At 61.3% G+C, this 56135-nt stretch carries 56 protein-coding genes and 1 pseudogene (2 of these 57 running past the window's edge); 22 read left to right on the plus strand and 35 right to left on the minus strand.

All coding sequences use genetic code 11. From position 1 onward, the window contains the following. Positions 1–437 carry the 3' portion of an ABC transporter ATP-binding protein gene (locus EJP69_RS14405; protein ID WP_126470817.1) on the plus strand. Its footprint begins 304 nt before the window's first position, so the window shows 437 of its 741 coding nt (coding positions 305–741); the start codon falls outside the window, past its left edge; it ends in the stop codon at positions 435–437. A 91-nt stretch (positions 438–528) separates the two neighbouring features. On the opposite strand, the gene EJP69_RS14410 is transcribed toward EJP69_RS14405, so the two are convergent. After that, a complete protein-coding gene (locus EJP69_RS14410) occupies positions 529–846 on the minus strand; it encodes a hypothetical protein (protein WP_126470820.1) in 318 nt (105 codons plus the stop codon). Positions 847–891: 45 nt separating this feature from the next. Between EJP69_RS14410 and EJP69_RS14415 the strand changes: the two genes are divergently transcribed. After that, on the plus strand, positions 892–1596 hold the full coding sequence (locus EJP69_RS14415; RefSeq protein ID WP_126470822.1) for a MobA/MobL family protein: 705 nt from the start codon (positions 892–894) through the stop codon (positions 1594–1596). A gap of 162 nt (positions 1597–1758) precedes the next feature. Here EJP69_RS14415 and EJP69_RS14420 read toward each other — a convergent pair whose 3' ends face one another. The 16 genes from EJP69_RS14420 to EJP69_RS14495 all read right to left on the minus strand — a co-directional run bounded on the left by EJP69_RS14420 (position 1759) and on the right by EJP69_RS14495 (position 17570). Then, positions 1759–3345, minus strand: a complete 1587-nt coding sequence (locus tag EJP69_RS14420; protein WP_126470824.1) for a YfjI family protein — start codon at positions 3343–3345, stop codon at positions 1759–1761. A 204-nt stretch (positions 3346–3549) separates the two neighbouring features. Next, the gene (locus EJP69_RS29850) at positions 3550–4359 is read right to left on the minus strand and encodes a helix-turn-helix transcriptional regulator (RefSeq protein ID WP_240652144.1); all 810 of its coding nucleotides are present in this window, start codon (positions 4357–4359) and stop codon (positions 3550–3552) included. Between the two features lie 1056 nt (positions 4360–5415). Beyond that, entirely contained in the window at positions 5416–6141 is a 726-nt protein-coding gene (locus tag EJP69_RS14430; RefSeq protein ID WP_126470826.1) for a class II aldolase/adducin family protein, read from the minus strand. A 21-nt stretch (positions 6142–6162) separates the two neighbouring features. Further along, complete coding sequence (locus EJP69_RS14435) at positions 6163–7620, minus strand: NAD-dependent succinate-semialdehyde dehydrogenase (RefSeq protein WP_126470828.1); 1458 nt, start codon at positions 7618–7620, stop codon at positions 6163–6165. Next, positions 7617–8420: a 4-hydroxy-2-oxoheptanedioate aldolase gene (hpaI, locus tag EJP69_RS14440; protein ID WP_126470830.1), complete on the minus strand. Its 804-nt coding sequence runs from the start codon at positions 8418–8420 to the stop codon at positions 7617–7619. The genes EJP69_RS14435 and hpaI overlap by 4 nt, the downstream gene beginning before the upstream one ends. Positions 8421–8431: 11 nt before the next feature. After that, positions 8432–9232, minus strand: a complete 801-nt coding sequence (gene hpaH / locus EJP69_RS14445; protein ID WP_126470832.1) for a 2-oxo-hept-4-ene-1,7-dioate hydratase — start codon at positions 9230–9232, stop codon at positions 8432–8434. A 5-nt stretch (positions 9233–9237) separates the two neighbouring features. Beyond that, positions 9238–9648, minus strand: coding sequence for a 5-carboxymethyl-2-hydroxymuconate Delta-isomerase (locus EJP69_RS14450; protein ID WP_126470834.1), 411 nt, complete (start codon positions 9646–9648; stop codon positions 9238–9240). 21 nt (positions 9649–9669) lie between these two features. Further along, positions 9670–10593, minus strand: coding sequence for a 3,4-dihydroxyphenylacetate 2,3-dioxygenase (gene hpaD, locus EJP69_RS14455; protein WP_126470836.1), 924 nt, complete (start codon positions 10591–10593; stop codon positions 9670–9672). 2 nt (positions 10594–10595) lie between these two features. Then, positions 10596–12056 carry a 5-carboxymethyl-2-hydroxymuconate semialdehyde dehydrogenase gene (gene hpaE / locus EJP69_RS14460; protein ID WP_126470838.1) on the minus strand — a complete coding sequence of 487 codons (1461 nt, stop codon included), beginning with the start codon at positions 12054–12056 and terminating at the stop codon, positions 10596–10598. A 33-nt stretch (positions 12057–12089) separates the two neighbouring features. Then, the gene (locus tag EJP69_RS14465; protein WP_126470840.1) at positions 12090–12845 is read right to left on the minus strand and encodes a fumarylacetoacetate hydrolase family protein; all 756 of its coding nucleotides are present in this window, start codon (positions 12843–12845) and stop codon (positions 12090–12092) included. Next, positions 12842–13525: a fumarylacetoacetate hydrolase family protein gene (locus EJP69_RS14470; protein ID WP_240652145.1), complete on the minus strand. Its 684-nt coding sequence runs from the start codon at positions 13523–13525 to the stop codon at positions 12842–12844. The genes EJP69_RS14465 and EJP69_RS14470 overlap by 4 nt, the downstream gene beginning before the upstream one ends. A 38-nt stretch (positions 13526–13563) precedes the next feature. Continuing rightward, positions 13564–13764, minus strand: a complete 201-nt coding sequence (locus EJP69_RS14475) for a hypothetical protein (protein ID WP_126470844.1) — start codon at positions 13762–13764, stop codon at positions 13564–13566. 12 nt (positions 13765–13776) lie between these two features. Next, positions 13777–14358 carry a 3-phenylpropionate/cinnamic acid dioxygenase subunit beta gene (locus EJP69_RS14480; RefSeq protein WP_126470846.1) on the minus strand — a complete coding sequence of 194 codons (582 nt, stop codon included), beginning with the start codon at positions 14356–14358 and terminating at the stop codon, positions 13777–13779. Positions 14359–14378: 20 nt separating this feature from the next. Next, complete coding sequence (locus tag EJP69_RS14485) at positions 14379–15167, minus strand: SDR family NAD(P)-dependent oxidoreductase (RefSeq protein ID WP_126470848.1); 789 nt, start codon at positions 15165–15167, stop codon at positions 14379–14381. A 2-nt stretch (positions 15168–15169) separates the two neighbouring features. Then, positions 15170–16537, minus strand: coding sequence for an aromatic ring-hydroxylating oxygenase subunit alpha (locus EJP69_RS14490; RefSeq protein ID WP_126470850.1), 1368 nt, complete (start codon positions 16535–16537; stop codon positions 15170–15172). 37 nt (positions 16538–16574) lie between these two features. Then, a complete protein-coding gene (locus tag EJP69_RS14495) occupies positions 16575–17570 on the minus strand; it encodes a 2Fe-2S iron-sulfur cluster binding domain-containing protein (protein WP_126470852.1) in 996 nt (331 codons plus the stop codon). A gap of 220 nt (positions 17571–17790) precedes the next feature. On the opposite strand from EJP69_RS14495, the gene EJP69_RS14500 reads away from it, so the two are divergent. Further along, on the plus strand, positions 17791–18684 hold the full coding sequence (locus tag EJP69_RS14500; protein ID WP_240652146.1) for a LysR family transcriptional regulator: 894 nt from the start codon (positions 17791–17793) through the stop codon (positions 18682–18684). 46 nt (positions 18685–18730) lie between these two features. Here the strand turns inward: EJP69_RS14500 and EJP69_RS14505 are convergent, their stop codons facing one another. After that, positions 18731–20395, minus strand: coding sequence for an FAD-dependent oxidoreductase (locus tag EJP69_RS14505; RefSeq protein ID WP_126470856.1), 1665 nt, complete (start codon positions 20393–20395; stop codon positions 18731–18733). 226 nt (positions 20396–20621) lie between these two features. Between EJP69_RS14505 and EJP69_RS14510 the strand changes: the two genes are divergently transcribed. Further along, positions 20622–21395: an IclR family transcriptional regulator gene (locus EJP69_RS14510; protein ID WP_405054322.1), complete on the plus strand. Its 774-nt coding sequence runs from the start codon at positions 20622–20624 to the stop codon at positions 21393–21395. Positions 21396–21488: 93 nt separating this feature from the next. On the opposite strand, the gene EJP69_RS14515 is transcribed toward EJP69_RS14510, so the two are convergent. Then, on the minus strand, positions 21489–21863 hold the full coding sequence (locus tag EJP69_RS14515) for an FAD-dependent oxidoreductase (protein ID WP_309937592.1): 375 nt from the start codon (positions 21861–21863) through the stop codon (positions 21489–21491). A 504-nt stretch (positions 21864–22367) separates the two neighbouring features. On the opposite strand from EJP69_RS14515, the gene EJP69_RS14520 reads away from it, so the two are divergent. The 8 genes from EJP69_RS14520 to EJP69_RS14555 all read left to right on the plus strand — a co-directional run bounded on the left by EJP69_RS14520 (position 22368) and on the right by EJP69_RS14555 (position 31932). Continuing rightward, complete coding sequence (locus EJP69_RS14520) at positions 22368–23369, plus strand: Bug family tripartite tricarboxylate transporter substrate binding protein (protein WP_126470861.1); 1002 nt, start codon at positions 22368–22370, stop codon at positions 23367–23369. Positions 23370–23388: 19 nt separating this feature from the next. Further along, on the plus strand, positions 23389–24363 hold the full coding sequence (locus tag EJP69_RS14525; RefSeq protein ID WP_170217111.1) for a Bug family tripartite tricarboxylate transporter substrate binding protein: 975 nt from the start codon (positions 23389–23391) through the stop codon (positions 24361–24363). A gap of 10 nt (positions 24364–24373) precedes the next feature. Continuing rightward, the gene (locus EJP69_RS14530; protein WP_126470865.1) at positions 24374–25348 is read left to right on the plus strand and encodes a Bug family tripartite tricarboxylate transporter substrate binding protein; all 975 of its coding nucleotides are present in this window, start codon (positions 24374–24376) and stop codon (positions 25346–25348) included. 116 nt (positions 25349–25464) lie between these two features. Next, the gene (locus EJP69_RS14535; RefSeq protein WP_126470867.1) at positions 25465–27156 is read left to right on the plus strand and encodes a thiamine pyrophosphate-dependent enzyme; all 1692 of its coding nucleotides are present in this window, start codon (positions 25465–25467) and stop codon (positions 27154–27156) included. Beyond that, positions 27153–28571, plus strand: a complete 1419-nt coding sequence (locus EJP69_RS14540; protein ID WP_126470869.1) for an aldehyde dehydrogenase family protein — start codon at positions 27153–27155, stop codon at positions 28569–28571. Before EJP69_RS14535 ends, EJP69_RS14540 begins: the two co-directional genes overlap by 4 nt. 33 nt (positions 28572–28604) lie before the next feature. Continuing rightward, entirely contained in the window at positions 28605–29570 is a 966-nt protein-coding gene (locus EJP69_RS14545) for a Bug family tripartite tricarboxylate transporter substrate binding protein (protein WP_126470871.1), read from the plus strand. Between the two features lie 116 nt (positions 29571–29686). Then, positions 29687–30658 (plus strand): Bug family tripartite tricarboxylate transporter substrate binding protein, encoded by a 972-nt coding sequence (locus tag EJP69_RS14550; protein ID WP_126470873.1) that lies wholly within the window; start codon positions 29687–29689, stop codon positions 30656–30658. A 134-nt stretch (positions 30659–30792) separates the two neighbouring features. Next, positions 30793–31932 carry an ABC transporter substrate-binding protein gene (locus EJP69_RS14555; RefSeq protein WP_126470875.1) on the plus strand — a complete coding sequence of 380 codons (1140 nt, stop codon included), beginning with the start codon at positions 30793–30795 and terminating at the stop codon, positions 31930–31932. Positions 31933–31966: 34 nt separating this feature from the next. On the opposite strand, the gene EJP69_RS14560 is transcribed toward EJP69_RS14555, so the two are convergent. Next, on the minus strand, positions 31967–32905 hold the full coding sequence (locus EJP69_RS14560; protein WP_126470877.1) for a LysR family transcriptional regulator: 939 nt from the start codon (positions 32903–32905) through the stop codon (positions 31967–31969). Between the two features lie 108 nt (positions 32906–33013). On the opposite strand from EJP69_RS14560, the gene hisC reads away from it, so the two are divergent. Both hisC and EJP69_RS14570 read left to right on the plus strand, forming a co-directional pair. After that, the gene (hisC, locus tag EJP69_RS14565) at positions 33014–34105 is read left to right on the plus strand and encodes a histidinol-phosphate transaminase (protein ID WP_186475847.1); all 1092 of its coding nucleotides are present in this window, start codon (positions 33014–33016) and stop codon (positions 34103–34105) included. A 160-nt stretch (positions 34106–34265) separates the two neighbouring features. Next, on the plus strand, positions 34266–34586 hold the full coding sequence (locus EJP69_RS14570) for a putative quinol monooxygenase (protein WP_126470881.1): 321 nt from the start codon (positions 34266–34268) through the stop codon (positions 34584–34586). Between the two features lie 864 nt (positions 34587–35450). On the opposite strand, the gene EJP69_RS14575 is transcribed toward EJP69_RS14570, so the two are convergent. The 3 genes from EJP69_RS14575 to EJP69_RS14585 are packed head-to-tail and all read right to left on the minus strand — an operon-like array spanning position 35451 to position 37718. Then, positions 35451–36350 carry an acyl-CoA thioesterase gene (locus EJP69_RS14575; RefSeq protein WP_240652147.1) on the minus strand — a complete coding sequence of 300 codons (900 nt, stop codon included), beginning with the start codon at positions 36348–36350 and terminating at the stop codon, positions 35451–35453. Positions 36351–36406: 56 nt separating this feature from the next. After that, a complete protein-coding gene (locus tag EJP69_RS14580) occupies positions 36407–36880 on the minus strand; it encodes a tautomerase family protein (protein WP_126470886.1) in 474 nt (157 codons plus the stop codon). A 49-nt stretch (positions 36881–36929) separates the two neighbouring features. After that, positions 36930–37718, minus strand: a complete 789-nt coding sequence (locus EJP69_RS14585; RefSeq protein ID WP_126470888.1) for a crotonase/enoyl-CoA hydratase family protein — start codon at positions 37716–37718, stop codon at positions 36930–36932. A gap of 128 nt (positions 37719–37846) precedes the next feature. Between EJP69_RS14585 and EJP69_RS14590 the strand changes: the two genes are divergently transcribed. Continuing rightward, on the plus strand, positions 37847–38437 hold the full coding sequence (locus tag EJP69_RS14590; RefSeq protein ID WP_126470890.1) for a TetR/AcrR family transcriptional regulator: 591 nt from the start codon (positions 37847–37849) through the stop codon (positions 38435–38437). A gap of 17 nt (positions 38438–38454) precedes the next feature. On the opposite strand, the gene EJP69_RS14595 is transcribed toward EJP69_RS14590, so the two are convergent. The 6 genes from EJP69_RS14595 to EJP69_RS30060 all read right to left on the minus strand — a co-directional run bounded on the left by EJP69_RS14595 (position 38455) and on the right by EJP69_RS30060 (position 44736). Further along, the gene (locus tag EJP69_RS14595; protein ID WP_126470892.1) at positions 38455–39426 is read right to left on the minus strand and encodes a Bug family tripartite tricarboxylate transporter substrate binding protein; all 972 of its coding nucleotides are present in this window, start codon (positions 39424–39426) and stop codon (positions 38455–38457) included. Between the two features lie 162 nt (positions 39427–39588). Continuing rightward, complete coding sequence (locus tag EJP69_RS14600; protein ID WP_126470894.1) at positions 39589–40062, minus strand: VOC family protein; 474 nt, start codon at positions 40060–40062, stop codon at positions 39589–39591. Positions 40063–40105: 43 nt separating this feature from the next. Further along, positions 40106–41719 carry an AMP-binding protein gene (locus EJP69_RS14605; protein ID WP_126470896.1) on the minus strand — a complete coding sequence of 538 codons (1614 nt, stop codon included), beginning with the start codon at positions 41717–41719 and terminating at the stop codon, positions 40106–40108. Between the two features lie 257 nt (positions 41720–41976). Next, positions 41977–42915: a LysR family transcriptional regulator gene (locus EJP69_RS14610; RefSeq protein ID WP_145760750.1), complete on the minus strand. Its 939-nt coding sequence runs from the start codon at positions 42913–42915 to the stop codon at positions 41977–41979. Between the two features lie 241 nt (positions 42916–43156). Beyond that, positions 43157–44011, minus strand: coding sequence for a phytanoyl-CoA dioxygenase family protein (locus tag EJP69_RS14615; protein ID WP_126470900.1), 855 nt, complete (start codon positions 44009–44011; stop codon positions 43157–43159). A gap of 401 nt (positions 44012–44412) precedes the next feature. Then, positions 44413–44736: a LysR substrate-binding domain-containing protein gene (locus EJP69_RS30060; protein ID WP_126471115.1), complete on the minus strand. Its 324-nt coding sequence runs from the start codon at positions 44734–44736 to the stop codon at positions 44413–44415. Positions 44737–45044: 308 nt separating this feature from the next. Here EJP69_RS30060 and EJP69_RS14625 point away from each other — a divergent pair, with 308 nt between their 5' ends. From EJP69_RS14625 to EJP69_RS14655, 7 genes are all read left to right on the plus strand, one after another. Beyond that, complete coding sequence (locus EJP69_RS14625) at positions 45045–46259, plus strand: substrate-binding domain-containing protein (RefSeq protein WP_206169321.1); 1215 nt, start codon at positions 45045–45047, stop codon at positions 46257–46259. Between the two features lie 15 nt (positions 46260–46274). Continuing rightward, positions 46275–47051, plus strand: a complete 777-nt coding sequence (locus tag EJP69_RS14630) for an ABC transporter ATP-binding protein (protein WP_126470902.1) — start codon at positions 46275–46277, stop codon at positions 47049–47051. Then, entirely contained in the window at positions 47044–47793 is a 750-nt protein-coding gene (locus EJP69_RS14635; RefSeq protein WP_126470904.1) for an ABC transporter ATP-binding protein, read from the plus strand. The genes EJP69_RS14630 and EJP69_RS14635 overlap by 8 nt, the downstream gene beginning before the upstream one ends. 82 nt (positions 47794–47875) lie before the next feature. Further along, positions 47876–48856, plus strand: coding sequence for a branched-chain amino acid ABC transporter permease (locus EJP69_RS14640; RefSeq protein ID WP_206169334.1), 981 nt, complete (start codon positions 47876–47878; stop codon positions 48854–48856). 13 nt (positions 48857–48869) lie between these two features. Next, entirely contained in the window at positions 48870–49976 is a 1107-nt protein-coding gene (locus tag EJP69_RS14645; protein WP_126470908.1) for a branched-chain amino acid ABC transporter permease, read from the plus strand. 28 nt (positions 49977–50004) lie between these two features. Beyond that, positions 50005–51618 (plus strand): AMP-binding protein, encoded by a 1614-nt coding sequence (locus EJP69_RS14650; protein ID WP_170217112.1) that lies wholly within the window; start codon positions 50005–50007, stop codon positions 51616–51618. Then, positions 51615–52034: a VOC family protein gene (locus EJP69_RS14655; protein ID WP_170217113.1), complete on the plus strand. Its 420-nt coding sequence runs from the start codon at positions 51615–51617 to the stop codon at positions 52032–52034. Before EJP69_RS14650 ends, EJP69_RS14655 begins: the two co-directional genes overlap by 4 nt. Positions 52035–52052: 18 nt before the next feature. Here the strand turns inward: EJP69_RS14655 and EJP69_RS14660 are convergent, their stop codons facing one another. The 6 genes and pseudogenes from EJP69_RS14660 to EJP69_RS14675 all read right to left on the minus strand — a co-directional run. Beyond that, entirely contained in the window at positions 52053–52661 is a 609-nt protein-coding gene (locus tag EJP69_RS14660) for a TetR/AcrR family transcriptional regulator (protein ID WP_126470914.1), read from the minus strand. After that, a complete protein-coding gene (locus EJP69_RS14665; RefSeq protein ID WP_170217115.1) occupies positions 52642–53298 on the minus strand; it encodes a TetR/AcrR family transcriptional regulator in 657 nt (218 codons plus the stop codon). The genes EJP69_RS14660 and EJP69_RS14665 overlap by 20 nt, the downstream gene beginning before the upstream one ends. 603 nt (positions 53299–53901) lie before the next feature. Further along, on the minus strand, positions 53902–54792 hold the full coding sequence (locus EJP69_RS14670) for a helix-turn-helix transcriptional regulator (RefSeq protein ID WP_126470918.1): 891 nt from the start codon (positions 54790–54792) through the stop codon (positions 53902–53904). A gap of 66 nt (positions 54793–54858) precedes the next feature. Next, positions 54859–54942 (minus strand): annotated as a pseudogene (locus EJP69_RS30065) (IS66 family transposase); the annotation flags it as partial. A gap of 47 nt (positions 54943–54989) precedes the next feature. Then, positions 54990–55847, minus strand: a complete 858-nt coding sequence (locus tag EJP69_RS30070; protein ID WP_420824212.1) for an SGNH/GDSL hydrolase family protein — start codon at positions 55845–55847, stop codon at positions 54990–54992. Continuing rightward, positions 55786–56135 carry the 3' end of an MlaA family lipoprotein gene (locus EJP69_RS14675; protein WP_170217116.1) on the minus strand. 550 nt of this gene lie beyond the right edge of the window, so the window shows 350 of its 900 coding nt (coding positions 551–900); its start codon lies off the right edge, out of view — the gene reads right to left on this strand; it ends in the stop codon at positions 55786–55788. Before EJP69_RS14675 ends, EJP69_RS30070 begins: the two co-directional genes overlap by 62 nt.

Genomic DNA, 56135 nt, shown 5'->3' on the forward strand with positions numbered 1-56135 from the left:
ATCTGCGCACAGCTCGGCTGGAGCGGGCACGGTCCCTTGACCATGTCTGTGCTCTGTTTCCTGCGCTGAAGGAGAAGCTAGGTCAGCCAGCGGGCTCGCTGTCGGGTGGGCAACAGCAGATGGTGGCTATCGGTCGTGCGCTTATGGCGCGGCCCAGATTGCTGCTACTGGACGAACCCTCGTTGGGACTTGCACCGGGCATTGTGCTCGATATGTTCAGCGCCATTCGGCGTATCCATGCTGATGGCATTGCAGTGTTACTCGTGGAGCAGAACGTGGGCATGGCGCTAGACGTAGCCGAGCGGGCTGCTGTGCTGGAAGAAGGGCGGATCGTCGCGCAGGGATTGCCGGCGGAACTAATGGCCCGACCGGAGCTGAGGCGTGCCTATTTAGGTCTCGATGCTGATGCAGCTGAGCCAGCTATTGCGCGGGTGTAAGACGTATCGACAATGAACTTCTTGTAGGTAGGTGATGATGTCGTGTCGTGTCGTGTCGTGTCGTGTCGTGTCGTGTCGTGTCGTGTCGTGCCTATTGAATCGCTGTTGTGTTGCCACTTTCTTGCGTCCGTGAAGTCCGACGAAGGTGAATTTTCATGGATGCCTCTAAAGGCATCTGGTGACCAAGTGCTTCAAGGAGTGCGAAGGAATTGGCGCAGATATCGCTTGCTTGTCTTCGGGCTTGGAGCGGTCCGCAACTTATCTTCCCTTCCTCTTCTTCTTCTTCTTCTTCTTGGCAATTTTTTACTCGCTCACTTCCATGTTCTGGAGAACATGGAAGCGTGCAATTAATGAAGGCTGGATCGCTCAGTAATTGAAATCTAAGCACTAGAGCGGTGAGCACGCGCATCTACCGTTTCTCCAAACATAGGAAACCTCAGATGGAGAAAATGAGATGGCGACCTTCTATTTTGATATCAAAAGCGGTGGCAAGGGCAGTGCGCGCCGGCATTCGAAGTACATTTCTCGTGTAGGCCACTACGCAGACAGAGAAGACCTCGTGGCACGAGGTTTCGGCAATTTGCCTGAATGGGCTGATGGCACACCTGAGTTGTTTTGGGCCGTGGCAGATCGCCATGAGCGCAGCAATGGTGCAATCTATCGCGAAACCATTGTGGCACTCCCCAACGAACTCAGCACGGAGCAGAACGTCGAATTGGCATGGAGCTATGCACGAGAATGTGCAGGCAACAAGCCATTCGAATTTGCGGTTCATCGTCCGCTAGCAGCTCTAGGGGGCGTCCCTCAGCCCCATGTGCATCTCATGATTTCAGATCGCGTGCCTGATGGAATCATCCGTTCTCCCGAGAAGCACTTTCGTCGTTACAACTCCGCTCAGCCCGAGCGCGGCGGATGCAGAAAAGACAGCGGAGGCAAAACGCGCAGCGAACTGGCAGCCGAATTGAAGGGCAAGCGAGAACACTGGGCTGAGACCGTCAATGCCATGCTCGAACACTACGGGCACGACGCGCGCGTCGATCATCGAACCAGGACTGAGCGTGGCCTCGCTTCGTCTACCGAGCGGCACCTGGGACCGGCCGGGGTTCGGGCGCTCGATGCAGAAGGCAAGAAGGGGTTGATCGCTGCACGAGAGCGATAAGCCGAAATCTGCTTGCTGCGGCAGTAGGGCTTAGGAGGTGGACTGCTCGCTGCCTCACATCAGCTTAGCAAGAGTCATCTCAAACTGAGATTGCAAAAACTACATGAACGGCAGACGCTGCTATTTTGCTATCTGATAGCAAAATAGCAGCGTCGTTACAGATTATGGAAGATGGCAACCTGGCCACAGCAAGTGTTTTCCGTCCCCCTTTTCGGTGTGCCCCGTGAGAGCTTTTATCTGGGCCACTCGCTGCAGCATCTGCTGGCGATTCGGGTGGTATCGGAATCGAACGCCTGACTCCAGTTCCTCTGGGGAAGGCGCGGGAGCATGATCCGGAATCCAGAAGTGCAGGTTGACCTTCCAACTGCCGCCGCTCTCATCCCAGACCTGCAGCCTCCCCAAAAGAGCCAGCTCCAGGACAACACTAAGAAGCTTGTCGATTTGCCGAAGACGTTTGGGCGCATACCTCGCCAGCTCGGCTCCTTTCACTTGACCATTGGTCTTTGCCCATCGGTGGTAATGTTTGAAGATGCTTTCCTCCAATTCCAAAATATCGCGCTCCATCTGCGTCAGCGGTGCAAAGCGCATGCGATATTGGTTCAGATGCCAAGCAACTATCTTGATAGCGCCAGTGACCACTTGGGCGTCAATCTCCTCGGTCCCTCCTTCAAACTCGTGCATGCTTGCTGCCAAGCGAGCGCAGTTTTCAGTTGCTTTGGTGGCCACTCCACGCATGAAATAGAATCGACCGTTTTCGGCCAGTTCTTTTTCGATCTTATTTGAAAACCAGTCAAGATATTGTCGTGCTGCACGTGTGAAGGTTTTTTCCTTTCTTCGAGGCAACTTCTCGCGATCGTATTGCGAGAGCAGCTCTCGGATTCGCGTATGATAGGACTCCCCGGTATCCCCGTATATCTCGACGTAGTCGCTAATAAACCGCGTCCCCTGTTTGGATGGAGGGTTCGTGTAAAGCCATCTGCTTGAATTTCCACTCGCATGAGTCAGATGGCCCTGGCGAGCAAGAAAATACTCAAACACGCCAGGCTGAACCTGAAGGTAAACCGTCAGGCTGGCGTCATACACTTCTGTGCGACCACGACCCATTCGATCCGTAACGCCGTCTCCAGAATCCCAGATGGAATTGATCATCGCCGGATTACTCAGTGCGCCGGAACTCAAGATCACGCCACCTTCATCTGAAACTAATCCAGCATAGGGGTATTTTTCGCTGAGATGCCTTGCGACTGCTGGTGCCGTGATATCCGAGATGAGCATCCGAGGTCGTTTGCGTTGAGACGGTGAAGTTTTTTCGTGCTTCTCGAGCAATTCTTCGGTCTTGCTCGTGTCGATATCTTTGGCAGCGCCTTGCCCAATAGCGCGAAGAAGAGCTTTTCTTTTCGAGTCCCAAACTGCTTGTCTTCGGGCGTGTTGCTTTGCATCCTCTGCTTCAAAACGAGACTGCTGCTCGTCGAACCGACGGTGCTCTCTCAAGGCAATTTGATCGTTCGCCGTCTTGCGCTCACCGCTGAGTGCCTCCACGATGAAGATCATCCCCACCGGTGAAGCCGGAGCGTCGCGCCATTTCACCTTGATCAGTCCCTGAATGGCCAATGTGCAGCCCGCCAACGCGGAGATGGCGCACATTGGCAGCGGGGATTGGTTCTCCCTATTGATGTAGTTGGCCAGTGCCTTGATCTTGGGTGTTAAGCCCTCGATGGGATAAGGGGGGTCAAATTTTTCGACGGTCATGGTTGGGATTCACATCGCCTGTGTCAGGCAGTCGTTCGTAAGCGAGCCCCGAGGCCGTTCTACCTAATGAACTGCGGGGTACAACGGTGTGCCGCGGCAAGCAGAGGGGGCAAGGCAATTGGCGAGCGCAGACAGATACGACGCGGGCTCTTGCCTACTTGGCAGGGGTTGGCCAATTTTGGTCGGCGCCGTTATGGGGGATATTCAGCGATCCTTCTGCGGTCGAGATGCGATCCATGCATCAAGCTCGTCTTCCCGATATCCCATGGCGCTCTGCCCGATTTGCACGGGGCTGGGAAAGGTCTTGTCAAAGTAGCGGCTCTTCGGGTTTTGCCGCTCGTAAAAGCTTGAGCGTGAAAGACCTGTGAGGGCAATGGCCTCCTTGGAGCGCAGCAGACGCGTGCTGGGCCTGGAGGGCGGCGGCGGGGGCATGAACGCAGCGGACGGCATTTTCTTGCTGTTCAGACCCGACGAATCAGGATCGAGCAATGCAGCGCTGGCTAGAACAGGTGCAGGTGAAGTCACAGCTGCCGATGCCAAAGCGCTGGGAAGGGGGGCCGAGGAGTTGTTCACCGTCATCCCCGATTCTTCGCAATATCGAATGGCATCACAGCGGCGCAGATACGCGCCTGGTGCAACAACCTGCGCCTTGACGTAAGAGGAGGAAAAGATGGACAGTTCCTTGCGTATGACCCACGCCTGCAGATCTGTTAAACGTCGTGCACATTCGGCGAGCAAATGCTCCGACGTTAGAGGACGCCAATCGTTGGTGGGGCTTTCCGGCAATGGGCGTCTCACCTGAAACTTTCCGACTTGTTCCAGAGGCCCTAGTCGAGCATCCGACTCGGGCTTCGCGAGTTTTCCAAGCGAGGGCATTCTCCAAGAGGCGCGATCGAGGGGCTCGTCCAGCCTCTGCTCAGGAGTGCTTGGCACCATCGCAAATGCGACCGCCAGCGCCAGCTCATGACAGGTGATGAATTCAGATTCGGGCAGTTCGACGACGTATGGCTGCACGCTGAGAGATCCTTGGAGAGTTACGAGTTTTCTCGCTAGGCCGGCTCTTTTTCGGCTTGGCTGCAGGGCCCTGGCTGCGACTGCTTGACAGTCCCTGGTTGGAAATATTGTAAGAATGGGGTTGCACGGTGCGCGTGCCCCCAGGGAGCGGTGAGCGCTTCGACGTAAGGATCGCGACTCGAATGCTTGCTTGCAATCGCCACTGTTTTGCGCCGCACTCCGCATAGTCGTCCAGGCTGAATGCTCACTCAAGACGCGGGCTGCTCTTCGGGCGCAACTCGCGCTAGTTCGCTCGAATACCTCAAGGTTGACGTCCATCAGTCGTGCTCGCAGCATCTGTCCGGCGCGCTCGCCTGTCTCGGTGCGGCGCGTCTGCACGGTAGACAGATCTCGCGCAGTTGCTGAACGCTCAGGTGGTCGAGGCCGGTGCCGACCCTCCGGGTGAGGGCATGCTAGTCCTCCTGCGGAATACCAAGACTTTGGGGCATGGGTGGCCGGCCAGGTTGTAATGCAGAAGGTGCCCGAGACCTCCGTGCTCAAATAGCCATGGCCTTCCGAAGGCACCGCATGCGGTTCCCTGGTCGTTTGGGAACTCGGCTGGCAGGTTGCTTAACGCCTTCTCGATGCGCTTGATCAGCGATTTCTTCCCTCCGGCATCGGTCCAGTCATCGATTCCCATGCCAATCACTTGGGTTGGAGTCCGACTTGGTGAACTCTATGCTCCCAATGGCCTTGTGATGCTGTACGACGATGTGCTGACGATGAACCCCTTAACGTCGCATCTCGACTGGTTTGAACGCAAAGCGACGTCCTAAGGTGCTCGCTGACCGTGGCTGGAGGCGGTACAGCCGAGATATTCTTCGGACGAAACTATTCGCGGAGGAGAGCGCGATTCGACAGTGGCGCGGCATCTATAGCTGGGCACGCATTTGTCGGCACCCAGGAGGAAGGGATGCGCGTTTGCTTAATGGACGGTGCCGAGCCCGGCACCAAATACCCGACATGAGCCTCGCGCGACACAGCGGGACCTTTTCTTGGGTGCGCAAAGCATGTGTGTCATGCAGCGGGCGGGATGCCGGCGCGCCGGAGCATCGTCTCGAAGATGAGGCGGTGCGTTTCTGCGCTGCCAGCGACGCGGGTTTCCGGTACGGCCTTGAGGATTTCTGTAGGGATCCGGCGATTCGAACCACGGCCGGCGTCCGAAGCCAGTTGGATCTCACAGCCGCGCTGCAGCGTCCACAGCCGGTTGAATGCCGAGGGAATGTTCGGTCCGACGACGAGCAGGCCATGATTGCGAAGGATCAGGTGGTTTCGCTTTCCAAGCGAGGCGACGAGTCGCGGTTGCTCGTCTTCTTTGGTCGTGACGCCTTCGTACTCGTGGTATGCCACGTCCTCATACAGCATCGCGGTGTAGAAATTGTCGTGCCGCAGGCCTTCCTCCTTGCACGAGATCGCGCATCCCGCGGTGGTGTGCACGTGCATGATGCAATGTGCGTCTTCGCGGGCGGCGTGAATGGCGCTGTGAATGATGAAGCCGGCCTTGTTGACACATCCACCACTGCCGTCGCGCACATTGCCGTCGATATCGATGCGAACAAGATTCTCCGGCGTCACTTCGGAGTAGTGCAGGCCGAAGGGATTGATCAGGTACTGCGCCTTTTCGTCCGCTGGCGTTGGAACCCGGACCGTGATGTGGTTGAAGATGAGTTCGGTCCAACCTAGCCAATCGAACAGGCGGTAGCAGTTCGCGAGGTCGCGGCGCAATTGTGTTTCAGTTTCCATCGTGCAAATTCCTCTCGTTCGTCAAAGTCCGCCAATGCACATGTACTTGGTGTGCATGTACTCTTCGATGCCCAGTCGGGATCCTTCGCGGCCCATACCCGATTGCTTGACGCCCCCGAAAGGCGCCACGGCCGTGCTGATGATGCCGGTGTTGATGCCCACCATGCCGGCCTGTATGGCGTCGGCAACCCGCCAGACCCGTGCAATGTCGCGAGAGTAGAAATAGGAGGCGAGACCAAATTCCGACGAGTTGGCGATGGCGATGGCCTCGTCTTCGGAACGAAAGCGCATGATCGGTGCCACGGGCCCGAAGATCTCCTCGTTCGCGATGCGCATCTCGGGTGTGACTTCGGCCACCACCGTGGGTTCAAAGAAGGTGCCGCCCAGCCGGTGGCGAGCGCCGCCGGCGGCAATGCGTGCGCCCTTGCCGACGGCATCGTCGAGCAGCGTAAGTACCTTGTCCAGGGCCGCATCGTCGATCAGCGGACCCTGTTGGACGTCGGCATCTCTACCATCCCCTACCTTGAGGGCCTTGACGGCAATCGACAGCTTGGCAACGAAGGCGTCATGGATCCCTTCCTGGACTAGGAGCCTGTTGGCGCAGACACAGGTTTGGCCGCTGTTGCGGTACTTGGAGGCGATGGCGCCCTCGACAGCTGCATCAACATCTGCATCGTCGAAGACGATGAATGGTGCGTTGCCGCCAAGTTCGAGCGATAGCCGCTTGAGAGTCGGGGCACACTGGCTCGCGAGCAGGCGTCCGATCTCGGTGGAGCCCGTGAAGCTGAGCTTGCGAACAGTCGGGTTATTGGTCAGCTCGGCTCCGATCTCCCGTGCGGTGCCTGTGATCACGTTGAGGACACCGGGAGGAACCCCGGCGCGCTCCGCGAGTGCCGCTAGAGCCAGGGCGGACAGTGGCGTCTGCTCGGCCGGCTTGACGATGATCGTGCAGCCAGCTGCCAAGGCGGGCGCCACCTTGCGAGTGATCATGGCGGCGGGGAAATTCCAAGGTGTAATGGCGGCGCAGACGCCCACGGGCTCGCGCTTGACCAGGATCTGCTTGTCGGCCCAGGGAGATGGCACGACATCGCCGTAGGTCCTCTTGGCTTCCTCGGCAAACCACTCGATGTACGAGGCGGCATAGCCGATCTCGCCCTTGGCCTCTGCCAATGGTTTGCCTTGCTCCGCAGTCATGATTGCGGCGAGATCGTCCTGGTGTTCCAGCATCAGTTCGTACCAGCGACGCAGGACACGCGCTCGGTGCTCGGCAGTAGTGCGGCTCCAGCCTTTGTACGCGGCGTCGGCGGCCTCGATGGCTCGGCGCGTTGCGTCGCGTCCGGCACGCGGGACGGCGCCGACGATCTCGCCGCCGGAGGGATTGCGAACCTCGATGGCAGGAGCACTCTTATCGTCGAGCCAGCGGCCGTCGACGAAGATCTGCGAGCGAAGCAGGGAGGGGGCCTTGAGTTTCAGCATCAATAGGCTCCCGACGGTCCCACAGGAGCGGCGGTTGTGCCCCTGAAATGGACAAGCAGATCCTTGGCAGCGCGCACTAAAAGCGTGGTGTCGACTCCGATCGCGACGAAGGTGGCGCCTGTCCCCAGGTATTTCTTGGCGAGCGTCTGGTCTGCGGAAAGGACGCCCGCTGCCTTGCCAGCAGCGACGACGCAGCGAATGCCCTGGACAATGGCTTCCTGGACCTTGGGGTGCCCGGGTTGGCCGAGCAGGTCCATCGAGGCCGAGAGGTCGGCGGGGCCGAAGAACACGCCATCCACGCCTTCAACCGCAGCGATCTCGGAAACTCGGCTCAACGCAGTTGCACTCTCCACCTGCACCAGAAGACAGATGTCATCCTGGGCCTTGTCGAGGTAGCCCTCGATTTGATTCCAGCGCGAGGAGCGGGCGAGGGCGCTTCCCACCCCGCGAACGCCATTGGGCGGATAACGCGTCGCCGACACGAGTTGCCGTGCCTGCTCAGGTGTCTCCACCATCGGGATCAGCAAGGTCTGCGCGCCGAGATCGAGCAGTTGCTTGATGTTGACCGTCGTTCCCTCCGGCGGCCGGACTACCGGGTGAGATTGGTACGGTGCGATGGCCTGCAACTGCGCAAGGACACCCCGCAGGTCGTTGGGCGCATGCTCCCCATCAATCAGCAGCCAGTCGTAGTCGGAGGTGGCAAGGGCTTCCGCCACATAGGCGTCGGCAAAGCCGACCCAGAGACCCAACTGCACCTGGCGCTTTCTGATCGCTTGCTTGAAGGTGTTCTCAGGCATTTGCATGGTCGGTCCCTTCAGGCGAATCTGAACTCGAACCGGCCGAGTGATCCGTAGTCGGCGTCGAAGACATCGCCACGCTTGGCGGCCATGGGCCGGGTAAACGATCCGGCGAGGACCACTTGGCCCGGCAGCAAGGCGTCGCCCCAAGGAGCCAATTTCCGAGCGAGCCATGCGATTCCAACTGCGGGATGGCCTTGAACGCCGGCGGCCAGACCGGTTTCCTCGACAACGCCGTTCTGGCGCAGGACAGCGCCGCACCACGGAAGATCGACCTCGCTCGGCCGGACCTTGTGGCCGCCAAGAATGATCCCTGCATTTGCGGCGTTGTCGCTGATGGTGTCATACACCTTGCGCATGGCCTTCGTATGCCGATCGAACTGCTCGATGCGCGAGTCGATGATCTCGATCGCCGGCTGGACATACTCCGTGGCAGCCAGCACATCCTCGATCGTCGTGCCTTCGCCTTCGAGCTTGTCCTTCAGGATAAAGGCCAGCTCGACCTCCACGCGCGGTGCGATGAACCGGTCGACAGGAATATCGCCCGGCTCGAAGAACATGTCATCGAGCAGCGTGCCGTAGTCCGGTTCCGTGATCTGGCTTGCCTGCTGCATTGCGCGGGAAGTCAGTCCGATCTTGTGTCCTTTGACGATGCGGCCCTCGGCGAGCTTGAGCTTCATCCATGTACGTGAGATGGCGTAGCCGTCCTGGATGTTCATTTCCGGAAAGCGCTTGGAAAAGTGCTCGACCTGTACGCGAGACTTCTCGCTGGCATGAAGCTCTGCAGCGAGCTGGTGGATCAAGTTGTCGTTGAGCATGGAATTCAGTGTTTCCTGTTGAAGAGGGGATGCAGGTTGCTGTGCTTGCCGTCATAGACTTGCCCGAGAGGCTCGTCGATTTGCAGCGTGCAGCCCAATAGCTGCTGGCCAAAGATCGGACCGATATGCGCCTTGACGATCGCCAGGAGTTCGTCGCCCGTCTTCTTCTTGACGGCTTCCGAGCGTCCCGCGGCCATTCGCAGGTTCAGGTAGATGAACGCGTAGTCGGCCTTTCCGTCGGCCACCGCGTAGTGCGCTGCTGGAAAAGCCAATACTCGTGTGCCGCCGGTGGGGAAGGCCTGGCGTCCGTCCTCGTCGCGTTGTTCGAGCATCACGTCCGCCAAGCGCCGACAGAGCGCGGGCATATCGGTGCGGCCATCGAGATTTGGGGTGTAGAGAACGACCAGATGCGGCATGCGGTTCGATGTCGTGGTGGGTCAGAGGCGGGAAACGGCTTGGAAGCCTTCGGCACTAGATGCCTGGGCCTTCGGAATGGCGTGGCCGTCTTGTGGTGTTACCGGAAACAGGGCGTTGATCTGCCCGGTCGCGGAGGATCCGAAGTAGGGCGTCACGACTTCGGCCTTGCCGGCGTAGGCCGACCAGCCCAGCGCGCCCAGCAGCATGGCCGTGTCGTGCATAAAACCCTCGCCGTGGCCTTTGACGGCGTACTCCGGCAGCATGGTGCAGAAGTCGACCCACTCACCGTTCTCCCACATCTTCACCACGTCGCGGTCCATGCGCTCGAGCAGCGGGCTCCAGACGCGGTCAGCAAACTGCGGGGCCAGCCCGTTCTGCGCGAAGCGGTGGGACAGCGAGCCGCTGGCGAGAAAGGCCACCGTGCCGTCGTAGTGATCCTCTACCGCGCGGCGCATGGCCCAGCCCAGGCGCGCACTGTCATTGAGGTAGTGACTGGTGCACAGAGCCGAGACGCAGATTGCCTTGAAGCGCAAATCTTCGTTCATGTAGCGCATTGGCACCAAGGTTCCATACTCCGGGCCCAGCGTGGTGGCTTCGTGCGCCAGCGTTTCCACACCCCAGTCGTTGCACGATTTCGCAAGCAGCCTTCCGAGCACAGGGTTTCCCGGAATCTCGTAGGGCATGTTGCTGATGAAGTGCGGTAGCTCGTTGCTGGTGTAGACGCCCTGGAAGCGCGGGCCGCAGTTGATGTGATAGCTGGCATTGACCAGCCAGTGGGTGTCAAACACCACGATGGTGTCTACCCCCAATTCACGGCAGCGCCGGCCGATCTCCTTCAGACCATCGATGGCGGACCGTCGGCTGCCCTTGCGTGGACCGTCCAGCTCGCTCAAATAGAGCGAAGGCACGTGCGTGATCTTGGCGGCGAGAGCAAGCTTGCCCATGGTCACACGCCCCAGTGCGGAATGTGGTGCGAACCCAGCGACACCGCCACGTTCTTCGGCTCGCAGAACACTTCGTAGCTCCAGGTGCCGCCTTCGCGACCGGTGCCCGAGGCCTTGGTGCCGCCGAAGGGCTGGCGCAGGTCGCGAACGTTCTGGCTGTTGACGAAGCACATGCCGGCCTCGACGGCGGCGGCCACGCGGTGGGCTTTGCCGATGTTCTCGGTCCACACGTAGCTGGAGAGGCCGTACTGGATGTCGTTGGCCAGCTCGATGGCGTGGGCCTCGTCCCTGAACGGAATGAGGCAGGCCACCGGGCCGAAGATCTCGTCCTGCGCGATCTTCATGCGGTTGTCCACGTCGGCGAACACGGTGGGTGTCACGTAGTTGCCCTTCTTCACCCGGTTGGGCAGGTTCGAGGGCGCTTCCAGCCCGCCGCACAGCAGCGTCGCGCCTTCCTTCGGGCCCAGCTCGATGTAGCTGCGCACCTTGGCCAGGTGCGCCTGCGAGATCATCGGGCCGACGATGGTCTTCTCGTCCAGCGGGTCGCCCACGGTGATGCGCCTGGCGCGCTCGGCGAACTTGGCTGCGAAGTCCGCGTAGATCGACTGCTGCACCAGGATGCGCGAGCCGGCGGTGCAGCGCTCGCCGTTGTTGCTGAAGATCATGAACACGGCCGCGTCGAGCGCGCGGTCGAGGTCGGCGTCCTCGAAGATCACGAAGGGGCTCTTGCCGCCGAGTTCCATGCTGAACTTCTTGAGGCCTGCGCTCTTCACGATGCGGTTGCCGGTGGCGGTGGAGCCGGTGAAGGAAATGGCGCGCACGTCGGGGTGAGCCACCAGCGGCTCGCCGGCTTCCTTGCCGTAGCCGTGCACCAGGTTCAGCACGCCCGGCGGAATGCCGGCTTCCAGCGCCAGCTCGCCCAGGCGCGCGGCTGTCAGCGGCGAGAGCTCGCTCATCTTCAGCACCGCGGTGTTGCCGAAGGCCAGGCAGGGCGCGACCTTCCAGGTGGCCGTCATGAAGGGCACGTTCCACGGGCTGATGAGCGCGCACACGCCCACCGGGTGGAACAGCGTGTAGTTCAGGTGCGTGGGCGTGGGGTAGGTGTGGCCGTCGACGCGCGTGCACATCTCGGCGAAGTAGTAGAAGTTGTCGGCCGCGCGCGGCACCAATTGCTTGCCGGTCTGGGCGATGACCTGGCCGCAGTCGTTGGTCTCGGTCTGCGCGATCTCGGGCACGTTCTTCGCGATCAGGTCGCCGAGCTTGCGGATGAGCTTCGCGCGCTCGGGCGCGGGCATGCCGGCCCACTTGGGAAAGGCTTCCTTCGCGGCGGCCACTGCCGCGTTGACCTCGGCCTCGCCGCCCGAGGCGACTTCGGCCAGCACTTCCTGCGTGGCGGGGTTGACGGTCTCGAAGTAGTCCGAGCCCTTGACGGACTTGCCGCCGATGAGATGGTCGATTCGCATGTCTTGGTTCCAGTATTGATTGCCAGGGTCGGGTTAGCGCCCGAAAATTTCGTCGCCCGCGATGGTGTTCATCAGTCGGCCGATGCCCTCGATCTCGCAGATCACTTCATCGCCTGTCTTCACGTCGACCACGCCCTCCGGTGTGCCGGTGAGGATGACGTCACCAGGAGAGAGCGTCATGAACGCACTCAGGTACTCGATGAGATAGGGAATGTCGAACACGAAGTCGCGAGTGTTGCCCTCTTGGGTCACTTGGCCATTTACCAGGGTCCGCATCTGCAACGCGACCTCCTCACCGACATCGGCAGCATCCACGAACCACGGGCCCAGGACCGTTCCTCCGTCGCGGTTCTTCACGCGCAGATTGGGGCGATACCAGTTTTCGAGGTAGTCGCGAATCGCGTAGTCGTTGGCCACCGTGTAACCCGCCACATGTTCCATGGCGGTTTCGCGTCGCACCTTGCGGGCTTCCTTGCCGATGACGACGGCCAGTTCGCACTCGTAGTGCATGAACTTCACGCCCGCCGGGCGGCGTGTCACGCCTCGGTGGCCGATCACGCCGCCGGGGCCCTTCAAGAAGGCCAGTGGTTCTTCCTGCGCTCCAAAGGACAGCTCCTTGGCGTGATCGGCATAGTTCAGGCCCAGGGCAATGATGGTGCCGACCTCGAACGGCGGCAACCACACCACGGCGTCTTCGGTGGCGACACGCCCATCAGCCAGTTGCACTCCTTGATGATGAGGCACTGCTTCGTGAATGGCGCCTGCGTATGCAACACGCGCGCGTTTCATTGATCTTCTCCGACGAAGCTGGCGTGCACCGTGGCGACGCCACGGATCTCGACAGAGGCCTGTTGTCCCTTGCGAGCGCGGGGGGCGCCGTGCGGCACACCGAGCAGCAGCAGGTCGCCGGGAGAAAGGGTCATGAAGTCCGTGACATCTGCGAGCAGTTGGGCCGCTGGACGGACCATGTTGTTCAGCGAGGATTCCTGGACGAGCTGGTCATCCAGATAGGTGCGCAAGGTCAGCGCGCCAGGATCGGTGACGGTCTGTTGCGCGACGACCTCATCGGCGACGATCAACGATCCATCTCTAGCCTTGAATCGGATCGAGGGGCGGTAGAAGCTCTCGTGGGGCACACTCAGGTCCGCAACCACGGTGTAGCCGGCGACATATTCGAATGCGTCGTCGACGGAGACGCGGCATGCGGTGCGACCGATCACCAGCGCCAGCGACCCTCCGACTTCCCACTCGTGGGTTGCCTGCGACGTGATCACCCTTGCGCCGGACGGCTGGAAGGTGTTTCGAGGCTTGACGTACAGCACGGGTGCCTTTGGTGCGCCCTTGTACGGCAGTTCGTGGATGCTGTCGCCCAGCGCCGCCAGCGCATGCCGATCATTGAGCAAGGTGCCGTAGACCGTGCCTGTCAGCTGGTACGGTGCGTAGTTGAAGTGATAGTCGTGGGGGTTCAAAGTCAGGGCTCCGCTGGCCGCGGTGGCGGCCGTCGCGTTCAGGTGGGGCTTGAGGGCTGGTTGGTCGGCTGTTCGACCAACTCCAGCATTTCTTCGCAGTGGACGAGTTCCTCTTCACCACTTTCGGGGTTGCGCAACTGCAGCCAGATGCCGTCGCCGATGTTCTCGGTGACTTCGGCCACGGCACCGTTTTTCAGGCGGATGGTCTGCCCGACCTGGACATTGATGAGATTGAGCATGGCGCCCCCTTGTTAAAAGAAGATGCTGAGGTTCTTTGCCAGAAGCACGTTCTGGTGGATGCGGATTTCCCGGCGTGCGAGCTTCCAGCCGTTGGCCGTCCTGCGGATGCGATCCTTGCGATCGCCAACGAAGAAGTACTGCTCGTATTCGCAGCGGTTCTGGTAGGTGAGGAAGCGACTCGACACGTCGACCTCAAGATCACCGCCATCGTTGGTCTGCATAGCAGTGAGCTGCACGTTGCTCACCAGGCGGCTGACGCGCGAAAGGGGCTCCTCCGCCCAGTGCACGCCTGTGAGAATCTGCTCGGCGCGCTTGGTCAGGGTCCACTTACCCTCGTTAAACCAGCTCATCTGCTTCTCACGGGTGGTGAGTTCGCGGCGCGCGTGTTCACCCGCCTTGACGTTGTATTCCATCGGCATGAAGTACTCGAGGTCATCGGCGAGGGTGTCCACCCATTCCTTGAAATGCCGTTCGTCGAGGAGATTCGCCTCGTCGTAGAGGAACTCCTCGATTTCGCGCTTGACTTCGTAATACTTCGCGTCGCGCGGAAGGCGGGCGATGTGTTCGATCACCGGTTCGGCGAGTTCAGACATGATTTCTCCTGGTGTTGGGCTCAGTGCATGGAGGGAATGGGCCCGCCCTGGTGGGCGAAGCAGCCGACGTCGATGACGGTCCCCGAGATGGTTGCTGCGTCGTCGGAAAGCAGGAACGCGACTGCATTGGCGAGGTCTCGCCCGTTGGCCGGGCGTCCTGCGACCGTGCCAGGTGCTGGTTTGCTCTTGAAGGCAGAGACGTCGCCGCCCATGCGGCCGACACTCATGCCTGAGACAATCCCGCCTCCGCCCGGAATGGCGACGTTGACGCGCACGCGGTCGTGGAAGTGGTCGTAGGCCATGGCGGTGCTCAAGGCGACGATCGCTCCCTTGCTGGCGCTGTAGATCGCCATGTTCGGTTTGCCCCAGCCTGCGCCGGAACCGATGTTGACGATCGACCCACCCCCTGCGCGAACCATGTGGGGCAGGGCGGCTCGCGACATGAGGTAGGTGCCTTTGAGGTTCACGCCGACGATGCGTTCGAAGGTCGATTCGTCAGTGCTGAGAACCGTTCCCAGCGGACCGATCGCCGCGTTGTTGACCAGTCCGTTGATTGCGCCGTGTCTTTCGATGGTGTGATCGATGACGCGCTGGACGTCTGCTGCATTCGAGACGTCTGCTTCCAGGATATCGGCGGTGCAGCTTGCGCTCTTCAGTTCACCCATGAGGCTGTCGAACCCCTGGGCCGTGCTGGAAACCTGCGGCTGTGCGAGACCAAAGGCCACGACCTTGTTCCCCCGCCGAGCCAGTTCGACCGTGATCGACTGGCCCAGGCCGAAGGTTCCACCTGTGACGATGACGACGCCCATGATCAGGCGGCGAAGCTCGCCGGCTCCTTGTCCTTGCGGCCCAGGAGCGTGTCCCAGTCGGCGCTGTTCATGTAGTCGCGCCAGCGACGGTAGAACTGCCGCGGATTCTCCTCGCTAACCTGCAGGCTGACATTGCCGGCGACGGGTCCACTCGCTTCAACCTTGCCGAGCGATTGTGCGTAGTTGTAGGGGTAGCGCTTGGCAATGACGCCGCGGCTGCCGGCGGTGGCGTAGTTCCAGTTTTCCATGTCGTCCTGCTCGGTCATGCCGGCCGGGCCGGAGTAGCGCATGTAGTAGCTACGCAGGAAGTCCTTGACCTCTTGTGGGGCATCCGCATCGACGAGGAAGAAGCGCCAGGCTTCGGTGGACTCCGGGCCGTGCGGGTGCCACACGCACAGGTTGCGCGGCTGGTTGCCGTGGAAGGACACGTTCGGGTAGATCGTGCCGACGAACGGTACGAGCCGATGCTGCTCGGCGCCGAGCCGCTCCTTGCGTTTGGCGTGGGCTTCACGGAAGTACTCTGCGACGATCGGATCGTTCTGGTAGGTGTCGAGGAACTCCCAGGTTTCCGGCATGATGGCGCTGTGCACGCCGTGGCCAGCGGGAAAGTTCACCCACAGGTGCTTTGCTTTCTCGAGCTCGTTGTCGCGGCGGCCCTTGGCGCCGGCTTCAGCGGAAGGGCCGATGCCGATCAGGTCCACGGAGCGGTGGCTTACGTTGTGATAGGTATCGCCGAGGAAGTTCTCTGCGGCGAATTTCCAGTTGCAGGGGATGATCCACTTGTGCACGCCGAAGAGAACCTCGGAGCCGCCCTCACGACCGTCGCGACAATCCAAAGCCAGATCCAAGTGCATCTTGGCATCGCCCAGATAGGTCATGAGGTCTGGTGCATCCTTGTCCCAGGACGCCCATACCGTGCCCTTGTAGATCTCCATCTTTGGCACCTCGATGAGCGACCATTCCTCCTTATCCAGGCAGCCCTCATAAAGGTTCTTGAATTGCGGCACCCCGAACAGCTTGCCCTCGGTGGTGTAGCTCCAGCTGTGGTAGGGGCAGGTGAAAAGAGTGGTGTTGCCGTGGTCGTACTGGCAAACCTTCATGCCGCGATGGCGGCACGAGTTCAGAAATACATGGACTTTCTTCTTCTTGTCGCGGGCCAGGATCACCGATTCGGCGCCCATGCGCGAGGTAAAGAAGTCACCGGGATTGGGGACCTGGCTTTCGTGGCCGACGAACAGCCATGCGCGGGTAAAGACCTTCTCGAGTTCTTCCTGGAAGATCTCCTTGTCGGAAAAGATCTCGCGGCTGATCTCGCCCTTGCGCAGGTTGATCATCGCGTTGTAACGGGATTCGGTGGTGATCGGGATCATGGGTTATCTCGGTTGAGGGTGAGCGAGAGCGGAGGAATCAGGCAAATCGTTCGCAGAGGACGTCCTGGCGCGGCAGGCCTGCTGCTTCTGCGGCCCTGCGGCCGGCTTCAACCATCGGCGGCGGGCCGCAGAGGTAGACACGTGTGGTGGGGGCCAGGCCAAGAGCGGTGATCAGATCGGTCGCGTAGCCTTGGTGACAGTCGGCGTTCGCGTCTTGCTCGACGGCCAGCCTCACCTGGACATGCGGTAAGGCCAAGCGAAGAGCCTCGAGTTCCTCGAGCGCAAACAGGTGGCCGGGCGTGCGTGCGCCGATAAGCAGCGTGGTGGGCTGCGCCCGGGCCTTGTCACCCATGCTTCGCAGCATCGACAGGAACGGAGCCACGCCAGTGCCACCGGCGACAAAGAGACGAGGGCGATCTTCGTCGCGCAGGAAGAAGGTGCCGTGGGGAACGCTCAGTTCCACTTTGTCGCCTGCCTTGGCACCGGTCAGCCAGTTCGAGAAGGCTCCGTCCGGCACGAGCCGGATGAAGAACTCCAGACGACTGCTCCCTGGCACGTTGGCCATGGAATACGACCGATGAAAGTCCGAGCCTTCGGGATGGATCCGCACGTACTGTCCGGGCTCGAACTGGATCCCATCCGGAATTGAAACCTCAAGCAGCATGGTCTCGCTGGCGACCTGGCGCACCCCAATGACCTCCCCGTCGATTGGCGCGGGTTCCTCTGAGAGAGCTTCGGCCGACTCGTAAGGAAACTCCACCGCACACGCGCTGGTGACGCGGCAGACACAGGGAAGGACCATGCCGGCGTCGCGGTCGTCATCGGGCAGGATGGCCGCGTCATAGTCCTCCATCTCAACCGTGCCTGAAAGCAACTGCGCAGTGCAGGTTCCGCACTGGCCGTTGGAGCAGTCGGTCAGGAGATTCAGTCCAGCTTCGCTGGCAGCTTCCACGATCTTCTTGCCGCACGGCACGTCCAGTCGATGTGCGACGCCGTCGGAAAACAGCAGCGTGACCGGAACGATCGAACTCATAAAACAGTCTCCTTTATGCTTGTCCGTGGGGTGGACATTTCATCCATTGTATGGACTTGTCCGAGTGTGCGTCAAAGTGTCCGTGTGGCGGACAAATGCGAGAAGTACCATCGCCCAGACGAGCTGTTGTGGCTGCGGTGTCTGAAACGTAAGCGAGCAGCAGTGGGGTGCGCACGAGTCCACGTGAGGTTTCAATCGAGAGATGATTCATAGAGAACCCTTGTCGCTGCGCGGATTGCCGTCGGTGCGGCAGTTGCGCGCGTTCGTCGCGGTCTATCAAAGCGGCCATGTATCGGCTGCAGCCCAGATGCTTTCAGTGACGCAGCCGGCCGTCACCGTCCTGCTCCGCGAAATGGAGGAACGTCTTGGCGTGCGTCTTTTCGATCGTTCGACGCGCTCCCTGCGCCGCACGGAGGCGGCGGTGGAGGCTTATGGCTACGCCGTGCGTACGCTGGCGGAACTCGAGTCACTGGGAAGGTCGATGGCCGACTACTCCGGAAGTAGGCGAGGTCGGCTTCGCATTGCCGCGACTTCCACGGTCGCACAGACGCTTCTGCCATCGATACTGCGGGGGTACGCCGCGCTTCATCCGGATGTGCAACTGCTCATCGATGATTGCTCCCCCGGCGAATTCGTCGAGCGAATCGTCAGCGGGCGTGTTGACTGCGGCATCGGAACGCTGGAGGCGGCCGTCCCGAGCCTGGTGGAGCAAGTGTTTCTCCGTGACTCACTTGTGGCGGTGGCAACGCCGAGGTACTTTTCCACAGAGAAGCACCTGACGTGGAAACAACTGAGTGCGTACCCTGTCATCACGGTCAAGCCGGGATACGGTGTGCGCAGGAGAATTGATCGCGCAGCGTTGGACGCGGGCGTCGAGCTTCGGATCGCAAATGAGGTGTCTTTGCTCACGACTGCGATCGCGCTCGCAGCCGGAGGCCTCGGTGTCGCAGTGGTGCCGGGTTCGATCGTGGGGACCTCGCGGAACGACAGCCTGAAAACGCGTCGCATTCTGCGCCCACTGGTGGAGCGGAACACCGCTTTCATCTTCAGGCGAGGCAGCACACTGCCGCCCACCGCCGTGAGCCTGCAGGAGTTCGTCTTTCGGAAGCCATAGCGAACCACGCCCGACTAGGCGGACCGTCATTCGCGCCTGCGCTCCTTCAAAGGACAGCCTTGCCAGAGAGACTGCCGCGCAGTCGATCGACAAGCGCCAGCGGGTCTGCAGGAAGGCAGTCGCCGCGCCAGGCGACGTGCTGATCTGGCCTAGAAAGCACGAGCGCGTTTCGGTATGCGCTCGGCACCTCCTTTGCCTGCACATCCAGAATCGTTAACGGAACGCCCCTGCGTGCTGCAGCGTGTTCCAACGGGCCGATGTCGACTGCCTGATCGAATCGCAGCAGCGTGTACTCGGAGCCCATTGCATCGTAGAGCGAATGGCCATCAGCCAACCAGAAGTGAGGCGTGCGGCAACCAGGGACAGTGGATGGCGTGAACTGGTCCATCGCATAGGCAGGGGCCGCTTCGCCGTCATAGGCGATCAGCGGCGAGGCATCGTAAAAGTAGCCGAAGTTCAGGCCGCCGCAGCAGTACTGCTTGACGTTCAGGTCGTAAAGTACCTGCCCGGCGAGCTTGCGAGCCGCCACGCCGGTTGGGCCTGGCTCCTCGATGCTCGCCGGTACGCCTTCGCGTTCTTTCTGCAGTGCCAATGCGTGGTCCATGGCGAACTTGGAGACCTGCTCGGTGATCGGCTGACGCTCGGCTTCATAGGCGGCCAGTACGTCTTCGCCGCCCCAACCATTCAGGCGCGCGGCCAGTTGCCATGACAGATTCATTGCGTCTGCGATGCCCGCGTTCATGCCATAGCCGGCCATCGGTATCCACAGATGGGATGCATCCCCGCAGATGAAGACCCGTCGATCACGGAACCTGTCGGCCACCAGGCGACGCCCGATCCAATCTTCCCTGGAAAGGATCTCGTACTCGAAATCGTCACTGACGCCCAAGATGGTGCGAATCGCCCAGTCGCGATCGACGGATTCGAAATCCAGTTCGTCCGAGCGTAGATAGTTGTGCAGCAGGAACGTCTCCCGCCCGTCGATGGCGTACACGTTACCGCTGCGGCGAGGATTGAGCGAGAACGTGGCCCATGCCGGAGTGCACTCGGCGCGTGAGAGGAGATCGGGTGCCCGGAAATAGGTGGACTGCACGCGCCCCACGACATCCGTGCCGGAGAGCTTGGCGCCGATGGCCTTACGCACGGCGGAGCGGCTGCCGTCGCAGCCGATCATGTACAGGCTGGAAATCCGAATCTCTTCGCCGGTGTCGATGTCGACACCCAGGGCACTCACGCCGCCGTCGTCTTGGCTGAAACTGTTGATACGCATGCGGTTGAGAATGGTCACGCCTCGGGTCACTTCTGCATGAGCGAAGAGAACAGGCTCGAGATAGATCTGGTTGATTCGGTGCGGTGGCTCCGGGGTGGGCCACCATCCGTCGGGCCCGCTCCTGTCGCTGTACCGGCTTGCCCTGGCTGGGATGTGGATCCGGGACAGCTCCTGGCCTGTGAAGGTGGTGCGGTACGACACGTCGTTCGCATGGTCCGGTGGAAGACCGGCTTCGCGCACCGCCTTCGATATGTTGAGGCGACGGAAGATCTCCATCGTGCGGGCCGACACGTGATTGCACTTGACATTGGGGGGCTCGCCGCGATGCCGTGTTTCCGCAACGAGGACGCAAATACCTCGCTGAGCCAGGTCGATGGCGAGTGTCAGGCCAACTGGCCCCGCTCCGACAATCAGTACTTGCGTCTCGATTTTCTTGGTCATGCGGTGCTCCAGATGGGTATAGAAGAAGTCCCTGATTAGAGGCAGTGCATCGGCAACAGGAAAATGAAACCTCTGCAGCGATTCATAAAAAAGCTTTATCGATGCAGCATCTTCGGCGCCTTGGCGACTGCGGCGCACGCATTGCACAGATTGTCGGCGTGGTCCGCAGGACTGTGTCCGTGTGGCGGACAATAGGCAAGAAATGTCATCATCGAGAGGAGTTGTTGTGGCTACCACAGACAAGAATGAAAACGTGCGCGCCGTCGGGCGTGCGCTGGAAATCCTGTTGGCTTTCACGGCTCAGGATTTCGAGCTTTCCGCATCCGAGTTGCTAAAGCGCGTGGACCTGTCCAGGCCCACGCTCTACCGGCTCCTGTACACGCTGCAGGAGCACGGGTTTCTGATCTCCGTCGGGGAGCCACAGCGATTCCGCTTGGGAGCCTCAGTCGCGCGTCTGGCCCACGTCTGGACGTCCAGTCTCGATTTGGCCGCCGTGGCGGAACCGGTCCTGCGGCGAATCTGGAGAGCAACAGGCGAGACGGTGGCGATGTTTCTGCCCCAGCGCGAGTTGAGGCTCTGTGTCGCGGAGTTGCCGAGCCCCCAACCGCTCAATTTCAAGCGCGGCGTTGGCTACACGGAAAGGATCGTGCGTGGTGCCACGGGCCGGGCGATCTTGGCGTACATGGGGGCCACTGCGGAGGAGATGAGTTCCTATGCGAAGGGGACCGGGATCAATCCCAAGGAGCTCGAAGTGGAACTGGCCCGTACGCGCAAGCGCGGGTGGGCGAGCAGCCACAGCGAACTCATTCCCGGGGCCGTAGCCGTCGCGGTGCCGTTTTTTGACAGAAATGCGGCTGTGGCGGGTTCGATCGGGGTCTTCGGCCCCGAAGTGAGACTAGGGGCGGAGCGCCTCAAACAGATCACAAAGCTCTTGCAGGAGGAGTCAAAGAACCTCTCAGCCATGCTGGGGTATGGGAGCAAGGAAACAAATGCCGCCTGAGTGCTTTGCCGAAGCGAGACTGCCAAGTGCTTTCGGTAGTGCGCCCGGAATGACGCGGCGGTAACGCCGTTCTCATACGCCTTTCTCGAACTTCTATTGAGGATGATCGTCGAGCGATCCTCGCCCGTGGAAGGCGCTCTGGCTCTCGATCGTACGTTGAAGCGTTTTGACGTCGATCTCGTGGACTGAGACCCCGCCTGACACTGCCAGTGCAGCAGCTGCACCGGCAGCCCGGCCCATCACGAAGCAGGCACCTGTCACTCGGGCGGCTGATTGGCCGTTGTGGGTCATGGAGGCACAACGCCCGGCGACGAGAAGATTGTCCACTCCGCCAGTAGTCGAACGACGGGGCAGCATCATGCGAAAGAGGAGTCGGTTGTAGCCACGCGATTCGGGAATCCTCGCAGCACAAAGGCATACGTTGACTCGGTCAACACGTTGATGGGGGCAACGTGCTTTGACCTTCATGCGCACCTACTTCGCTCCTGGTGTGAACCATTGCCGTGGAGGTGCGCGGCGCATAGGGCGCATCAGTAAGGAAGTGAATCGGCCTGAGGTCAGCAACTGGCCTGAATGAGACGCCAATTCGGCTACGCCATCGATGCCCTCAATCGCAAGCAAATTGCAAATTCGTCGCACGCAACTTGACTGCGCGAACGGCGAGGGTGGTCCGCGTCGATGCCGTCTGGCCAGGGATCCTGCGTGGGCTTATTGAGGTGACAGGGGCGTGCCTGGCATCAAGGCCTTCTGACGCGAGCATCCAGGCCACGTAAGCCTGGTCTGCCTGGTCTGGTCACTCGTTCCAGGTCGCCGGATTTGCACCGAACTGTGGCATGTCATTGATTGTCCGTCAGGCGGACTGATTGATCAAAATTTGACGATCTTGGAATTGTGTCCATAAAATGGACTTCCAATCCGGCATGCGGACTGGATTGATAGCGTCGCCCCCGACGACCCAACGGAGACAAGACAATGCACAAGCCATCGGCACGCCCACGCAGGGCAGCCTTGCGCATACTCGGCGCTGCGCTCGCCACGACCTTCATCTCGTTCGCCCCCCAGGTCGCTTCGGCCCAGGCCTATCCGGACAAGCCCGTCAAGATCGTCGTCGGCTTCGCGCCCGGCGGCACCAACGACATCCTCGCCCGCCTGCTTGCAGCCAAGTTGCAGGAAAAGCTGAAGCAGACCTTCATCGTCGAGAACAAGTCCGGCGCGAACTCCGCCATTGGCAACGACTTCGTCGCCAAGGCGCAGCCGGACGGCTACACGCTGCTCGTGTCCTCTAGCGGCGGACTGACGACCAATCCGATCTTGATGAAGAACCTGCCGTACGACCCGCTAAAGGACTTCGAGCCGATCGCGTTGCTCGGAACGTTTCCACTCGTCGTGACCGTGCCGGCTTCCTTGTCCGTGAAGAACTTTGCTGAACTCGTGCAGTTCTCTAAGACCACGAAGGACGGCAAGCTGGACAACGGGACGCCGACGACCTCGTTCGTGCTCGTGGCCGAGACAATTTCGTCCACCGCGGGTGTGAAGTTCAATCACATCCTTTACAAGGGGTCCGGCCTCGTCGTGACGGGCCTGCTTGGTGGCGAGATCCAGTCGGGCGTGCTGGACAGCCCTGCTGTGATCCAGCAGGTCAAGGGCGGCAAGCTCAAGGCCCTCGCAGTCACGACCGCCAAGCGCTCGGCTGCCTTACCGGACGTGCCCACGATTGCTGAACTGGGCTATCCGGGGTACGACGCTCCGATTTGGACGGCCCTGATGGCGCCCAAGGGCACCTCGGCCCAGGTGCTCGCCAAGCTGCGTGCGGCAGCGGGTGAGATCCTCAAGGACAAGGACATGGTCGAGAAGATGCATGCGCTCGGCATGGATCCAGGCGATAGCGACGCCGCGGCCCTGTCCAAGCGCATCGCGAGCGACATCGCCCGTTGGACCAAGGTTGCCAAAGCGGCCAACCTTCAACCTGAATAAAACCCAAAGGAGACAAATCGTGATCGCTTCAATCTGGCGGCTGGCCACCCCCTTCGCGCTTCTTTCGATGATCTGCGGGGCGGCGGGAGCCCAATCCTTCCCGGCCAAGCCCATCACCCTGGTCGTGCCCTTCGCGCCCGGCGCCTCCGCTGACGCCATTGCGCGCATCGTCGGCAAGGAGATGTCGCACCAACTCGGCCAACCGGTCGTCGTGGACAACAAGCCGGGGGCTGGCGGAGCCTTGGGCCTGATGGCGATGGCGCGTGCGCCGGCGGATGGCTACACCATCGGCCTGGGGGCTACGGGCGCGATTGCTGTGAATCCTCATCTGCCCGATGCGCCGCCGCTGAACCCGCAGCGGGATCTGCATCCCCTCGGAAAGGTGGCAGACATTCCGCTGATAGTCGTGGCCTCTGCCTCGGCGAGCTACGGCAACCTGCAAGCCCTTCTGGCCGATGCCAAGGCGAAGCCCGGAAGGATCTCGTATGCGACCCCAGGCCAATACACGTCCCAACATCTGTCGGGAGAACTATTGTCGAAGATGGGGAACGTCTCGCTCTCCGCGGTGCCATATCGTGGGAGCGGTCCGGCCGTGACCGATCTGTTGGGAGGCGTGGTGCCGCTAGCCGTCGTTGACCTCACGTCCGCCTACCCGCACATCAAGGCTGGAAAGCTCGTAGCTCTGGGGGTCACCAGTGCCACGCGCAGCAAGGTTGCGCCAGAGCTTCCCACAATCGCCGAAGGAGGCGTGAAAGGGTACGCGGCACCGGCCTGGATGGGGCTGTTCGTCGGCGCCAAGACGCCTGCCGACGTGCGTGCCAAGCTCTCCGAAGCGCTGCAGAAGACTCTCGCAAACTCGGACGTTCAACAACAGATCACGAACCTGGCTGCGGAGCCGGCCTACATGGACTCGCAGACCTTCAGTCAGTTCATCGCAGGTGAGTCCAAGAAGTGGGCCGACCTGATCTCGCGCATGCCGCCTCCAGCGAAGTAGGTGTGAACTCATGATGCACAGAATGATGGCGGCGGGGCTCGCCGCGACGGGCCTCATGCTGGCCGGAGCACCGACTGTCGCCCAGGAGTGGGCACCCACGAAACCCATCAAGATCGTGGTGCCCATCGTGGGAAGTACCAATGACGCCTTGGCCCGGCTGATCGCGCCAAAACTCCAGGAGGCTCTGGGACAGCCTGTCGTCGTGGAGAACAAGCCGGGAGCGGGCGGCAACATCGGCGCTGACTTCGTGGCCAAGTCGCCTCCCGACGGTCATACCCTACTGGTCGGCTACAACGGCCCGTTGGCGATCAATCCGTCGCTGTTTGCCAAGATGCCTTACGACCCGCAAAAGGATCTGGCGCCCATCACCTTGGCAGTGAAGACTCCGCAGTACTTGGTGGCGGGGCCTGCGGCGGACTTCTCGACCGCCAAGGAATTCATCGCCAAGGCGAAGGCCAGTCCAGGGAAGTATTCCTACGCCTCGGTTGCCATGGGAAGCGCTTCGCACTTGACGATGGAGATGCTTAAGGCCGCCGCTGGCATCAGCGTCACGCATGTTCCCTACAAAGGAGCTACGCCGGCGGTGACGGATCTGCTCGGCGGGAATGTGGAGGTGGCATTCATGGTGCCCGGGAACGTCCAACAGTTCGTGGTTCAGGGGCGACTGAAACTGCTGGCAACGACAGGGGAGAAGCGGTTTCGGAGTTCTCCGAATGTCCCGACACTGATCGAACTCGGGTACAGGGATCTAGAGGCCACCGGCTGGGTCGGCTTGCTTGCTCCGGCTGGAACGCCTAAGCCGATTATCGAACGCTATTACCGTGAGATCGCCAAGATCCTGAACTCACCAGATATGACGGCGCGGCTTCACGACATGGAGTTCGAGGTGATCGCAAGCACGCCGGATCAGTTTGCGACCTGGATCGCGTCCGAATCCCGGAAATGGGGCGCGGTCGTCAAGGCCACCGGAGCCAAGGCCGAGTAGGTCGGCGAGCACGCCCTACAACCAGATATCAACCTCGGTCCTACGCTACGGGCGCCTGACATGTCGCCCCATCCTCGGCGTCAGCACACCCATTTTCCACTTCAAGCGAGCAGCACATGAGCGACACACCGCAATCTACCGGAGGCCAGGCATTGGTCGATGGCCTGATCAAGAACGGCATCAAGGATCTCTTCCTCATCCCGGGCATCCAGCTCGATTGGGCTGTGGACGCTTTGCGGCAGCGAAGTGATGAGGTCCGCTTGTTCATCCCTCGGCACGAGCAGACAACCACCTACATGGCGGACGGCTACTACCGTGCCACTGGCCGTATCGGAGCTGCCATGGTGGTGCCTGGGCCCGGCGCGCTCAACGCGGGCGCCGGCTTGGCGACGGCCTATGCTTCAAATTCCAAGGTTCTGTTCGTGACAGGACAGATCCATTCCAGCGGCATTGGCAAAGGCTGCGGACTGCTGCACGAAATCAAGGATCAGTCGGGCTTCGTCCGGGGACTGACCAAATGGCATCACATGGCTACGTCCCCCTCCGACATCCGTGTCGCTCTGGACAAAGCCTTCCGCGAACTCGAACGAGGCCGGCCGCGTCCGGTCGGCTTGGAGATTCCCCACGACTATCTGAGCGCGTTGACCAACGTCAATTCCAGCGCTCCAGAAGCGGCCCAGCCGCAGACGAATCTGAGCGCGGAAGACCTCGTGCAGGTTCAGAGAGCGGTCGTGCTGCTGGATGCGGCGCGCTTTCCCGTCATCTATGTGGGTGGAGGCATTGTGGCAAGCGATGCGCATGCTGAACTGCAGCGCCTTGCCGAAAAGATCGGCGCGCCCGTTGTCATGAGCGACAACGGTCGAGGAGCGATCAGCGACAACCATCCGCTAGCGATGAATGCCTTGGCGGGCCGCGCAGTCTTCGAGCATGCGGACGTGGTCCTCGTCGCGGGTAGTCGGTTCGCAGATGTGCTGACGCCGACGCCCTCCTGGCCCGCCGGCAAGGTCCGATACATCCACGTCAACATCGACGAAGCGGACCTGGGCCCGCCAAGATCGCCCGAGGTGTCGCTTGTGGCCAATGCCTTGCCAGCGTTGCGCGAACTGGCGGAACGGGTGGAAGTGAATGCCAGGCTGTCCAATGAGCAGGCCGCGTCGGTCAAGCGCTGGGCGCAGGGCCAGATCGATTTGGTGGAACCGCAGGCCTCCTATGTCCGGGCGATCCGCAAGGCGATGCCGGAGGACGGAATCTTTGTCAACGAGTTGACGCAGGTAGGCTACCTGGCACGGATCGCGTTTCCCGTCTACGCGCCGCGAACCTATATCGGGCCGGGATATCAAGGGACACTGGGCTATGGTTTCCCCGTCGCGCTTGGGGCCGCGGTTGGTGCCGCGGGACGGCGTGTTGTTTCGGTGACCGGGGATGGGGGCTTCGGTTGGAATATGCAGGAGCTGGCGACCGCTCAGCGCTACCGGCTTCCGGTGACCCTGATCGTCTTCAATGATGGGCACTACGGCAACGTGCGTGCGATCCAGAAGCGGGAGTTCGGTGCAGAGGTTGGCGTTGATCTTGCCAACCCCGACTTCGAATTGCTGGCGCGCGCCTTCGGTGTCGCCTTCCAAGCGGTGGGATCGCCATCGCAGCTGGAGGCCGCCGTGCGCGAGGCGAACACACATCCTGGGCCAGTGCTGATCGAGGCCAAGGTGGGCGTGATGCCGAGCCCGTGGCATCTGCTTCGGCTTCAGCCCATGAAGGGCATGAGTGGGCCGCAGGCGCCTGCCAATCCGCTCGGCGAGACCTCGCGATGAGGCGCTACGACAGCTTCTATGCCAATGGGGCCTTCGTGCGATCCGAAGGCACTTCCGCCATGCCGGTGGTGGACCCTTCCACGGGGCGAACCATCGGCGAGGTCGTTCCCTGCACGCAGGAGAACGTCGATCAAGCGGTCCGAAGCGCGTGCGCCGGATCGGAGGCGTGGTCACAATCGACACTGGAGGAGCGAAGCGAGGCCCTGACTCGCCTGCACGCGGAACTTCTCAAGCGCACTGACGAGGCGGTTTCGCTTCTGGCCCGCGAGATGGGCTGCCCTGTGTGGCTGGGCCAGCTCATGCAGGTTCCCATGGCCTTGAAGGGCCTGCAGTTCGCGAGGGACGGTATTCCACAGGTCACATGGATCGAGCAGATCGGCAACGGCCGGGTCGAACGAGTGCCGGCGGGGGTCGTTGCCGCAATCACGCCCTGGAATTTCCCTCTGCATCAGATCGTCGCCAAGGTCGCGCCAGCCATCGCTGCAGGGTGCTCCATTGTTCTGAAGCCCAGCGAGGTCTCGCCGGGCGCCGCGCAGGTTTTCATGGAAGCGGTCCAATGCTCAGGCTTGCCACCGGGTGTGGTGAACATGGTTTGGGGCGGGCCCGATGTCGGAGACAGGCTCGTTCGGCATCCCGACGTCCGGCACGTCAGCTTCACAGGATCGACCGCGGTCGGTCGCCAGATCATGGCCGCGGCAGCGGAGGATCTCAAACCGGTCACTCTGGAGTTGGGGGGCAAGTCTGCTGCGGTGCTGCTCGGCGATGCCGACCTGGAGACGGCTCTGACCGCTGTGGTGCGCCTGAGCATGGCCAACTCCGGACAGGCATGTGTCAGCCAATCCCGTCTCATCGCGCCTCGAGGCTTGCTCGAGCAGATCGAAGGCCGGCTCGGCGCCGCATTGGAATCATGGCCGCTAGGCGACCCCTTGGACGCGAGCACTCGCCTGGGACCGGTCGCGAGTCGCAGCCAGCATGAAAGGGTGCTGGCCATGGTCGCACGTGCGCGCGAACAGGGCGCGCGTCTGGTGGCAGAGGCTGGCAAGGTGCCAGAAAAATTCTCGCAGGGGTACTACGTGCCGCCGGTGGTCTTCTCCGGCGTGCGACCGGACATGGAGATCGCACGGGAGGAGGTCTTCGGACCCGTTCTCTCGGTAATGGCCTACGACTCCGAGGATGAAGCCGTTGCCCTGACCAATGCCACGCGCTATGGCCTGTCCGGTGCGGTGTGGTCTGCCGATCCGGCGCGTGCCGCCGCATTCGCGAGGCGCATGAAGACAGGGCAGGTGGTGATCAACGGCGCCGCCCAGAATCTCGCGACACCCTTTGGCGGGTGGGGCTGGTCCGGCTTCGGGCGCGAGAACGGCCGGTTCGGGATCGAGGATCTCCTGCAGTACCGGTCGCTGCACGGTGCCTGACCGCTCTTCGCCAATAGCATGGGCCACTGAAAAATGTTGCGCAGACACATCCTTCTTGCATCCGCCGTTTCACTTTGCTATGGCGTGAAGGCGGAAGAGCCTTTCCCGCAAAGGCCACTCAAGATGGTCGTGCCCTTTGCAGCCGGTGGCGGAACCGACATCGTAGCTCGACTCGTGGCGGTCGAAATGAGCGGCGCACTGGGGCAGCCCGTAGTGGTCGACAACCGGGCGGGCGCTGGTGGGAGCATGGGGGCGGACATCGTGGCGAAATCGCGGGCGGATGGATACACCATGCTGATGGCCACCGTGTCCACCCATGCGATCAACCCCGCGCTGCATGCGAAGCTGCCCTATGACCCGATACACAGCTTTGCACCCGTTTCCCTGATCGCTCGCGTGGGCGGCGTCGTAGTGGTACAGGCGTCCTCGGCTTGGCAATCCTTAGGACAGCTCGCGCAGGCCATGCGCAAAGATCCTGGCAAGCTGACCTTCGGTAGCCAGGGGGTGGGCGGGTTCAGCCATCTGATGGGCGAGATGTTCAATTCGCAGGCAGGAGTGCAGTCGACGCATGTTCCCTACAAGGGCGCGGCGCCTGCCTTGCAGGACCTGCTCTCGGGGAGCATCGACATCGTCTACGACACCGTTCCTGCGCTTTTGCCTCATATCCAATCTGGAAAGCTTCGCGCGCTGGCGGTGACAACGCCGCAGCGACTTTCAAGCCTGCCGACCACGCCGACTTCGGCCGAGGCCGGCTTCCCCGACTTTCTCGCTGAAACCTGGAACGCGCTGCTGGCGCCAGCCAATACACCTTCATCTGTCATCTCGCGACTCAACGACGCAGCGGCGCGAGCAACGCGAACCTCGGTGGTGCGCAAGCGTATGGAGGATCTGAGTGCCGAGCCAGTGGGGTCGAACTCCGCCGAGCTCGGCCAGTTCATGGCCAGCGAAATCAAGCGCTGGACACCAGTTGTGCGTACCTCCGGTGCTCGTGTCGAGTAAGCGGTGAATAAGCGCCTCACCGATTGCTGCACGCAATCGCGATGCGCTAGCAGAGCTTTCAAAGATGACAGAGTAAAGACAGCATCGCGCGTCCTTCACTTAACCAACTCAAGATCATGACCATCGCTCCTCGTCGCTCCATTCTTCTCCTCGGGCTGGCCGTCGCATCGATCGCTCTTTCCGCCCACGCACAGATGCCGCCGCTGGTCAAACTGGTGGTGCCCTATCCACCTGGTGGCAGCGTCGATACGCTGGCTCGGCTCATTCAGCAACCGCTGCAGGATGCCTTGAAGGCCACGGTGGTCGTCGATAACCGGCCGGGTGCCGGGGGACGAATCGCGGCATCGCAGGTCAAGCGCGAGACTGCGAATGGCAGCGTGATCCTGATTGCACCAAACTCGTTGACCACCATCCAGTCGCTGGTCTATGCGGAAAAACTGGATTACAAGATCACGGATGACTTCGTCGCGGTTTCCCGCCTCGCGAGCTACCCCTTCGGCCTTGCCGTTCCTGGCTCGTCCAACACCAAGACCGTGGCAGAACTCATCGCTGCGATGAAGGCGTCGCCTAATCCCAGCTACGGAACTTCAGGTGCTGGAGGCATGGCGCACTTTACCGGCCTTGTGTTCGGGAGAGAGACCGGAGTCAATTGGACCCATGTCGCCTTCAAGGGCGGTGCGCCGTTGGTGTCAGATCTGATCGGCGGTCACCTGCCGGTGGGCATCGACACGCTAATCGATCAGATCGAGCATCAGCGAGCAGGCAAGATCCGCGTGGTCGGCATCTTCAGTGACAAGCGCTATCCACTCGCACCCGAGATTCCCACGCTCGCCGAACAAGGCGTGAAGATGGCCTCGGTGCAAGGCTGGTTCGGAGCCTTCATGCCGGCGAAGACGTCAAAGGACATCGTCAATCGCGTGGATCACGCCTTCGCCCAGGTACTTGCCTCACAGGAATTGAACGCGAGGCTGAACAAGATGGTGATCGAAAGCGCCTACATGCCGTCCGCGGAATTTTCGCGCCTGCAGGTCCAGGAGCTTCAGCAATGGGCTCCGGTGGTACGCGAATCCGGCTTCAAGCCTGAGTAGCAGGAAAAGGCGGGGGAAGCCCTGCTTCATTCCGGCAAAAACGATTCAGACATGGCACATGTCGTTAGTGTGAGTAACTGCGGTTCTTGAAAACGCGTCGGCGGCGACGTGCATCAATCATGAGAGGGTATGAAATGAAATCGTTCCTTTGTTCGAATGCCCGATCATTCATTGCCGTGTCCGCGGTTTGGCTGTCCCTCGGCGCACAGGCCGCAGATGCGGCGCAGATCGTCGTGGGCCAGGTTGCTCCCTTGACGGGACCGGAGGCGCGGCAGGGCCGAGCCTACAGCGCGGGCATGCAGATCTACTTCGAAGCGGTGAACAAGGAGGGCGGCACCAATGGCCATACGTTCACCTTGGTGCGCAAAGACGATCGTGGCCAGCCCAGCGACACGGTGGCGCTCACCCGGCAACTTGTGGCCGAAGCGAAGCCCTTGGTCTTGGCTGGCTACTTCGGCAGCCGAAATATCTCGGATCTGGCAGCTTCAGGGCTGTTGAAAGACGAGCGTCTCGTGCTCGTGGGTTATCGAAGCGCGGAGATGCAGGACGAGACGCCAATGCTTTATAGCGTGCGCGCCAACCTTCGCGACGAACTCGCCCAGATGACTGCGCATCTGGCTACTGTGGGTATCAAGCGCTTGGGCCTGCTCTACGAAAACAGCCTCAATGCGCAGGCGCTGGTGACTGCCGCCGATACCGAGGCGCAAAAGGCGGGCGTTACGATTATCACGCGAGCTTCCTACGCACCTAACACCACCGTGGTGAGCGAGGCGGCGAGCCGGTTCATACAGGCAAAGCCGCAGGCCATCCTCATGGTGACCAGTGGCGCTGCGGCCGCGGCCTTCATCGAGGCTTACCGCAGCCTTGGCGGCACGGCCCAGTTGCTGGGACATTCTGGAACCGAAATCGAGCAGCTGTCGCAACGCCTGAGCGACGAGCAGATGGCGGGGGTGATCATCGCGCAGGTCGCGCCAAGCCCCTATCAGATCAAGGGCCGCCTTACCAAGGAGTTCAGCGACACGGTGAAGGCGCAACAACCCGAAGTGCCGTTGAGTTTTGCGATGATGGAAGGCTATATTGCCGGTCGCGTGATTGTTGAAGCGGTGCGCCGCCAGGGAGCGAAGCCGACGCGTGAAGGCATGGCGAGCGCGCTGCATAGCATGGCGCCCTATGACATGGGCGGTTACAGCGTGACCTTCAGGCCGACGCAGCACACGGGCTCGCGCTATGTCGAACTGTCGATCGTGAGCGGCCTGGGCAAGATCCGCCAATAAGGCAGCGAACCCTTTCTCTCGTAGCTATCAAGCTTCAAGCCTGCGCAGCGGTGGAGCGTTGAAGGGCCTGTGTCATGCGCGAGAACGATTTGAGCATGGATGCAAGTTGCGATGCCGCAGGATTCAAGCGTCTTCCGGCCTTGTAGACGATACCGACCTGGAAGATCAGATCCGCTTGTTCCCGGATAGGGATTTCGATCAGCGTATTGGCCGCGAGCGGGTGTGTGAGCAGCGACGAAGGCAGTCGCGCGACGCAATCGGATTCAAGAAGCATCGAAATAGCTCCAAACAGCGAGTCCGATACACAAGCGAAGCGCGGCCGTCCTAGAAGATGCTGTAGGAACAATTCCTGAATGCTCTCGTCCTGGTGGCCCGGGCGAGATGGATCACCCACCACGATCCATTCCGAGGCAGCTAGATCTGCGATGGATTTCGCGTTGCGCAGCGGATGACCCCGGCGCACGAACAGGGCGGCGGCCGCCGTGTACAACGTCTGAACGCACAAGTCCCCTGTTTCGTCCAACTGGGGCAGCCGCATCACGGCCAGATCCAGCCTGCCGTCGCGAACGGCTGCCAGAAGCTCGCTGGACGAGCGCTGCGCGAGGTGGATGACGGCTTGAGGAAAGGTACGGCGGAAGTCTTTCAATACCGCAGGTACCAAGCGCAAGGAGGGTTCGACAGATACCCCGACCTTGACCTGCACATCGGCTGGCGTCTTGATCGCTTGCAACCAATGCTCGGCACGCTCCGCTTCCAGCAGGACAGCCCGCGCGTGGGCCATGAACTCCTCCCCACGCGCCGTAAGGACAACGCCTTTCGCGGTTCGCTGTAGAAACTCGATGCCGTACTCTTCTTCCAATTTGGCCAAGCTCTTGGTCAGTCCGGCCTGAGAAACACCGAGAACCCGAGAAGCCGCGCGGTATCCACCATGGGCGACGACGGCGACAAGATCTTTCAACTGCTGCAATGTCATGAATGCGATGGCTGCGAGCGGGAAGGGTGATTTCCAAAGGCAATCATGAACGACGCGGCCTGACTGGGCAAGGCTGGGAAACTACGAGAGCATGCGCATATGACTGCAATGCCCATCTACCCCGCTCATATCGAATCCCTCAAACCCTACGTGCCTGGATTGCCAATCTCCGATCTGGCCGCGCGGTTTGGATTCGAGGAGAACGAGATCGTCAAGCTCGCATCGAACGAGAACCCGCTCGGGGCAAGCCCCAAGGCGCTGGCAGCACTGGCCAAGGCGGCGATCGACATCTCAAGGTATCCCGACAGCGACTGTGCCTTTCTGGTGAAGGCTATTGCGCAGTTTCATGACATCTCGCCGGAGTGGGTGGTCGTCGGCGCCGGGTCCGAGAGTGTGCTGGGAAACGTAGCCGCAACGATTCTGGAGGGTGGACGAAAGTCGGCGCATTCGGCGTACTCCTTTCAGGCTTATGTGAATGCGGCGAAACGGCTGGGTGCCGTGCCCATCGTCGTTCCATCACCCGGTCTCAAAGTCGATCTGGACGGATTGGGACGGGCACTCGGCGAAAATCCCTCGCTGGTCTACATCGCCAACCCGGGCAACCCGACGGGGACGGTTGTGGAGCCGGACGAGCTGGTCTCCTTTCTATCGGACGTACCTCCGCACGTGGTGGTCATTCTCGACGAGGCTTACTTCGAGTTCATGAGCCCGCAACTTCGGGGAGATTCAATCCACTGGGCGAAGCGTTTTCCAAATCTCGTCGTACTGCGCACCTTCTCGAAAGCCTATGGTCTGGCGGGACTCCGTGTGGGATACGGCATCGCCCAGCCCGCACTCGCGGGCATGCTTCGCAGGGTTCGCTCCCCATTCACCGTAACGCACACGGCTCAGGTGGCTGCGATCGCGGCGTTGGGTGACCAGGAGTTCCTGTCTCGCACCATCGAGATGAACAATCGCGTGCGCCGAGTGTTGGTGAAGGGTTTGACGGACCTTGGGGTTCAGATCCTCGATTCAAATACCAATTTCGTTCTCGCTAGGGTGGGGCAGGGTGCGGCACTATCGCGCGAGCTGGAAAAGCACGGCCTCATCGTCCGGCCTGTTGATTCGTATGGTCTGCCCGAGTGGGTGCGAATCAGCGTGGGCACGCAACGCGAAGTCGAGCGACTGCTTCAGGCGATGCATGTTGAGCTTGCGACTTAATGCTCGATCGGCGAAGTCACTTGTCAAGCTGCGCGCTGAGTTGCAAGCGACGAGGGCCGTTCAGTCCGACCAATGAAGTTCGTAGGGTCGCAAAGGGCATTCCGTTCATTGAGTGGCGTAAAGCCGCTTCCACAGGCGTTGGCAAAAGGAGAAATGCAGCATGGCGGTCGTCGTCGCAGTCAAGTACAGGCTCAAGCCGGGCAAGAGAGACGAGTTGTTGTCGTTCGTGATGGACAACGTGGTTAACACCCGAAATGAGCCGGGAAATCTGGCCTACTCTCATTACCCCTCCATCGAGGACGAGCAGGAAATGTTCGTGTACGAGCTATGGGAGGAGCAGAAGAACCTGGATGACCACATCCGCATGCCCCACTACGTGGAGTTCGCGCACAAGCGCAAGCCACTGCTGGAATGGTGGGAGGCGCAGATCTACGAAGCCCGATTCATCCAGGAGGTGAAGAAGGCTCCCGTGGTGGGGTGAAAACTGGAGAAGGCAGGAACGCAGGTCTACGGCGCGAACATGTCAGTGCTGTAGACACGAGATGCCGAACGAGCGAGCTACGGCGGCTGACTTCGAGGCTACAACGCGCTCGCATCTCGGCCGCTCAAGGTATGCCCCGTCAGCAGTGGGACCAAGCGATCCGTCACTGATTGCCGTGTCCGCAAGGAAGCCAGGCAGTACGCCAAAGCCAAAGCCTTGGCAGCAGGGCGTCGCGCGCCACCAGCATACTGCCGGTGCTCGTGTTCCTGCATGGCGGAACCGTCTTCTCGCCGGTCCGCCACTGGTCGAGGTCGATGCGAGTGAGGATGGCCCGATGGTCGATAAGGTCGGCTGGCGGCCGTGGATCCCTCTGTGCAGCGACGTAGCCGGGAAACGCCTTTAGCCTTTTGCGGGATGGCGGTGATGCGACGCTTGACAAGCACGCTATCGTCCAGCTGTAACCTGTGGTTTGGGAGGCCGATATTCCCCGAGATTGGGGGCGCTCGTCGTTGAGTCGCGAATCGAGGCGTACGGCCCGATGCTCAGTAAGGAATGAAAACAGCACGGAGCTAGAACGATCGGGCGGAATGAATTGGGGCTGCCAGATGGATGAACACAGAGGGGGCGACGTGCTCGGATTCTGTTTCCGTTTGGGCAAGCATCGCCTCCCTCAGGATCGGTTGCGCGCGCTGAAAGTGCCGCAGAACAAAGTCCGTGGGTGTCGAGGCGCGGGATGAGCTCTCAATCATCTCGTTGGCGGCATGGTTCTGCTCGTGGCCTCACGTTCCAGCGCTTCAGCGGAGGGGATGTTCGCTGGCAACTTGCGCGCCGCCGAGGCCTTCAGCGCAAACGTCGCAGCGGTGGTCAAGAGTGTGTGAGGATAAACGGCGCGCGGGCCAGGCTGGGTGAGGCCGTTCGGGTTTGAATGCGGCGTTGATCTCGGACCACTCCTTCCTGGATGGTGGAAGCAACCAGTCGCCCACTGCGATCGAAGAACTGACCGCGGCATAGGCCTCGCGCGCCGCTAGTACAAGGGGATTCGATCTGATAAAGCAGCCACTCGTCCATCCTGAAGTCGCGATGAAACCACATCGCATGATCCAGGCTGGTCAGTCGCACATCGCCACGTAGAAGACTCAAGCCGTGGGGCATTGTCGCGGCGAGCAGCAGAGTGTGATCCGAGGCATACGCCAGCAGTGCGCGATGCAGGAGCGGATCATTCGCCAAGGGAGCCGAGGCCCGGACCCAACTGGCCATCGTCGCTGGCCGTGGCCGGGCGTTCAGTAAGTCGATGGGGTTGACGTGCCGGAACTCGATGCCGGGCGGCTGCAGAGCCTTTTCTCGGATGTGTGCGGGAATTCGATCGGCAATTGACAGGCGGTATTCGCGTTCGCTGCGAAGCGTTTCGGGCTCGGGCACATCCGGCATTAACGGCTGGTGTTCCACGCCGGATTCTGGCGACTGAAAGGACGCGAGCAACTCAAAAATCGTCTCGCCGTCCTGACTGGCATCCACGCGCCGCGTGGTGAAGCTGCGACCGTCGCGCACTCTGTCTACCGAATAATTGATCGGTGCATGAACTCCTGGCAGCAAGAAGTAAGCGTGGATCGAATGGATCGATCGTTCGGCAGGGACCGTGCGCCCGGCAGCAAGGAGGGCTTGGGCTAACACCTGGCCGCCGAACACAGATGGAGTGCCGATGTCTTCGCTTTGTCCGGTGAAGCAATCAGGTGCAGTAGATTGCAGGGAGATCAGTTCAACCAATCGGTCGATGGGAGATTGAAGAGGTAAGGATTCAGACATTCGTGCCGCGCCCGTGCTCAGCTCAGGGCCTTGCGGATCTCGGCTACACGCTCAGGCGTGAAAACGCCGCTGCCCAGCAGGTCCAGGATCGACAGCACGCTGCCGCGCGAGCCCCAACTGCCTTCGTCAATGGTGCGGAACGTGGTCCACCACGCGGGCGAGGGCTGGTCCATTGCGCACGCCCTTGCCATCGCTGCCAGAACATTCTCGGTCACCTGCTTGCGCATCGACAGTGGCCACGACGCATCCATCACGCAGATGTCGAAGGTGGCGACATCGGGTGCGGTCGACCGGTCGCACAGAAGCCGGCCGCCGATTGCCATACGGTCGGGCGTGCGCTCGACGAAGTGCACCTGGAAGCCGATGCGAGCCGGTGGCGCGAGCTGGCCAACTTCGGGGACGAGCACTGCATCAGTCAGCGAAAGGGCGAGTTCGCGCCGCTGCTCGAGCGACAGACGACCTTCGGGGGTGGTCACGGTGACGATGGTCATGATGGGATCGGTAGTTCGTGGTCGGATGGACGAAAGTGATGACCGAAACTTAACGGCCTTGGAAGCGGGCCTCGCGCCGTTCCATGAACGACTGCAGGCCTTCTTTGAAGTCAGCGCTGGCGAAGACCTGCTTGCGGATTTCGGGAATGGCGGCGATCGCTGCAGCTTCGCCCTGCTGCACATAAGTCAGCGCCGCCGCTTTAGTGGCACGCAGCCCGAGTGGCGCACAGGTGCAGATACGGCGAGCAATGTCGAGCGCGCGTTCGCGGTGGGCACCGTAGGGGTGGACCTCCTGCACCAGACCGACCTCTAGCGCGCGCTGAGCCGAAAACTCTTCGCTCAAGAAAAGCAGATGCATAGCGTTGCCCCAGCCCATGCGCTGCAGATAGCGGAAATGCGCCCCCCCTAGAGGGGCGATACCTCGTTTTGCCTCCAACTGGTGGAAGCGCGCCGTGTCGGCCGCAATGACTATGTCGGCCGCGAGCATCATCTCGATGCCCACCGTGTAGGTGACGCCATGAACGACCGAGATCACTGGCTTACGGCAGCGTCGGGCCAGTCCAAGCGGATCCACCTGCTGCGCAGGGATCGGCTTCGCGATAGCAGTGGGGCCGAAGAACTTCGGCATGTCCAATCCCGCGGTGGTGTGTTCACCCGCTGGATCCAGCACGGCCACCCACAGCTCCTCGTCGTCGTCGAAAGCCGTGAGGTGTTGCGACAGTTGCTGCATCATTTCCGGCGTGATCGCGTTCTTCTTCGCCGCGTTGTTCAGCGAGATCACGCATACGTGGTCTTGGACCGACATACGCACCTGGGCCGCAGCGGTTTCATCTGTCATGGCGATTTCTCCTTGGGATGGGGTTCTGTGCGCCTCGGCGAATACGAGGCTTCGGATTTTCTATGTCAAGTGTCATAGTGATTTTGATCATACACTCTCTATGACATTTGACATAGAGAGCAACCCGTATGTCCTCCTCCACCCGAGACAAGATGATCGCCGGCGCCGCAGACCTGCTGAGCCGGCGCGGCGTGCACGCCACAAGCCTGCGAACCGTGGTGCAGCACACCGGCACGCCGCGCGGGTCATTGGCTCATCATTTCCCCGGCGGCAAGCAGCAACTGCTGGAAGAGGCTGTGCGCCACGCCGCCGAGAGTGTGGCTGTACCGCTGGAAGCGCTGATGAAGGAACGCGGTGCGGCCGAAGGCCTACAAGCTTTCATCGGCTGGTGGCGCCGCATCCTCGAGAGCTCGGATTTCGAGGCCGGATGTCCCGTACTGGCGGTGGCGGTTGAACCCATGGCGGACGAGGAAGACGCCGAGTCGGGGAAGCAACTTCGCGAGCTGGCTCACGAGGCCTTCGGGCGCTGGGAAACCATCTTGGCCGCAGCGCTGCGCCGCGAAGGCGTGGCCGCAAGTCGCGCGCAGCGGCTGGGGGCGCTCGTCGTGGCTGCCATCGAAGGCACTGTTGCGATGTGTCGAGTTGCGCGCAGCACGCAGGCGCTTGACGCCGTTCAGCTTGAACTGCAAGCCTTGTTGGAGGCGGCGACTGCGCATTGAAACTCTTCGAGTGTGGACTATTCGTTGCGCGCGCCTGAGATCTTCACGAGCTTCTCGATGAGCGGCCCCGTCGCATCGAAGTTTCGGCGAAAGTCTGCGGCACTACCGCCCACTGCATCCATCCCAAGCTCCTCTAGTCTCGCTTTCATTGCGGGTGATTGGGCAATTTCGCGCGCGTACTTCTCGAGCCGATCGAGAATCGGCTTTGGCGTCGCAGCAGGAGCAGCGAAGACGAACCAGGACATGGTGACCAGTTCAGGATCAGGAAAACCTTCCTCCTTCATGGTGGGGACGTTCGGCAAGCCCTGCAGCCGCTTCTCGGAAAGAACTGCAATCGGCCGCACCCTGCCGCTTTGGATCAGCGGAAGCATGGGCGCAAGCGTTCCCATGCCCCACGGCACCACGCCGGCTGCAAGATCCTGGGCGAAAGGTGCTTCACTCTTGTAAGGCACATGGACCATTTCGAGGCCTTGAGACTTGCTCAGATAAGCTGCTGTGAGATGTCCGCCAGAGCCCGTCCCAAGTGATCCGTAGCTGAGACGCCCTTTTTCCTTCTTGGCCCATGCAACAAACTCTTTCATGTTCTTTGCGGGCACATCGTTGTTCACCATAAGGATCATGGTGTTGGTTGCGACCTCCGAGATCACCGCCAGATCACGCTTGACGTCGTAGGGGACGTTGTTGAAGGTGTGCTGCGCATAGTAGATCGGAGACGAATAGGTGAATAGCAAGGTATAGCCATCTGGTGAGGCCTTGGCGACCGCTTGCGTCCCGATCATTCCGGAGGCTCCAGGCTTGTTGTCCACAATGACCGGCTGATCAAGTCGTTTCTTCAACTGTTCGGCGAACGCTCTTCCCAGGATATCCGTTCCTCCTCCAGGCGCGGCTGGCACGACCAGGGTCACTGGCTTGCTGGGGTAGTTCTGGGCCGATGACAGGCCACTGCAGGCAAGCGCTGTAGCTGCGATGATGATCTTGATGAATTGCATGTATGTCTCCTTCGTTGCTGCGCCGGTTCTGTGAGTACGGGCAGCGATTCTTTTGAACTTAAACGGAAGCGCGATGGACGTGTTGGACTTGGCAGCGCTTCCCCGCTGCTGGCCATCGAGTTCGGGTTTTTCAGTGAAGCCGGGGTTCGGCCGCGCAAGGCGTCATTCGTCGATGCCCAACCCGTAGTACTCACGTACGCGTGGATCGCGATTCCTTCCGGGTTCGAACACTTCGAGCAGCACGTTGTCCGGCGCCTTGACCATGAAGTAGCCACCGCCAGAGTGCTCCCGAACGGGGTTGGGGAGATGCAGGCCCGCCGCCTTCATGCGCCCGTAGACCTCATGTAGGCCGACCACTTGCATGCCCAGATGGTGCACGGCATTGCGCCCCAGATCGCGCGGCGATTGCTCGTACAGGTGCATGGCGCCGATGCCGATCTTCATGAACACATTGCGTGCGCCGCCGTAATCGCCGTCCCAGGTGACGCGGGCATTGAACCACGTCTTGTAGAAGTTGATTGTCTCGTCGATGTTCGATGCGAAAAGGTGCACGTGCTGGAGGTGATAGCGATCGTCGAGACCATACGGACGACTGCGACTGCGACTGTGTTCTGAGTTGGTAGTGGTTGCTGTCATGGATTCTTCTCTTTGATGGGGATTGGGACGATGGCGGTCTGCCTCACTTCTTCCAGCGCTTCTGGTCACGCACATCGTGCAGGCCGGGCAGCCCGGCATGGAAGCCGTCGGGAAAGATGCGGTGCTTCTGCACCTTCTGCGTGCCAGTGATCGGCAAGTCGTCGACGAGATAGATCCAGCCAGGCGGTTTGTAATAGGCCAGTCGTTCCGCCGCGAACCGATGCAGCGCCAGCGCCAGTGAACGGTCGCGGGTGACTCCCGCAGCAGGAATCACGCAGGCGAGAACTTCTTCGTCGCGCAGCGCATCCGGGACCGCCATCACGGCCGCCTGCTTAACCAGCGGGCTGGCTGCTAGAACCGCCTCAACTTCCGCGCTGGAGATGTTTTCGCCGCTGCGGCGTACGATGTTCTTCTTGCGATCGACGAAGGTGAACAGTCCGTCGGACGAACGGGTGCACAGGTCCCCGCTGTGAAACCAGCCGCCGGCCCATGCGGCCTCGGTGGCCTCTGCATCGTCGAGGTAGCCACTGAAAAAGCCATGGCGGGGGGCCTCTGCGGTGTGGCGCACCACGAGTTCGCCCACCGTGCCCTCGGCCACTTCCTGGCCCGCGTCATCGACGATGCGGGCCTGCATGCCGGGCAGCGGCCTGCCGCAGGCCCGCGTATGGATCTGGCGAGGCTCCCGGTCGACGCACATGAAACGGCCGGTCTCCGTCATTCCCCAGACCTCAATGAGCGGAATGCCGAACCGCTGCTCGAATCGCTCGTGCAGCACCGGGTCGACGCCCGCGCCGAACGCCACCTTCGCACCCGAGTGCCGATCGCGTTCGGTTTCGGGTTGAGCGAGCAGGGCAGGGATCATGATCCCGAGGTACTTGAAGCGAGTTGTCTTGGTGTCTGCGATGTCGTTCCACCAGTGCGTGGCGCTGAACCGTCCCGGCATCACATAACAGGAGCCCGTCACGACGGCGGTGCCCAGCGTGTTGATCGCATTCATGTGATACAGCGGCAGCGGGTTCATCTGCCGCTCAACACCTTCGGCGAAGGCCAGATGGGGTGGCAGTTGGCGGGCGTAGTCAGCCGCAGTTTGCAGGTAGCCGTTGGTCAGGACGCAGCCCTTGGGGCGGCCGGTTGTGCCAGAGGTGTAGAGGATGGCGGCTGCGCGGTCAAAGGGCACTGTTTGTACGGCGGCAGCATTCGCGTGGTTTCGCAAGCGGGGCAGTCCCTCGGGGCCGTTGGTGCTCAACGCAATGGCGCGACCGGAGGCTTCGATGGAACTCGCAAGCAGCGGCCGCAGCAGGGGAAGGCCGACGATGGCATCGCAACCGGAGTGTCCCAGTTGGTAAGACAGCTCGGCGACCGTCAGATCAGTGTTCAGCGGCACCACGCAGGCTCCCAACGCATTGAGCGCCAAGTAGTGAAACACGAACTCCGGCCTCGATTCGAAGGCCAGAGCCACTCGCCCTCCCTCGCTCACACCCTGGTCCGCGTACACCCCCTTCAGCGCGTCGACCCGAGCAAGGACCTCGCCGAACCGAAATTCCCGCTGTACCTCCCATGTTTCGGCCAGCCGACCTGGAACGGCCAAGAGTGGATTTTTTTCAAACACGTGTGCCGATTGGCGGAAACGCTCATACAGGCTGCCCTGAAAATCCATCAGTCGCTTTCTCTTTGCAAAGCCGCTCTTCGGCTTCCTTGACGGGGGACGGCCGCGGTCTGGTTCTTCACCGTCGGCCACGGTTGCGGCGGCGCGAACGTGAGTCCATTCAAACGAGCGCACCGACGCTCACCCGAACCCGATCTACTTGAGACCGATAGCCAGATGGCGCGATACACCAGATTGATCCGAGACGTTGCGAATGAACGTCCCGGGGCCGTTCAGGAACTTTAGAGAGGCCCCGACGACTTTTTTTCCTATATCGATTCCTTGGCGGAATGCTGGCTAGGCCGACCAGAAAGGGAATTGTTTCGGGCCTGAGTCTCGAGCCGATGCTTCAACTCCATCAGCAACCCGACGGAGGGCGTCTTGCGTCGGTGATATACCGTTACTTCGCCTGTCAGTGCATGCAGGTCGATGTCCAGCGCGGCCAACCCTTCACCAGCGAGCGGCTGGAAGGCTTGCTCGGGAAGCACCGTGAGCAGGTCGCTTCGGCGGAGGAGCGGGATCAGAAGCGTGGCCGAGGTGTCGGTTTCGACGCGCACATCCAGCTCACGGAAACCCGCTTCGGCGAACATTCGCTCGATCTCGGTCCTGAGCGTCACGTCGGACGTGGGAAGCAGCCAGCGTGACTTTGAAAGCTGCTCTAAATTAGGGGCACCTGATGCAAGTGGATGACCCGCGCGGGCCACAAGCCTGTAGCACTGGGGACCGATCCGCGTGCGCACCACATCGGGTGGGAGGTACTGCACGCCGAAACATACCGCTAGGTCGAGCTTGCCTTCTTCCAGCATGCGCACCAGTTCTGCCGAGTGCTTGACGCTCACTAGCAACTGGACGGAGTGCGGTCCCGGCAGCATGTCGGCTAGCACCGGTGCGGCCACACTGGCGAGCAACGCGGGAACGACGCCGAGCCGTATTGCCCCGCGCATTGCGGCGACCTCGCCGGCCATGTCGCGCCGTGTCGCGGTTGTGAGCGCGCTGAGTTCCATAGCTCTCAAGTACAACGTGCGGCCAGCGGGAGTTAGTGCGAGTGCGCCTGCGCCGCGCTCGATCAACTGGACGCCGAATTCGTCCTCGAGCTTGCGCACCACTTTTGTGACTGCCGACTGGCTTAGTCCGCAGCGAAGCGCGGCCCGCTGAAAGCTGCCGGTCTCGTGAACGGCGCGAAAGACATCCAGATCTTCAAGGCGCATCAAGGCAGCATAGCTGAGGTGCGGACTCGAACGCCCGTAGGAATCGCGCCGCTGTCGCCTCGGCGTCCTCGCCCTTGAACTGTTTCAGGCCCTTGAAGATCAGTAGTACGACCAGCGTTAACAGTGCAAGCAGCGTCGCCGAACCGTATGCATGAAGAACGTGAGGCCGTCACTCAGCCCGATCGCCAATGCGCGCGTGAACTGGCTCGGCCATCGAGCTGGGCCGATGGTGGCCCCGTTATCAGCTCGGATCGAGGGCACGTTTGGGGCTCATGCCGTTGCTCATTCCCATAAAGGGAGGATGAATGGAATATCCGAGCATCCGGAGCATGTCTTCAGACAACTGCCGGGCCGTATCACGCGATACCGAAAGAAAGTAGTTTTCCTGCGTTCGCAACCAAGGCTCGCAATACTGCGCGGTCGCCGCCAGCCGCGATGCGTCGGATCGGTTGGCTCCACCGCCGTGCCATAAAGTGCCAAGAAACAAGATCACAGAGCCTGCTGGCATGACAGCATTGACCACCACATCATCAGCGGTCGGTACACGGTCATCATCCCAAAGATGACTGCCGGGAATCAGTTGCGTCGCGCCGTTGGTCCCGGTGAAATCATCCAAGGCCCAGACCGTCGCCGCGCCCAGCGCAAGACGGGGGCGCTTCACTTTGTAGAAGGCGTCATCGAAGTGCATCATCTGCGCCGACTCTCCCGGCAGGATGTTGATGATCTGCAACTGCGAAAGTAGGTAGTTGGGAAGGAAAAGTCGGTCGAGCAGCGCCAGGATCCGAGGGTGCTCCACCAACGGATCGGTCGCCCGCGTCTTCTCGAGTACAGCGTAGAGGCGCTGGGTTCTATGTCCCTCAAAGTTGTTTCGGCCGGTTAGGGACAACCGGGGGACGATGTCAGCCTTGATGGATAGCAGTTGCTGGCCATCCAGCACTCTCTCCAGGATGACGTAGCCATCACGCTGCAACTTTTCCCAGTCCGCCTGTAATTGATCTGCATTGACCTTCTCGGCTGCGTTGCTGGCAGCCGCCTTATGCGTTTTCGCGTGGTCGGCCTGGGCATAGGCCGCTAGTTCATTCGCACGAGCGCTCATGTGCATATCTGCCTTTCTTAACCGATGCTTGAGTCCGGACCGCCGGCGCGAGGGTCATCTCAGATCAGCTCCGACGTCGAAGATCAGTGCTTGGCAGGTCATGTGGCGAGATGCCTCGGAGACCGATTCGACCGCTGCGTTCTTCAAATTCTCGTCGCCCCCGGCGCGCAGGCACCTGCTCACCGCGCGACCTAGGAATGCCTGACTTCGCTTTGTATGTGCCAAGCGTTAAGTCCGCGATCGTAGCTGCTATATGACGAATGTCATAGAGGCGGTCGTTGATCATGGTCCTGTCGGCGACAGGTTGCGCGAGTCCGCGCGCACGTTTCCCCTGCTGGAACTCCATGTTGGTCGCGGTTTCGCACGGGAGCCGCTTTGGACCTGGAACGCGCGGTCCTGGGCTATCTGGTGGCCAAACGTGCGGGCCACGCGCCCCCGACGAGCCGGAGGACGAGTCTGGCGATAGGGCGCAGCACCGCAGTGACGGCGGCTGTCTGTGGACGCGTAGTGGCTCGCATGAGAAACATTGGCCTGGAGATCGCCGGTTCGATCCGCATGCCGGATAGGATTTCGGCGCGCGGTTCTTCCGCGACCGCAGCGAGGGGGAGGATCGTGCAGCCAACGCCTGCAGTCAGTTGGATCAGCTCTGGGATCGCATTCACTTCCGCGATCTCCTGCAATGGGATGCCGCGATCTTCGAGCGCATCGTCGATGAGGGTTCGCAGGCATGAAGCTTCGCCGGAAGGATCATCGGATAAGCACTAATGTCCGATGCCGGAATTCGGGCCGAGGGTTCGGGGCCGCCGACCATGGTTGACAGCGTGCCGAGGGGGCCGACCACTGTGCGTCGCCACCTGCGCTTTCCAAAAGTCGGGCATCAAGTCGCCCCGCCCCAAGCACGGCGATCAAGCCTCTTTCTTCTTGCCCCTCCCCTGTCTCCTGGGTGACGCTTTTGGTATTTGTACTAAATACAAATTTATTTGTTTGACGTACAAATGGCATTCGCTTTCACCAACGACAAACGGAGACTCTCATGAGAGACAAGCACATCCCGAGCTGGGCGCGCCTGGCCGTTGCAACTGCCCTGCTCTGGGTACCGATGGCCGCCTTCTCGCAGACGAGCAAGCCCATCAAGATCGCGCTCATCGCCAGTAAGACGGGGCCTGCGGAGCAGTTCGGCCGCGAGACTGAGCGAGGGGTTCGGATTGCGCTTGACCAGCTCACTGGCGGCACGATGACGGTGCTGGGCCGCAAGATCGAACTGATCGTCAAAGACGATCAGTTCAAGCCCGACATGTCGAAGGCACTGCTGACAGAGGCCTTCGCGGACGATGGAGCAGACCTCGCGATCGGCACGTCATGGTCAGGCGGCGCACTGGCGATGGCACCGGTAGCCGAGGAATACCGCAAGATCCTGGTGGTGGACCCAGCGGTGGCCGATTCGCTGACGGGTAGCGCCTGGAATCGCTATCTGTTTCGAGCCAACCGCAATTCCTTCCAGGATGCGCTGGCGTCAGCCGCAGCGCTCAAGGACGGCGACAGCATCGCCTTCTTGGCACCGGATTATGTGTTCGGCAAGGACGGGGTCGCGGCCTTCAAGGAGGCGATCAAGGCACTGAAGATCAAGGTTGACGTGGCACATGAGGAGTTCGTGCCTCAATCCACGACCGACTTCACAGCGCCTATGCAGCGCATCCTCGGTCGATTCAAGGGAGCCTCCGGCAAGAAGTACATCGTGGTGATCTGGGGTGCCGGCAATCCCACGCGCAAGATTTCCGAACTCGTTCCAGCTGGCGAACGCATCGACTTCGTCGCCGTGGGCGGCCCCAACCACGAACACGCCAGGATGTGGTCAGGTCTGCCATTGATCGGGGGGATGGCCTACTTCTACACCTTCCCGAAGAATCCGATGAACGATGCCTTCGTGGCCGAATCTCTCAAGCGCTACAAGGTACCGCCCGACGGATTCACGGCAAGCGGCTTCATCAGTGTCGCAGCCATCCTGAGTGGCTTGCGCAAGGCGGGCAGCACCGACTCGGAGAAGCTGATCGCGGCCATGGAGGGCATGGATTTCGACACTCCCAAGGGCCGGTTGACTTTCCGCAAGGAAGACCATCAGGCCATCCAGCCCATGTACGTCTTCCGCATGAAGGGAGCATCCGGCAACAGCGAATGGGACCTGCTGGATCCGGTGCGCGAGGTGCCGGCCGGCGAATTGCCTGTCCCTTTGCAGGTCAAGAAGCGCTGAGCGAACGGAGCGGACATGGCCGTCACACTCGCCTCGCGACACCTGAGCGTCCATTTCGGTGGACATGTCGCTGTCAATGCTGCCACAGCCGAGTTCCGGGCTGGCGAACTGACTGCCATCGTCGGCCCCAATGGAGCCGGCAAGACGACCTACTTCAATCTGCTATCGGGCCAGATCCGGGCCAGCAGCGGGCAGGTGCTGCTCGGCGGCCTCGATATCACCCGAGCCAGCGCACCCGCACGAGCGGATTTGGGCCTGGGGCGCGCATTTCAGCTGACAAACCTCTTCCCTCGCCTGAGCGTGCTCGAGAACGTCCGGCTGGCGGTTCAGAGCAGAGCTCGCGCTGGTTTCAACTTTCTCGCACGCACCGGTGTCCGCGTAGATCTGATTCAGCAAGCGCACGGACACCTGGAGGCCGCAGGCCTGTCCGCCAGAGCACAGGACACGGCAGCCAGCTTGCCGCATGGCGACAAACGCAAGCTGGAAGTCGCCATGCTGATGGCCTTGCAACCCAAGGTTCTCATGCTCGACGAACCGACTGCAGGAATGAGCGCCGATGAGGTGCCACGCGTGCTGGACCTCATCCGGACCTTGAAGGCCCAGGGCGATCGGACGATTCTCCTGGTCGAACACAAACTCGACGTCATCCGGTCGCTGGCAGATCGCATCATCGTGCTGCACAACGGCACGCTCGTGGCAGACGGAGCTCCCGCACAGGTGATGAACTCCCAGATCGTCAAGGATGCCTACCTGGGAACAAGCCCGTCAACACAGCGAGTCGCACATGCCTAGTCGCGACGATCTGCTTCGCCTGGACGGCGTGCACACCCACATCGGCGAGTATCACATTCTCCAGGGCGTCTCCTTCCAGGTGCCACGCCGCGGCATCACCGCGCTGCTGGGCCGCAATGGCGCGGGCAAGAGCACCACGCTGCGCACCGTCATGGGTCTATGGCGCGCCAGTGCCGGCGCCATCCAGCTCGGCGGACAAGCCATCTCGCATCTGTCCACACCGGAGATCAGCCGGCGCGGCATCGCCTACGTTCCAGAGGACATGGGCATCTTCGCCAGCCTCACGGTACAAGAGAACGTACGTCTTGCGGCACTGTCGAGCGGCCTGGAGTCCGAACGCCTGCTGTGGATCTTCGAGCTGTTTCCCGCACTGCGGCGATTCTGGCTCCGACCTGCGGGCACGTTATCGGGTGGGCAGAAGCAGATGCTGGCGATCGCACGCGCCATCATTGAGCCGCGTCAGCTGCTGCTCATCGACGAGCCAACCAAGGGACTGGCCCCGGGCATGGTGGACAGCCTTATTCATGCGCTGCTGGAGCTCAAGAAAGCCGATACCACCATCTTGCTGGTGGAGCAGAACTTCCATTTCGTGAGCATGCTGGGCGATCACGTTGTCGTCATGGACGACGGCCGCATCGTCCACGAGAGCAGCATGGCCGACCTCGTTCAGCAACCTTCTCTTCAGGAACGCCTGCTCGGTCTGGACACCGAGGCAGCTGCGCACTCTATCCATGAACGCTGACATTCCCGCAAAGGCGACGCCTTCCATTCCTCACGGCTCGCCAATACTGACCGTCACGCGGAATGGCGAGGTCCTGCCTCCAATGAGAGAGGCTCGGCGCGATGCCCTGCCGCTGCTGGTGATGTCCCTGCTCGCCGTGCTGACGCTGCCACTCGTCGGATCCTTGCCTGTCTGGGCAACACTGACATTGGCGGGGCTCGCCATGGGCATGCTGTTGTTCATCATGGCCAGCGGCCTGACTCTGGTATTCGGCCTCATGGATGTCATGAACCTCGGCCATGCCTCGTTCGTCGCCGTGGGCGCCTACGTCGGCGTGGCAGTCGCAGCGCTCGTGTCGCCTGTGCTCTACGGGACCTCCAACCTCATGTCTTTGCTGGGCATGCTCACGGTGGTGCTAGGGGCCGGCGTGACTTCAGCAGCAGTGGGATGGGTGTTCGAGCGCCTGTTCGTACGCCCGGTCTATGGAGATCATCTCAAGCAGATCCTGGTCACCGTAGGTGCGCTCATCATGATCGAGCAGATCATCCTGGCACTGTGGGGCCCTCAGCAGATGAGCCTGCTTTTGCCCGAGGCCGTACGAGGCACGTTCGACTTTGCAGGCGTTTCCGTGGAGCGCTATCGCCTCATCGCCGTAGTTGTCGGCCTGCTGCTTTACATCGGGCTGCTCGCGCTCTTCGGACGCACCAGGATCGGTCTCGTCATCCGCGCCGGTGTGGAGAACCGAGAGATGGTGCAGTCGCTCGGCTACCGCATCGAGACGGTATTTGTGCTGGTCTTTGCAGCCGGCGCTGCGCTGGCAGGACTGGGAGGCGCGATGTGGGGCTTCTATCGCGAACAGTTCAGCTCGTTGGTCGGTGCCGACTTGCTGGTGCAGCTGCTGATCGTCGTGATCATCGGTGGCCTGGGTTCAATCCGAGGCTGCTTCGTCGGGGCACTGCTTCTCGCACTGGTGCAGAACTACGTGAGCTATCTCCTGCCGGCCCTGGCTTTGGTGTCAAACGTGGTGGTCATGGTGGCGGTACTGCTGTGGCGCCCTACGGGGCTCTACTCGGCAGGCCGCTAGGAAAAGGAACTTCATGCTCAAACAACTTGGATCGGCCGTGCTGTCGGACGACCTGCCGCGCAGCCGCTGGCTAAGTCTTCTGCTGGCTCTCATCGCGCTGTATCTGATCACCGTACCCTTCTTGATGCCCGGCGCGCGCATGATGAACGTGGCGGTGACCATCGTCGTCTTCGTGGTACTCGTCGGCAGCTTCGACTTGCTGCTGGGCTACGCGGGGATGGTCAGCTTCGCACACGCCATGTTCTACGGCATCGGCGCATATGGCGTTGGCATCGCATTTCATCTCAAGGGCCCGAACTGGGCGGCGCTAGGCATGGGAATTGGCGCGGCGATGGGGGTGTCACTGACGCTCGCAGTGCTGCTGGGGCTGATCTCGCTGCGCGTCAAAACCATCTTCTATGCCATGACGACCATGGCAGCAGCTTCCGCATTCGGCGCCGTCGTGCTGCGCTGGAGCGATCTGACCGGCGGTGACGACGGCCGCAGCTTCCGCGTGCCCGAGCTCCTCATGCCCGGTATGCGGCAGCTGGAGATCGCAGGCTTCGCTGTGAGCTTCAACGGGCGCACGCTCAGCTACTTCCTGATCATTGCGGCCTGCACATTCTTGTTCCTGCTGATGCTGCGCATCGTCAACTCTCGCTTCGGTCGCGTACTGCAAGCTATGCGAGAGAACGAGTTCCGCGCCGAGGCCATTGGCTATCGCACTCTGATCTACCGCTTGGCAGTCAGCATCATCGCTGCCCTGCTCGCTACCACGGCCGGCGTGCTGATGGCACTTTGGATGCGCTATGTGGGGCCGCAGACCTCGGTGGGCTTCAACGTCATGCTCAACATCCTGCTGATGGCGGTGATCGGCGGTCTGGGCACCGTCTATGGAGCGGTGCTGGGCGTCGTGATCTTCGTGGCGGCCGAAAACTATCTGCAGTCGCTGCTGGCCGTGACCGCCCCCCATGCGAGTGGCATTCCTGTCCTCAATCACTTCCTCGAACCCGACCGCTGGATGCTGTGGTTCGGCGGCCTGTTCGTGCTGGCGGTCTATTTCTTCCCGAACGGACTCGTGGGCCGGCTTCGCGAATGGGCTTCACGGCGCAGGCGCACAGCCCCCATGCATGTCTCATGACTTCTACGACCTTCTCACAGAACCTTCCATGACACTCAAGAACAGTCTCTACGACGTCTTCCTCGAGTCGGCGCAGCGCCACGTCGATAGGCCCTTTCTCGTTGTGCCAAGCCGTCACGCCCAGTCCTGGGATGCGCCGCGTGAACTGAGCTATGCAAGAGCACTGGCCCAGATCGAGGCCATGGCTGCACACTACCGTGCCAAGGGCATCCGGGCCGGCGACCGCGTGGCTCTGGCATTCGAGTCCCGTCCGCATTATTTCATTCACTACCTGGCGCTCAACGGCCTGGGCGCCTGCGTGGTGCCGTTGAACACCGACCTGACAGTGCCGGAGCTGGCCTACCAGATCGGGCATGCCAGATGCGGTGCGGTGGTCGGCCTGTCCACGGTGGAGGCCTTGCTCGCCCAGTCCATCGCCGCAACGGGCCTGCCGATCACGCTCTCCATCGATGGGCCGCAGGATCTGGGCGACATCTGGCGCGCGCAGTTGCCGCCAGCAGCGGACAACCCGATGCAGCGCAGCGCAGCCATCCTCTATACCTCGGGCACCACAGGCAAGCCCAAGGGCTGTGTACTGAGCAATGTCTATCTGCAGGAGGCCGCGGCCTACAACGCCAGCCTCGCGGGCGAAATCGCGATCGCCGAAGGCAGCGAACGGATGATGAACCCGCTTCCGCTGTACCACATGAATTCGATGGTCTCCACGGCGGGTGCCGTGATCCTTCGCGGTGCCTCCTTCGTATTGCCAGGGCGCTTCAGCGGCACCCATTGGTGGAAGGATGTGGTGGAAACCGGGGCGACCCGCTTCAACTACCTCGGGATCATGATTCCGGCCTTGCTCTCCTTGCCCGAGGCGCCCGAAGAGAAACAGCACCAGGTGCGCTTTGCCTTCGGTGCAGGCGTGGATCCAGCGGCCCATCGGCGGTTCGAGGAGCGTTTCGGGATCCGCCTGATGGAAGTGTGGGGGATGACTGAGACGGGGCGTTTTCTCATCGTGGACAAAGAGCCTCGCCATATCGATACCCGTGCCTGCGGCCGGGCGCTGCCGGGACTGCAGGCACGGATCGTCGACGATCAAGGGCAGCCCCTGCCCGACGGTGCCGTCGGAGAACTCGTGGTGCGCCACAGCCAGGAAAGACCACGGCACGGATTCTTCGACGGGTATCTCGATGATGCTGCGGCCACCGAAGCGGCCTGGTCGGGAGACTGGTTTCACAGCGGTGACCTGTGCACGCGCTCAGCCGATGGCATGTTCACGTTTGTGGATCGTCGAAAGAACATCGTTCGACGCAGCGGCGAGAACATCTCCAGCGCCGAAGTCGAAGCGGCACTCGCCGAAAGCCCGTTGGTGGCGCAAGCGGCGGTTCTGTCGGTCCCCGACGCGTTGCGCGATGAAGAAGTCCTGGCTTGCGTCGTGCCGGTTGCCGGATCGTTGCCTGGCCCGACCTTGGCCCGGCAGATCTTCGACCACGTCGCCGCTCGGCTGGCCTATTACAAGGTGCCCGGCTGGGTCTACTTCGTGGACGCACTGCCGGTCACGGGGACCCAGAAGATCCAGAAGCACCTGATCTTTCCTCACGGGTTCGAACCGGATGTGGAAGGCCTGCACGACATGCGACAACACAAGAAATGGAAGAAATGAGTCACCAAGAACAGACCGTAAGACCCGGGGTCTATCTGCACCACGTGCACATGGTTACCCATGACATGGAGAGAACCTGCGGCTTCTACATCGAACACTTCGGCGGCAAGATCGTGTTCGACGATCTCATCGACGGCGACCGCAATGTCTTCATGGTTGTGGGCAAGGGACGACTGCACTTCTTCGAGTCGAGAAAGAGTCCACCACCCGAGCGCAATGCCTTCCACCATCTGGGCATGATGGTGGAGGATCTGGACGACTTCGTCGGAAGATTGCGACGCTCCGGCGTTGCTGTAAGCGAGATCGTGCGCACACCCGGAGGAGGTTTTGCCATGACCTCGGGACCGGATAACGTCAAGATAGAACTGTTCGAGGTGAGGGATCCGGTAGCGCGTCGAAATTTCGTGGACGAGTGATGCGCATTGCGGACGCTATCACTCGATCTTCGCAATGTAGTCCTGATTGAGATTCATCATCGAGAGGGCCACGGCTTCGGCACTCTGGTGCTCGAAGGCATCGCCGGTCGCAGCCTTCTCGAGTGCAAGCCCCAGCACAGAGGCCCAGAATGCCCGTGTCACCATCTCGGGACTGGTGCGGATTTTCCATCGATGCCGCGACAGGGTCTCAAGCAGTGTGGCCTCGCCGACGGCATGCAGCCTGTCCAGCGCGCTCTGGATGCTGGGGCGGAGAGCAGCCTTGTTGCGCGCCATCAGCATCGCTTCGGCGAACATCATGACCGAGGACGCACCAGGTCCCAGCAGGCTGGCGATCAGGATGCGCGCGTGCGACTCGATAGAATCCGCATGAACTGCCGCTTGCTCCGCATGACGCGCTGCCCGCAGGATGGCCAGACCGCTGGCTTCGGCGAACAGCGCATCCTTGCTGCCGAAATGATGCGTGACCTGATTGGGGTAACCACCGATCTGGTTTGCGATGGCGGCCATGGTCACAGGCTCATAGCCCTGCTCCACGAAAAGCGCCAGTGCGGCCTCGCGCAACGCCGCTCGCGTCTGACGTCCTGCTTCACGGCCGGGGCGAGTCATACTTTTTTTCGCCAGGGGCGTTGTCCAGATTGATCATGAGGCGTGCCACGGCTTCGGCGCTTTCCTGTTCGAAGGCCTTTCCCATCGCTGCTTTTTGCAGCGCCAGTCCAAAGATGGAAGCCCAGAACGAGCGCGTGATGACGCTTGGCGCCACGCGAGTTCTCCATCCGGTTCGCATCAACGTGAGCACCATCGCGGCCTCGCCAGCATCGTTGAGCTGGTGCAGCGTCGCCTTGATTCGCGTGCTCAGATGTGGCTTGCGGCGAGCCAGCAACATGGCTTCGGCAAAGAGCATGACGGTGCCAGAGCTGGGACCGAGAAGGTTGCTGATGAGCAGACGCGTATGTTCCTCGACAGACGCGCTGTTGAGCGAACTCTTCTCAGCTTGCTTGGCGGCACGCAGCATGGCCTGCGAGGCGGCCTCGACAAACAACCCCTCCTTGCCTCCGAAATGGTAGGTCACATGGTTTGGGAAGGCCTTGGCTGCCTTGGCAAGTTGCGAAACAGAGACTCCTTCGAAGCCGTGCCGCAGGAAGTGGGGAATGGCTGCTTCAATGAGGACATCGCGTGTGGCAGTGCCATTGCCGCGCGGCCTGCTCTGCGCGCGGGAAGCGAAAGGGGGTAAGGAGGCACTCATTCTCGGGTAGGTTCTTGCAGGCGCGCGGCCTGGAGATATTGTGCCGCCAGTGCGAGGAGCAGGCCCGCACAGATTGAAGAAGTCGTGTCGTCGGACATGCCCACAGAAGCGGTCGGCAACCATCACGCAAACGTAATTTTGGCCGCAGCGCTTACCCAGTCATGGCGCAAGACTTGCACGCGAAGGGGGCACAAGTCCTCCGCGTGGAGCGCCACCGGCCGCAGCTGAACGCCATCAGCTGTCCAATAGAATCGAACTGCTTCACGAAGCTGATTTCGCTGGCGGGATACAGAGCCGGCGATACCAGCGAAGTCGATGCGAGCACGTAGATGGTGTAGCCGTCCGCTGGCGCCGTGAGTGCTTCCGGCACTGCACAGTGCCTGCCGGGCCGTTCTTGTTGTCGACATACACCGCCTGACCGAGTGCGGTACCGAGGCCGTCGGCGACGCTGCGTGCCACGATGTCCGCTGGCGTGCCTGCTGTCCAGGGGGCAAGCATCCGGATTGGTTTGTTGGGATATCGGTCCTGAGCGAAGCCCACCGAGCATGTCGCAATGCCGCTGGTTGCACCAATCAACCAGCAGCTGGCGACGATTGAGTCGAGTCATCCAGGACCGGATTCAGGCACCACGCCCGACTCGATCTGGGCCTTCGCTCTCAAAGTCTCGACAGGTAATCGTGGTGTGCTCTGCGTCTTCCAAGTCGCCAGCGGCAGCTTCCACAGCGGCGGCATCTGCGAGAACGGCGGCACGGTGTGGACGAGCTTGGCCAGGGCCAGCCGGCTGTCGGTGCCGATCTTGCTGAAGATGGCCTTCAGGTGAGCCTTCACGGTGTCCAGGCTGACGCTCATGGCGTTGGCGATGGCGTCGTTCGAGTTGCCCTCCGCGATCCACACGGCAACCTCGACCTGGCGCTGCGTCAGCTCGGGAAAGGCATAGCGGAGGCGGTCGGCCGCGGGGAGCTTGTCGACGGTGCGCTGCTGCGCCTGGCGGTAGGCGCGCAGCACGTGCCCTCGGTAGATCTGCAGCCGGTCGCGCTCCGCGTCGCTGTATGCCGGGCGACCGACGACGCGGTGCGCGCTCAGGTCCAGCGAGTATTCGCCGTGCAGCATCAGCACGCCCATGATGCGGTGGGCGTTCGATGGCAGGAACACCTCGCGGGCCATGGGCAGCGCCATGAACTCCTCGTCGGTGAAGACGTCCGATTCGCGCACCGCGCGCTCGCCGAAGAAGGCCGGGTCCTTCTGCCAGAACGGATGGCTGCCGGCATGGCGTGCATAGGCCTGGAATGCCGTCGCGCGCCGGGCCGGGTCTTCCTCGATCGACAGCAACGCGCGCAGCTCGCCGCTGCGATGGTGCACCTCCGTCCAGCCGACCACGTCGGAGTCCGTCAGTCGGGTCACGCTTTCGAAGAGCAGGGGCGGCAGGGTCAGCAGGTCGGGCTCGGCCTCGTAGAGGCGAACGATCTCCTGCAGCAGGAGCGGGTCGGTGTTCATGACTACTCTTTCGGGTAATTGAATCGTCCTGTTGCAAATCTTGCAGTGGCTCCGTCATGTCTCCGGAATGGCTTCCTGCTTGTACAGCGGCAGGTGATCAAGGTACTTCGCTACCAGCACCTGCGCGAGCAGGCCGGATGTCGAGCGCCCCACCTCGTCGTATTCGTGAGTTGTCGGAACTCCGGACTTGCGGCGTCTCATGCGCATTCGGGCGACAAGCTGTCCAGTACCTGGATCAAGCGCTCCACTAGCCGGGTGGAGTATGGCTGAGCTGGGTGAATGACGTCTGCCATTTCTCCCACGCGAAGTGGCACACTGCCCCAGTCGGCGAAGGGAACCGATAGATCTGCGGCCACTCGCCGAACAATCGCATCCCCTCGCGCACGTATGTCAGCGCCACCTAGCGTTTGCGATAGGCCTGTCAAAATTACATGACGTCCCTCGGCCTTGGCGCTCACTACCATGGATCGCAAGGCGGTCTCTAACGGCAAGTTCTGGAGGGAATCATTCAGCCCATGTTCGATGATCACGATGCGACCTATTCGTGCTTCGTTTTCAAACGAACCTGATCGTGCGCTCGCAGTTTCTCCATTGACGGTGCGATCGATAACGTGGTACCGAGGACGCATGCGCTGCAGTGCGGCCGCCGGAGGTTCCACGAGACGCCGATCCCCAAGATAGCCTCCATGAAGAATGGAGTCGCCGTAGAGTTCGACGCTGCAGGAGCGACCTAATGCCGGCGAATCATCGGCAGCGGCTTTCTTATGCCGCGGATTGAGACCGTGAGGCTGATCCATGGACTGGACCAGAGATGATGGTGTGGGGTTGTTGACGCGATCTTCGACTGGTGCAACACGGGACTGAGAGCAACCGCAAGAGAATACTGCGCTCACGACGAGCGCGCACAGTTTGATCGATGCTGCCTTACCCCCGTTGGAGTCACGTCGCTTGTGATCCCTCCCTTTTTGGGGAAAGGACCGGATTGTCATGGCCTTAGTCACTGGCGTTCCGCAGATCTGCATGAATCTGCTGATTGCGTCGCTGAGCCCAAACATCGCGCACGAAGATGTAGTCGTCGATGGCGTCGCGACGGAACCTGTCGAGGGGCAGCAATTGGGTTCGCCCGTCGATGGTCTCTAGTACCTGAAGTCCAATGAGCGCACCACTTTCCTGGATCTGGTTTATGGGGGATAGAGCTTGATCACTGACCAAGCCAATCGTGTCCCGTATGGTTCGGGGGCCAAAAATTGGCACTACCAGATAACGTGAATCTTCCCAGCCCCAGGTTGCTAGCGTCTGCCCGAAATCTGCGCTATGCCGCTTCGGCATACCAAGCTGGGCGG

Origin of the sequence: Variovorax gossypii, assembly GCF_003965815.1 — a bacterium.
Taxonomy (GTDB): Bacteria; Pseudomonadota; Gammaproteobacteria; order Burkholderiales; family Burkholderiaceae_C; genus Variovorax; species Variovorax gossypii.

Bases quoted from the DNA above. Each gene is read 5' to 3' on its own strand.
- EJP69_RS14410 (WP_126470820.1), bottom strand. From the start codon at position 846: ATGCGCGTGCTCACCGCTCTAGTGCTTAGATTTCAATTACTGAGCGAT.
- EJP69_RS14415 (WP_126470822.1), top strand. From the start codon at position 892: ATGGCGACCTTCTATTTTGATATCAAAAGCGGTGGCAAGGGCAGTGCG.
- EJP69_RS14420 (WP_126470824.1), bottom strand. From the start codon at position 3,345: ATGACCGTCGAAAAATTTGACCCCCCTTATCCCATCGAGGGCTTAACA.
- EJP69_RS14430 (WP_126470826.1), bottom strand. From the start codon at position 6,141: ATGGAAACTGAAACACAATTGCGCCGCGACCTCGCGAACTGCTACCGC.
- hpaI (WP_126470830.1), bottom strand. From the start codon at position 8,420: ATGCAAATGCCTGAGAACACCTTCAAGCAAGCGATCAGAAAGCGCCAG.
- hpaH (WP_126470832.1), bottom strand. From the start codon at position 9,232: ATGCTCAACGACAACTTGATCCACCAGCTCGCTGCAGAGCTTCATGCC.
- EJP69_RS14450 (WP_126470834.1), bottom strand. From the start codon at position 9,648: ATGCCGCATCTGGTCGTTCTCTACACCCCAAATCTCGATGGCCGCACC.
- hpaD (WP_126470836.1), bottom strand. From the start codon at position 10,593: ATGGGCAAGCTTGCTCTCGCCGCCAAGATCACGCACGTGCCTTCGCTC.
- hpaE (WP_126470838.1), bottom strand. From the start codon at position 12,056: ATGCGAATCGACCATCTCATCGGCGGCAAGTCCGTCAAGGGCTCGGAC.
- EJP69_RS14465 (WP_126470840.1), bottom strand. From the start codon at position 12,845: ATGAAACGCGCGCGTGTTGCATACGCAGGCGCCATTCACGAAGCAGTG.
- EJP69_RS14475 (WP_126470844.1), bottom strand. From the start codon at position 13,764: ATGCTCAATCTCATCAATGTCCAGGTCGGGCAGACCATCCGCCTGAAA.
- EJP69_RS14480 (WP_126470846.1), bottom strand. From the start codon at position 14,358: ATGTCTGAACTCGCCGAACCGGTGATCGAACACATCGCCCGCCTTCCG.
- EJP69_RS14485 (WP_126470848.1), bottom strand. From the start codon at position 15,167: ATGGGCGTCGTCATCGTCACAGGTGGAACCTTCGGCCTGGGCCAGTCG.
- EJP69_RS14490 (WP_126470850.1), bottom strand. From the start codon at position 16,537: ATGATCCCGATCACCACCGAATCCCGTTACAACGCGATGATCAACCTG.
- EJP69_RS14495 (WP_126470852.1), bottom strand. From the start codon at position 17,570: ATGAGTTCGATCGTTCCGGTCACGCTGCTGTTTTCCGACGGCGTCGCA.
- EJP69_RS14505 (WP_126470856.1), bottom strand. From the start codon at position 20,395: ATGACCAAGAAAATCGAGACGCAAGTACTGATTGTCGGAGCGGGGCCA.
- EJP69_RS14515 (WP_309937592.1), bottom strand. From the start codon at position 21,863: ATGAAGGTCAAAGCACGTTGCCCCCATCAACGTGTTGACCGAGTCAAC.
- EJP69_RS14520 (WP_126470861.1), top strand. From the start codon at position 22,368: ATGCACAAGCCATCGGCACGCCCACGCAGGGCAGCCTTGCGCATACTC.
- EJP69_RS14530 (WP_126470865.1), top strand. From the start codon at position 24,374: ATGATGCACAGAATGATGGCGGCGGGGCTCGCCGCGACGGGCCTCATG.
- EJP69_RS14535 (WP_126470867.1), top strand. From the start codon at position 25,465: ATGAGCGACACACCGCAATCTACCGGAGGCCAGGCATTGGTCGATGGC.
- EJP69_RS14540 (WP_126470869.1), top strand. From the start codon at position 27,153: ATGAGGCGCTACGACAGCTTCTATGCCAATGGGGCCTTCGTGCGATCC.
- EJP69_RS14545 (WP_126470871.1), top strand. From the start codon at position 28,605: ATGTTGCGCAGACACATCCTTCTTGCATCCGCCGTTTCACTTTGCTAT.
- EJP69_RS14550 (WP_126470873.1), top strand. From the start codon at position 29,687: ATGACCATCGCTCCTCGTCGCTCCATTCTTCTCCTCGGGCTGGCCGTC.
- EJP69_RS14555 (WP_126470875.1), top strand. From the start codon at position 30,793: ATGAAATCGTTCCTTTGTTCGAATGCCCGATCATTCATTGCCGTGTCC.
- EJP69_RS14560 (WP_126470877.1), bottom strand. From the start codon at position 32,905: ATGACATTGCAGCAGTTGAAAGATCTTGTCGCCGTCGTCGCCCATGGT.
- hisC (WP_186475847.1), top strand. From the start codon at position 33,014: ATGCCCATCTACCCCGCTCATATCGAATCCCTCAAACCCTACGTGCCT.
- EJP69_RS14570 (WP_126470881.1), top strand. From the start codon at position 34,266: ATGGCGGTCGTCGTCGCAGTCAAGTACAGGCTCAAGCCGGGCAAGAGA.
- EJP69_RS14580 (WP_126470886.1), bottom strand. From the start codon at position 36,880: ATGACCATCGTCACCGTGACCACCCCCGAAGGTCGTCTGTCGCTCGAG.
- EJP69_RS14585 (WP_126470888.1), bottom strand. From the start codon at position 37,718: ATGACAGATGAAACCGCTGCGGCCCAGGTGCGTATGTCGGTCCAAGAC.
- EJP69_RS14590 (WP_126470890.1), top strand. From the start codon at position 37,847: ATGTCCTCCTCCACCCGAGACAAGATGATCGCCGGCGCCGCAGACCTG.
- EJP69_RS14595 (WP_126470892.1), bottom strand. From the start codon at position 39,426: ATGCAATTCATCAAGATCATCATCGCAGCTACAGCGCTTGCCTGCAGT.
- EJP69_RS14600 (WP_126470894.1), bottom strand. From the start codon at position 40,062: ATGACAGCAACCACTACCAACTCAGAACACAGTCGCAGTCGCAGTCGT.
- EJP69_RS14605 (WP_126470896.1), bottom strand. From the start codon at position 41,719: ATGGATTTTCAGGGCAGCCTGTATGAGCGTTTCCGCCAATCGGCACAC.
- EJP69_RS14610 (WP_145760750.1), bottom strand. From the start codon at position 42,915: ATGCGCCTTGAAGATCTGGATGTCTTTCGCGCCGTTCACGAGACCGGC.
- EJP69_RS14615 (WP_126470900.1), bottom strand. From the start codon at position 44,011: ATGAGCGCTCGTGCGAATGAACTAGCGGCCTATGCCCAGGCCGACCAC.
- EJP69_RS14625 (WP_206169321.1), top strand. From the start codon at position 45,045: ATGAGAGACAAGCACATCCCGAGCTGGGCGCGCCTGGCCGTTGCAACT.
- EJP69_RS14630 (WP_126470902.1), top strand. From the start codon at position 46,275: ATGGCCGTCACACTCGCCTCGCGACACCTGAGCGTCCATTTCGGTGGA.
- EJP69_RS14635 (WP_126470904.1), top strand. From the start codon at position 47,044: ATGCCTAGTCGCGACGATCTGCTTCGCCTGGACGGCGTGCACACCCAC.
- EJP69_RS14640 (WP_206169334.1), top strand. From the start codon at position 47,876: ATGAGAGAGGCTCGGCGCGATGCCCTGCCGCTGCTGGTGATGTCCCTG.
- EJP69_RS14645 (WP_126470908.1), top strand. From the start codon at position 48,870: ATGCTCAAACAACTTGGATCGGCCGTGCTGTCGGACGACCTGCCGCGC.
- EJP69_RS14650 (WP_170217112.1), top strand. From the start codon at position 50,005: ATGACACTCAAGAACAGTCTCTACGACGTCTTCCTCGAGTCGGCGCAG.
- EJP69_RS14655 (WP_170217113.1), top strand. From the start codon at position 51,615: ATGAGTCACCAAGAACAGACCGTAAGACCCGGGGTCTATCTGCACCAC.
- EJP69_RS14660 (WP_126470914.1), bottom strand. From the start codon at position 52,661: ATGACTCGCCCCGGCCGTGAAGCAGGACGTCAGACGCGAGCGGCGTTG.
- EJP69_RS14665 (WP_170217115.1), bottom strand. From the start codon at position 53,298: ATGAGTGCCTCCTTACCCCCTTTCGCTTCCCGCGCGCAGAGCAGGCCG.
- EJP69_RS14670 (WP_126470918.1), bottom strand. From the start codon at position 54,792: ATGAACACCGACCCGCTCCTGCTGCAGGAGATCGTTCGCCTCTACGAG.
- EJP69_RS30070 (WP_420824212.1), bottom strand. From the start codon at position 55,847: ATGTTTGGGCTCAGCGACGCAATCAGCAGATTCATGCAGATCTGCGGA.